This window comes from Arthrobacter sp. NPDC080031 (genome assembly GCF_040702485.1).
Classification (GTDB): Bacteria; Actinomycetota; Actinomycetes; order Actinomycetales; family Micrococcaceae; genus Arthrobacter.
The window spans coordinates 1-55,408 of the sequence record NZ_JBFBLA010000031.1 but is presented as its reverse complement, the minus strand read 5'-3'; the positions used below and the strand labels follow the sequence as shown (position 1 = coordinate 55,408).

Below are 55,408 nucleotides of genomic sequence, written 5' to 3'. Positions count from 1 at the left end.
AGTCGGCTTGAGGACCTCGGCGCCGAAGAACAGCGCAAGTTCGGTCCCGCCGTCGCGCTCTTCCAGGGTGAATCGGGTGGTGTAGTCCGCACCGCCCTGCCGGGCCTTGACCGTAGTGCCGCGCGGAGGATCGCAATGGGAAACGTGCATTTCCACGGTTTCTTCCCTGCCCATCATGGCGCGGGTTTCCTTCCAGCGCGTGCCCTCACCATAAGGTCCCTCGCTGAGCATCTGAATGGCTTTGACGCCGGACAGGGTCTTGGCCGAGCCTGGGATGTCGGTGATGACGGCCCAGACTTTCTCCCGGGGCGCGTTGACGTGCTGGCTGAGCGTGGTGCTGTGGTCCATGCATCGAGCCTATCGGCGACCGCAGACAAAAACAGCCGACAAAAACAGCCGACAAGACCCTTGCGCGGTCTGGCAGGATTGCACCATGGTGCACATCGACTTGAGCACGGAAAGCGCGGCGGCCGGAGGCTCGCGGACCTTGCAGGGTTACCTTGCCGAACCGGACGGCGAGGGGCCGTTTCCCGGCGTCGTACTGATCCATGAAGCGTTCGGGCTCGACGACATGATGCGCCGGCACGCAGACCGGCTCGCCTCGGCCGGTTACTTGACGCTCGCCGTCGACCTCTATAGCGACGGCGGCGCGAGGCGCTGCCTCGTGGCGACCATGCGTTCCCTTGGGTCGGGTACGGGCCGGGCATTCACAGATGTTTCCACGGCACGCTCCTGGCTCCGAAGCGATGCCCGGTGCACAGGAAAGGTGGGGGTCATCGGATTCTGCATGGGCGGCGCCTTCGCCCTGCTCGCGGCCCACGAGGACTTCGACGCGGCCTCCGTGAACTACGGCCAGTTGCCCCGGCACCTGGAGCAGGCTTTGGAGGGCGCTTGCCCGGTGGTGGCCAATTACGGAGGCAAGGACCGGACGATGCCGGGAGCGGCCGCGAAGCTGGAGGCTGCGTTGACGAACCTCGGGATCGAGCACGACGTCAAGGAATTCCCGACTGCGGGCCACGCCTTCATGAACGACGTTCCGGTCGGGCCCCGGCCACTGCGGCCGTTGATGCGGGTGATGGGCATCAAGCCCGATCCGGCCGCGGCTCCGGAAGCGTGGCAGCGGATCGAGGACCACTTCGCGAAGTACCTGATGGACTGAGCCGGTTAAATCGATTGCTCCGTAAGTGCCGTTCTGAGCGCTCAAAATGGCAGTTACGGAGCAATCGATGGTGGGGACACTAAGCGGTGGGCCCTAGCTGAACAGCTCGCTCTTCGGTTCGTTGTTCTTGACCTTCTGCCAGCCCAGCCACAGCACCAAGGCGAAGAACGGGATGGTGGCCAGGGTCCAGAGGCCCAGGAGGAACACTTCGCCCGTGGCCTTGTCGGTCATGGTGTCCATGCCGATCAGTATGGTGATGGCCAACAGGGCGATCAGGCCAACCCAGCTGGTCCACGGCGAACCCGGCATCGGGAGGCTGGAAACGTTGCCCTTCTTCTTGCGCAGGGCGATCTGGCTCGCGAAAATCGAGCCCCACGTGAAGATGACGCCGATCGAGGCCGTATTCAGGGCGAGGTCGAAGGCGTGCGAACCGCCCAACCAGATGTTGAGCAGGATGCCCACGAGGTACACGGCGCCGATTGCCAGGATGGCCGCGTACGGCACGTGGCGGGTGGACATCTTGGTCAGCCACTTGGGGGCATGTCCATTGTTGGCCATGGTGCGGAAGATGCGGCCGATCGAGTACAGGCCCGAGTTGCATGAGGACAGCGCTGCGGTGATGACGATCATGTTCATGACGTCGCCCATCCACGGCAGGCCCATCTGGCCGAAGACCGTGACGAACGGGGAGGTTCCGGCGTGGTACTGGTCCGAAGGCAGGAGCATCGCCAGCAGCGTGACGGAACCGACGTAGAAAACCACGATGCGGATCACGACGGCGCGGATCGCCTTAGGCACTTCGCGTTCCGGGTTCTGCATCTCGCCGGCGGTAATGCCGACCAGTTCGATGGCGTTGTAAGCGAAGATCACGGCGTTCAGGACCAGGATCATCACCAGGCCGCCCTTGGGGAACATGCCGCCGTCGGCAGCGAAGAGGTTCCCCACGGATGCGTGGCCAGCGCCGACCTGCGCGTTCGTGACCACCATGAAGGTGCCCACGGCCAGGAAGATCAGGATCGCGGCGACCTTGAGGCAGGAAGCCCAGAACTCGAACTCGCCGAAGGCCTTGACGCTGAACAGGTTCACAGCCACCAGCAGCACCAGTGCGGCGATGGCGGACAGTTCAACGGGAACGTTCGGGAAGAAGAACTGGAAGTACAGGCCGATGGCAATGAGTTCGGCGATGCCCGTCATGGCCCAGTTGATGAAGTACATCCAACCGGAGAGGAAGGCACCCTTTTTGCCGAACATTTCACCGGCGTAGCTGACAAAGGAGCCGGAGGTCTGGCGGTACATGATCAGTTCGCCGAGGGCCCGCATCAGCAAGTAGGCGATGACGCCGGCAATGGCGTAGGAGAAAATGAGGGCCGGGCCGGTGGAAGCCAGGCGGCCACCCGCGCCCATGAAGAGGCCGACGCCGATCGCGCCGCCCATCGCGATCATGGTGACGTGGCGGCGGCTCAGGGTCTTCTGGTAGCCCTCGGCACTGAGGTTTTCGGAAGTTGTCGCGGTACTGGGCGCAGCCAGGGTTCCCGGCTCACGCTGAAGGTCGGTTGCGGTTTTTTGAGGCACAGCTGTTCCTTGTGGGTTGAGGAGATACCGGCCCTGGCTTCACGCGCATCGGCACAAGCAATTCGAGCTTTCACCCTGTTGGCGAGTCGAATCAATAGCGAAAACACGGAAGCGTCGAAGGTAAATCCGGCAAAGCCATCCTACCCGGTGATTTCGGCGGAGCGTGACGCGGGCAACAAACAGGGGCGTTACGCTGGACCTATGGGCACCATTCCGCCAGCCGGCAGGCTATACCGATTCACGGGCTTGGACGCTGCGACTTTCGGACTCTATGTGTCATTGGCGACCGTTCTGAGCCTCGCCACCGCACCGGTGACCACTTTCGTGCAGCACATCTTCCCCGACCCCGCCACCGCCGTCTTCGCGATCAACCTGGCTTTCTACGCTTCGGTGGGCCTGTTCGCGGCTGCGGCTGCGTGGCGCGTCATAGCCCGCGACCTCCTGATCCTGGCCACTCGTCCGTGGTTCACGCTTGCCATGATCCCGCTGTCCATCGTGGCGATGCTGGTGATCACCGCCATCCTGGTGACAGTTACCGGCGCAGCCAAGGAATCGCAGAACCAACTGGGCTTGCAGTCCTTGGTCCTGCAACTGCCGGCTTGGTTCGTCGTGCCGTTGCTGGTGGTGCTGGGTCCCTTCGTGGAGGAATACCTCTTCCGGCACCTGCTGATCGGTAAGCTGTCCCGCCGGGTCAATATTTGGCTCTGTTGCGCCCTGTCCGTGCTTTGCTTCGCGGCCATCCATGTGGTGGGACGGGAGGGCCTGGTGGTACCCGCCCTGGCCCCGTACCTCGGAATGGGCGTGGTCCTGGTGGCCGTCTACGTCTGGACGGGCAAGAACGTGATGTTCTCCTACTTCGTTCATGCCGCCAAGAACCTGTTGGCCGTCGCGCTGATCTACGCGATTCCGCCGCAACTCCTGGGCGGCTAACCAGCCCAACTAGCTCGCAGTAGATGTCGTTTTCAGGCCGCTAAACGACAACAAATGCGAGTCAGTTGGGAAACCCGGGCCGGAACTGTCCGCTAGGCACTTCCCGGGCCACGCGCCGTCGTCGTAGGTTCAGTCCATGGCACTGAACTTTCAGGTAGTGATCGACTGCAAGAATCCGCACGTTCTCGCCGATTGGTGGGCCGAGACGCTCGACTGGATCGTGGAGCCGCAGGACGAGGCCTTCATCCGGTCCATGATCGACCAAGGCTTCGCCACCGAGGACCAGACCACCACGCACAACGGCAAGCTGGTCTGGAAGGACGGCGCGGCGATTGGCCCGGCGGAAGACCACGACAAGGACACCCGCCGCCGCTTCTTGTTCCAGACCGTTCCGGAGGACAAAACCGTCAAGAACCGCGTCCACTGGGACGTTCGCCTCAACGGACAGGACAAGGACGAAGTGCGCGCCACACTGGAAGCACGTGGCGCGAAATACCTCTGGACAGCCAAACAAGGGCCGCACGAATGGCACACCATGGCGGATCCGGAAGGCAACGAGTTCTGCATCAGCTGAGGGGATTACTAGACTCTGAGGGTGAGCAACGACTTCCCCGCCAAGGTATCCGACGTCTTTGACCCGTCGCGCTGGCGCACAGTGTCCGGTTTCGACGATTTCCAGGACATGACGTACCACCGGCAGGTCGAGCGCGACGCCGACGGGAACGTGGCAAGGGACCTTCCCACGGTCCGGATCGCCTTCAACCGCCCGGAGGTCCGCAACGCCTTCCGCCCCGGCACCGTTGACGAGCTCTACCGCGCCATGGACCACGCCCGGATGACCCCGGATGTGGCCACAGTCCTCCTCACCGGAAACGGTCCCTCCCCCAAGGACGGCGGCCATTCCTTCTGTTCCGGCGGGGACCAGCGGATCCGCGGCCGCGACGGCTACCGGTACGTAGTACAGAACACAGCCGACGGGGAAACCAAGGAGAGCATCGATCCCGCCCGCGCCGGCCGCCTGCACATCCTGGAAGTCCAGCGCCTCATGCGGACCATGCCCAAGGTGGTCATCGCCGTCGTCAACGGCTGGGCCGCCGGCGGCGGACACTCGCTTCACGTCGTTTCGGACCTCACCATCGCCTCCCGCGAGCACGGCAAGTTCAAGCAGACCGACGCCACGGTGGGAAGTTTCGACGCCGGTTACGGCTCGGCGCTGCTCGCCCGCCAGATCGGGCAGAAAGCCGCCCGCGAGATCTTCTTCCTGGCACGTGAGTATTCCGCCGAGGATATGGTGCGCATGGGTGCAGTCAACGAAGCCGTAGACCATGGGCGCCTTGAGGAGGTTGCCCTGGAGTACGCCGCGGACATCGCACGCCAATCCCCGCAGGCCCTCCGCATGCTCAAGTTCGCCTTCAACCTCGCCGACGACGGCCTGGCCGGCCAGCAGGTCTTCGCCGGGGAGGCCACGCGCCTGGCCTATATGACGGACGAAGCCGTCGAGGGCAAGGAAGCCTTCCTCGAGAAGCGCGATCCGGACTGGTCCAACTTCCCGTACTACTTCTAGGACTCGCTCGTGAACATCGATCCCGTTCTCAAAGCCCTGGCTGCCGCCCTCCACGACGAGGGACCCGCCGTCGAAATCGTCATCCTGGAAGACGGCACGCCTGCCACGGTCCCCGTTGAGACACCGGGCTTCGAGGGCGCCGCGCTTGTGGTCCGCACTTCAGGTTCCACCGGGACGCCCAAGGCCACGGTGCTCACGGTCGATGAGCTCGCCGCTTCTTCCATGGCCACCGCCATAGCGCTCCGGGGCGAGGGCCAATGGCTTCTGGCTCTGCCGCTGCAATACGTTGCCGGGGCCCAGGTGCTGGTCCGCTCGCTCTTCGCCGGCACGCGTCCGTGGGCCATGGACCTTTCGAACGGTTTCACTCCGGAGGCCTTCACCGCCGCCGCTGAAGAGCTGACGGACACCATCCGCTTCACCTCCTTGGTGCCGACGCAGCTGCAGCGGCTCCTGGACTCGCCCTCGCCGCGGACCCTTGCGGTGCTTCGCCGCTTCAACGCCATCCTCCTGGGCGGTGCGCCCGCGCCGGCCGCACAGCTGGACGCCGCCAGGGAGGCCGGACTGAAGGTGGTGACCACCTATGGCTCGGCCGAGACGTGCGGCGGCTGCGTGTACGACGGAAGCCCGCTTGACGGCGTCAGGGTCATGCTCGACGACGACGGCCAGGTCCTCCTGGGCGGAGACACCGTGGCTTCCGGTTACCTCGACGCGCCCGAGGCAACTGCCGAGGCGTTTTTCGAGGCGGACGGCACCCGCTGGTACCGCACCAACGATCTCGGCGAACTCGCCCCCGACGGCACGCTCACCGTGCTGGGCCGCGCCGACGACGTCATCATCACCGGCGGCGTCAAAGCCTCCGCCGCGTTCATCCAGGCGGAGCTTGAAAAGTTCGACGGCGTCACGGCGGCTTTCGTGGCCGGGGTGCCTTCGCGTGAGTGGGGCCAGGCGGTGGCCGCCTATGTTGCCATCGAGGACAGCTCCCCGGAAAGCATCGCGGACTACAAGGCCCACTGCCAGGAATCGCTAGGGAACCTCGCTCCGAAAACGGTGCTCACGACGGATGGTCTCATCATGCTCCCCAACGGCAAACCGGACCGGCTGGCGATGATCGAGCTTCTCACCGAGGTGCATCAGGGAGAATAGACACATCCTCCCTGACCGTCATTTGCCTTCCCCAACGCGAAACAACACGAGGTACTGAACGTGGCAACAGCTGCACAATGGATTCAAGGCGCCCGCCTGCGCACCCTGCCGGCAGCAATCGCGCCGGTGCTGATCGGCACAGCGGCTGCCTATGAGCTGCAATCTTTCCGGCTCCTGAATGCCATCCTCGCCGCCCTGGTGGCGCTGCTGCTGCAGATCGGGGTCAACTACGCCAACGACTACTCGGACGGCATCCGCGGCACCGATGAGGACCGTGTGGGTCCGCTCCGGCTGGTCGGTTCCGGCGCGGCACGCCCGGACCACGTCAAATGGGCCGCCTTCGGCGCCTTCGGCCTGGCCATGATTTTCGGCCTGGTCCTGGTGATCATTACGCAGAGCTGGTGGCTGATCCTGGTGGGCCTCGGCTGCGTCCTCGCTGCCTGGGGGTACACCGGCGGCAAGAACCCGTACGGCTACCTGGGCCTTGGCGACCTGTTCGTGTTTGTCTTCTTCGGCCTGGTCGCAACGCTGGGCACCACCTACACGCAGGCCGGGCAAGTGAGCCTTCCGGCGGTTATTGGAGCGATTGGCACTGGATTGATCGCCTGTGCCCTGCTGATGGCCAACAATGTGCGGGACATCCCGACGGACATGGTGGCAGGCAAGCGGACACTGGCCGTGCGGCTGGGCGACCGCCATGCCCGCGAGAGCTACGTCCTGATGCTGGCAGTCGCGATCCTGTTGGTGGTGGTCCTCGCGCCCACCAAGCCCTGGATGCTGATAGTGCTGCTGCTGATCCCCGCTTGCCTCATGCCGGCCTGGCTCATGGTCAACGGCCGGAAGCGCAAGAGCCTCATCCCGGTGCTCAAGCAGACCGGGATGATCAACCTTGGCTATAGCGTGCTGTTCTCCCTGGGCCTCATCCTGAGCCACGGCTTCTAACGCCCGCTCACATGATGTGAGCGAGGGTTCGCCGAAAACCCCTCATAAGTGAGCGAGCGTCCTCCCCCCGAACGCCCGCTCACATATAGCCCGGTATCCCCAAACGCCCGCTCGCATATAGCCCGGTTCCCCCAAACGCCCGCTCGGCTTTGAGCTTCTAGGATTCCTTGGGTCGTCGGTCGTTCTCGACCTTTACCGCAGGGTTTTCATCAACCAGCCGGTCCTCGATCGAGGCATCTTCAATCTCCAACGCGGAGCGGATGGGCTTGGCCCGCCCGGAGAAACGTTCGCGCATGGCGGCGGTGGCGGCGTCGCGCTGCTTCTGGAAGAACAGGTAGCTGATGGCGAACGCGATGAGGCCCGCGAAGATCGCGGCCAGGAGCAAACCCGTCCGCAGGAGGGCGAAGAGGACGAAGAGCGGTACAAAGATCGCAAGCCGGATCAGGGAGTATTTGAGGAAAGCCACGGATCAAGTTTAGCCTCACAGCCTGATTGCACCCTGATCGCACAGCTATCGTTGGACGCGGCGGCGACTAGACTTGACGGTATGCTCCGCGTTGTTGCAGTAGTCGCCGTCCTTCTCGTGTTCGTCTATGGGCTGGTGGACGTCGTCCGCACCGACCGCCGATCTACCCGGGGAATTTCCAAAACCGCGTGGATCATCGTCATGATCCTGCTGCCGGTTCTCGGGGCGGTCCTCTGGTTCCTTATCGGCCGTCCCTACAACTTCCGGCCGACCGCGCAGCCCACGAGCCACCCCACCGCCCCCGACGACGACCCCGACTTTCTCCGCAACCTCGAGGTCCGCCGTCGCAACCAGGCCGAAGCCGAACGGCTGAAGAAACTCAAGGCCGAACTCGAAGCCAAGGAACGCAAGCTCAAGGGCGAATCCAAGGCCGACGACAGCGGCGACGTCAACAGCTGACGTTCCCTTCCTGACCTCCTTTAAACCAAGAACGACGGCGACACGCCCGCAAGTGCGGAGTGTCGCCGTCGTCGTTAATTCAAAAAGGGTCAGGACGGCAAGGCGCCCCTTCGGAGGGAAGCCCTACTGCGGGAGTCCCGAGTAAGAGTGCAGGCCGTTGAAGAACACGTTGACCACAGTGAAGTTGAAGATCACGCACAGGTAGCCTGCAATCGACAACCAGGCCGCGCGGGTTCCCGTCCAGCCGCGGGTGGCGCGGGCGTGCAGGTATCCGGCGTAAACCACCCAGATCACGAAGGTCCAGACTTCCTTGGTGTCCCAGCCCCAGAAGCGGCCCCAGGCTTTCTCGGCCCAGATCGCGCCGAACATGAGGGTGAAGGTCCAGCCTACGAATCCCACGGTGTTGATGCGGTAGGACAGGTTCTCCAGGCTCAACGCGTTCGGGACGAGCCGCATGAAGCCCAGTTTGTCCACGCCGGCCGCCGCCAGGGTTTTCTGCCGGTGCGATTGCAGCAACTGCAGGGCCGACATGGCGAACGTCAAGGTGAACAGGGAAGCCGACATCACGGCGATGGAGACGTGGATGACCAGCCAGTAGCTTTGGAGTGCCGGAACCAAGTGGCCCACCGGGGTCCAGTAGGTCACCGATGCTGCCACCATCATGATCACAGCGAGGCCCAGCACGAAGGTGCCGAGGAAGCGCAGGTCGCGGCGGATCAGCGAGAGCAGGAAGACCGCAACCACCAGGAAAGCACCGGTGGTCAGGAACTCGTACATGTTGCCCCACGGCACGCGGCCTGCGCCGATCGCTCGGGTGATGACTCCGGCACCATGGATTGCCACGCCGATGATCGCCACTGCCACCGCCGCGCGGGCGGGAATGCGGCGCTCGGCGGCGTATTTCATGTCACCGCCGGCGGTCTGGTTGACGGAGGTGATCGCCGACGTCGGGCGCTCAGTACGGCCGGCAGGTCCGCCGACGTCGTTTCCACCGGCACGCCCGGCCGCGACCGGAACCTTGACCTCGGCTGCCACCGAAGAGGCCGCTTTGAGGTCCACTGCCTTCAGCATTTTGCTGCTCTTGGCGAGGTCCCACGCGAAAGCGACGAACGCCACCGTGTAGGTGCCGGCCGCGAGCAGCATGAAAAGCTCGCTGTATTGGCCCATGGTTTCGTTGATGGGGAGCATTACTGGTCCTTCGAGGTTGAGGAAGAAACGGTGTCGGTGGACTGCTCCGTGGTGAGCAGCCATTCTCGTTGCAGCAGTTCGCGGATCGCGGCAGCTTCGCCGGCCAGCCTGTGGTCCTCGCCGCGGGCAAGGAGACCGTACTCCACCATTGTGCGCCCGTCGTCGTGGGTTCCGGTGCGGACCCAGACGCGGCGGCGGTTCAGGTAGAGGGAGAGAATCAGTCCGGCGACCGCCAGCAGGGCGAACACGAGCGCGGTGGCCTGGCCCGGATTGTGGTGGATGTCAACGCCAACGTACTTCTTGACGCCGTCGAAAGTGATGCTGCCCTTGCCGTTCGGAAGCTTGTAGGTGCCTCCGGGGGCGAGCGCGATGGCCTTATCGGCCATGCCGCGGCCATTGAGCGGGGTCAGCTTGGCCACGTCGAGCTCGAAGACGTTCTGCGGGGTGCCCTTGTTCAGGCCGAGGTCCCCATAGTACGAGTTGAGGTTCAACTGCGGGTTGATAAGTGAGGGATCGCCGCTGTAGGCGACCCCCTTGTCCGTGACCATCGCCGTGGGCAGGAAGAAGCCTGCGAAGCCGAGCTGATCGGGCTTGGCATCGGGAACCTTGATGACCACCGAGGAGTAGTAGTTGTCACCTTGCAGCTTGGCCACTACAGGTCCCTGCATGGCGACGTTGCCGGCGCCGTCCCGGACGGTGACCACAGGAGCGTAGCCGTTGCCTGTCAGGTAGATGCTGGTATCGCCAAGTGTCACGGGATCGTTGACCTTGAGGACCTGCTTCTTGGCTGGCGCGTCCGGGGTGTCTTTGGTGGTGACGTCGGCGGTGAAGTCGATGGGCTGGCCGAAGTGCGCCGGCGATTCGCGGTCGAACTGGACGTCGAACTTGTTCAGCTGGATGGAATACGGTTGCAGCCAGCTGCTTTGGAAGTTGGTGCCTGGGCTGAATTGGTCGTAGCCCACCAAGGTGTTCACGAAGGTATCGCCTTCTACAAGGATGCGCTGGCCGCTGTAGCCGAACAGCCCGCCGACGGCAACGGAAACCAGCACACCGATCAGCGAAGCGTGGAACACGAGGTTGCCCACTTCCTTGAGGAAGCCGCGCTCGGCACCCAGGGAAGGCATGGCGGCGTCGACGTCGCGCACCTCCACACGGTAGCCGCGCTTCTTCAGTACCGCGGCGGCGTCCGAAATGGCCTTCGACGCCGGGATCCCGGCGTCGGCGGGCAGCACAAACGTGCCGTACTCCGGGAGGCGGGAGAGACGCTTCGGGGTACGCGGCGGCTGGGAGCGCATTGCCTTGTAGTGGGCGATGGCCCGTGGCGTGACACAACCGATCAGGGAGATGAACAGAAGAATGTAGATCGCCGAGAACCAGGCAGAGGAGTACACGTCGTAGAGCTGCAGGGAATCCAGGAGCTTGCCGTAGTCCGGGTGGTCGCTGATGTATTGCGTCACGATAGAAGGGTTCGCCGGTCGCTGCGGGAACAGCGAGCCGGGAACCGCGGCGACGGCCAGGAGCAGCAGCAGGAACAGCGCAGTACGCATGCTGGTCAGCTGGGTCCAGGCCCAGCGCAGCATGCCGACGATCCCCAGGACCGGCAGTGCCGCTTCGGCCTTGGCCTTGTCGACCGCCTTGCGGTTCGCCTTGTCAGCTGCGTTGTCGGCTGCGTTGTCAGCTGCGTTGTCAGCTGGCGCTGGTTTGCTGGCGGACTTGTTGGACTTCTTTTTACCTTGCACGGGCTCGCTCATCAGATCGGCAACTTCACATCGGTTTGGAACCAGTACTGGAGCCCGGTTACCCAGGCGCCCCACACTCCCGTGGCCATCAGGATTCCCAGGAGGATCAGGATGCCCCCGCCCATCCGCTGGATCGCGAGGCGATGCTTGCGGAAGAAGGACATCACACCCATCCCGCGGCGGACTGCGAGGGCTATCAACAGGAAGGGAATGCCAAGGCCAAGACTATAGACAAACGCCAGGAGAGCTCCCTTCGCCGCGGACGATCCCCCGGAAAGGCTCAGCAACTGAACGGCGGAATAGGTGGGACCAATACAGGGCGCCCAGCCGAGTCCGAACGTGATGCCCAGCAAAGGGGCACCCCACAGCCCGGCAGGCGGCTTGGCATGGATTTTGGCGTCGCGCTGCAACCACCCGAAACCGCCCAGGAAGACGACGCCCATGATGATCACCAGAACGCCCAGCAATTGGGTGATCCACGCGTTCTGCGGCCCTGTGATGAGGGTCCCCAATTGGCCGAAGGCGCCACCGAGCAGGACAAAAATCACGGAGAATCCGAGGACGAACAGGCCGATTCCCGCGAGCATGCGCCCGCGCCTTTGCTTCTGGAGGTCGACGCCGGTCAGCCCGGTCACGTAGCCAAGGTAGCCAGGTACCAGCGGCAGGACGCACGGCGACAGGAAGGACACGAGTCCGGCCAGCAAAGCCACGGGGATGGCCAGCAGCAAGGAACCGCTCAGGATGGTCTCGGCGAAAGGACTGTTCACGCTGTCGGGGCCACCTACTCGGCAACCGCGGTGGTAATGAGTGCCTTGAGAGTGCTCTTCTCGATCTCGCCCAGGACGCGGGCGGCAACCCTGCCTTCCTTGTCCAGCACCAGCGTGGTCGGCACCGCACCCGGAGGCACAATGCCGGAGACAGACAGCAGCACGGCGCCGTCTTTGTCGTTGAAGCTGGGGTACGTGAGGTTGAACGTCTTGTCGAACGCGTCCGCCGTTGCCTTCTCGTCCCGGAGGTTCACGCCGTAGAACTGGACACCCTTGCTCTTGAACTCCTGGTGCAGTTCCTCAAGAATCGGCGCTTCAACCCGGCACGGCGCACACGCGGCGAACCAGAAGTTGAGGACGGTCACCTTGCCGAGCAGGTCCTGCGGGGTCACCGCAGTTCCGTCGAACAAAGTGCCTTTGATCCCGACGGCGGCCTTGCGGTCCGCTTTGGCGAATTCAGTCACCGAGCCGTCTCCGGCGACGTAGTTCTTGTTGTCGCCGGCTTTGGCCTGCTGGGCCAAGGCGTCTTCCTGGGCACAGGCGGACAGGCCCATGGTCAATGCAGAGAGTGCGACTCCCCCGACGGCGAGGAAGCTGCGCCGCGAAGTCAAGGCGGCATTGATCTTCTGGCCGGTGGTCTTGCGGCCGGTGGTGTTGCGTTCCATTGTCATGCTCCGGGGGTCTTCGCGGCACCGGGAAGCAACGCGGCGGCGGGTTCGCTGTACCGCACCCGCGCAACCTTGCCGTCGTCGAACACCAGCGAAGTCAGGGACGTCAGAGTGCACTCGCGCTTGCGCGGGTCGTGCCACAGCGGCCGGCCCTCGGCGCTAAGGCGCGTGGCGTAGATGGGGAGCTGGTGGCTGACGAGAATGGCTTCGGCGCCATCGCCGCCGAGTTCGATCGCTTTCAGCCGGGCATCCTCGACGGCGGCACGCATGCGGGTGACCTGGTCCTGGTAGGACTCACCCCAGGACGGACGAAGCGGGTTGCGGTACTCGACCCAGTGCTTGGGCTTGATGAATTCGGCGATGTTGGCCTTGAGCCCTTCGAAGTGGTTCTCTGCTTCGATGATCCTCGGTTCCGTGTGGATCGGGAGGTCCAACGCGTCGGAAATGGGCAGGGCGGTTTCCTGGGCGCGGGTCAATGGTGAGGAGACGAGGTGGACGATGTTCGCCCCCTGCGCGACGCGGGCAGCAAAGTGGTCCGCGAGCATCTTGGCCATCTCGCGGCCGCGTTCGGAGAGGTGGAATTCGGGCAGTCTGCCGTACAGAATCCCGTCGGGATTGTAGACCTCGCCATGGCGGAGCAGATGGACAGTTGCTTGGGGCATGTTTACCAGTTTCTCAAAGAAGGCGGGCGATCTGAAATCTTCTACGTTTCGTAGAACTGAAAGTTTCTTCAGAATGTTCCCTGAAGGTGGAATAAAAGATGCATTTGCATGTTTATACTTGACACAAGGTTCGGTTGACACTTCAACTAAGTGCGGCCGAACGCCCGATGAAGCTACGATCACACCTTCCCAAGGAGAACCCCATGACCCTTCCCGCAAACGTCACCACCGGCGTCTGGACCCTCGACAACTCCCACAGCGAGATCGGCTTTACCGTCCGCCACGCAGGCATCAGCAAGGTCCGCGGCCAGTTCACCGAGGCCGAGGCCACCCTTGAACTCGGCAGCGGCCTGACCGACTCCAAGGTCGCCGCAACCATCCAGACCGCCAGCTTCGACTCGGGCGATGCCAACCGCGACGGCCACGTCAAGGGCGAGGACTTCTTCGATGTGGAGAAGTTCCCGGAAATCACATTTGTCTCGCGCCACGTCAAGGCCAACGGCGACGGCTTCGACGTCGTGGGCGATTTGACCATCAAGGGCGTTTCCAAAGAGGTGACCATCGAGACCGAGTTCAACGGCGTGGCTGTCGACCCCTTCGGCAACACCCGCGCAGGCGTCTCGGGTGAGACCACCATCAGCCGCAAGGACTTCGGCCTGACCTGGAACGCAGTACTCGAGGCCGGCGGCGTGCTGGTCAGCGACAAGGTTGCCATCAACCTCGAACTGGCTTTCATCGCACCTGCCGCCTAATCCGCCGGATTCCCGGACTGAATGGCGCCTCCGGGGCTGCACGCGATTCCGTGTGCAGCCCCGGGGGCGCCATTTCTTTGCTTGCGGTATCACCCGCCTATTGTTCGGCGTAAAGCCGATATTTAGCGGCGAATTAGCCAAGAATTTCCTATGAATCCTTAAACCTCAGGTCTAAAGTGATGCCATGAGTAACCCAAACGAAGCTCCTCAGCCTCAGCAGCCCGGAGCCCAGCCACCGCAGCCCGGCAATGTCCCTCCTGCGGGTTACCAGACTCCGCAGGGATACCAAGCACCTCCTTCTTACCAAGCTCCTCCCTCCTACCAGCAGCCCGCCCCCGGATACCAGCAACCGGGGCAACCCGCCTACGGCATGCCAGCGGGCCCGAATACCGCCCCACCCGCAGGCCTCGGCTACGCGGCCCCGGCGCGGAACACTTTTGGACTCGACTTCAACAACATCGCGCAGCGCTTTCGGGACACCACCGGAGTGCCGCAGCAGCTGACCATCTCCTACTGGTTGTGGGTCGCGGCTGCCGCCTTGGGTATCGTTGCCAGCTTCATCAACATCTTCACGCTGCGGGGCCTCTTCGGCGAGATGATGGTGGGCCCCGGCATTGTGGGCCTGATTTTCAGCCTCGTGTTCGCAGCCCTCTACATCTTCATTGCCATTCGGCTCAAAGAGGGCTCCCGCTGGGCGCGACTTGTCCTAACCATCCTGGGCGCCTTTGCGGTAATTTCCCTGCTGGTCCAGGTGGCTACCCTTAACCTCAACTTCATTGGTTCGGCGGTCGCGGTCGCGGCTGCGGTCTTGATGTGGCTTCCGGAGTCCAGGAAGCACTTCGTATAGCGACAACGCAGCACACATAGCTGAAGGCCGCGGCAAGTCCCTGGAGGGCCCCGCGGCCTTCCCTTTGTCTTCGCACTGTTCACGGGAGATCCGCCGAAGCTTGTTTAGCGAGAATTCTTCCCGTGAATCAGCACCAGCACTGCGCCGTCGGGGTACGGTGGAATTAAGCCGAGCTGGGGGCAGGGTACGTCGCACCCGGCAGCCGTATCTGCAGTCGACACGCAAAGGAATGCCATGAGCACCCCTCCCTACCCGCCGTCCACTCCCGGCGAGAATCCCGCCCCTGAGGAGCCGAAATACGGCCAGCAAGCTCCGCAGTATGGGCAGCAGCCGCCTTACGGGCAGCCTTCCGCTCCCCAGTACGGGCAGCCTTCCGCACCCCAGTACGGGCAGCCTTCCGCACCCCAGTACGGGCAGCAGGCTCCCCAGTACGGCCAGCAGGCACCTCAGCAGCCGCAGTACGGCCAGCCTTCCGTCCCGCAGTACGGCCAGGGCGGACCGGTCACTTGGCCGAGCCAGCAGCCCGCCGCGACATCCGGAGTCCCGCAGCTGGTCAACATCTCCTTCTGGCTCATGCTTGCAGCCGGTTTGCTGACCTTGATCGGTATTCCGTTCACCATCGCTACGCTGAACTCTCCCGCGGGCAAGAGCATGATGGATCAGGCATTGGCGGGGCAGGGTGCCAACGCATCTGGCATAGACACCACCAGCTTCATCAACATTTTGGTGACCGGCCTGGTTATCTTCTCGGTGATCTTTGCCGGGCTCTACGCACTGGTCGCGTTCAATGTCCGCAAGGGGAAGAACTGGGCCCGCATCCTGGGCACGGTCTTTGCCGCAATTTCCTTGCTGGGCCTGACCCAGATCGGCATGGGCACCATCACCATCCTCTTGGGCATCGCCGCGATCGTGCTGCTGTACTTGCCGGCCTCGGCGCCGTATTTCCGGAAAGCCCAGCCATTCGCGAACCCCTACGGCCAGGCGCCTTACGGCCGCTAAGGACAGCGCATTACGGCCGCAAAACCAGACGGCGCATGGCTGCAGGGCCAATAGCTGAAAGCAAATCCACCAACGGGCGCAGACCCGGCTTGGCCTAGAGGGCCTGGCGCGGAGTCTGCGCCCGTTGTGCGTGATACGCCAGGATTTGAAGCTCAGTGGCCATGTCCACCTTGCGCAGGTTCACATACGGCGGAACCTGCAACAGCACAGGAGCAAAGCTGAGGATGCTGCGGATACCCGCGCTGATCACGCGGTCGCAGACATCCTGTGCCACTGCAGCCGGGAGGGCGAGGACAACCATGTTGGTGCCGGTCCGCTGAAGGACCGTTTCAAGATTGGCGACGTCGCTGACCCGCAGCCAGCCGACTTCGTTCCCGATGACCATGGGATCGGCGTCGAGGATCGCCACCACGTCGAAACCGCGCGATTCGAATCCTCCGTACCGTGCCAAGGCTTTGCCAAGGTTTCCGGCGCCCACAATGGCCACTTTCCAGTCGTGGGTCAGGCCAAGCGCCGCCGCGATGTGCCGGCTCAGGTACTGGACCTCGTATCCCACGCCACGCGTTCCATAGGAGCCGACGTAGGAGAGGTCTTTGCGCAAAGTGGATGAACTGACTCCCGATGCCTCGGCCAATGCCTCGGAGGAAACCCGTTCCACGCCTTCGCCCAGCAGGGAGTTCAGAGCGCGCAGGTAAAGCGTCATCCGGGCCACAGCCGCGGGCGGTATCTGCTTCGCGGCAGAGTCCTTGTCCCCGTGTACGGCTTCGGCGGACGGTTCCAGCGCAGTCACGTTCTTCTCCATTGCGTCGCTTTGTTTTCCCACTCTATTGCCAACAAAGCTCTGCACGCATGTTCAGGCGGCGATGGCCTTCTTCAGCACCCGCACCAATCGTGCCTCGTCGATTTTCCAGAAATCCCGCTGGATTCCGTCCACGAACACCACCGGGATCTCCTCGGCGTAGCGCTCGCGCAGTACCGGGTCGGTGTCGATCGACTGTTCAGTCCACGTGAGGCCAAGGCTTGAAGTCACGCGTTCGACGGCGTCACGCGCCGCGGCGCAAAGGTGGCAGTCAGCTTTGGTGAGGAGTACGACGTCGGGATTTGGCATGCTTCAACGGTATCGCTTTAGCGTCGGTACAGCCGTCGCGAACGGCAGGGGGCCGGGCGATTGACTAGACTCAAGGCATGCCCGTCGAGAAGAACGCCGTTGTGGCCACCGCGCCGGCTGCAACGCAGCAACACGGCGAAGCCGCATTCTTCGACGTCGACAACACCCTGATGAAGGGTGCCAGCCTCTTCCACGTCGCCCGGAAGATGTATGAACGCAAGGCCTTCACGCTCTCCCAAGCCGCTGGATTTGCCTGGAAGCAGTTCAAGTTCGTCCTGCGCGGCGAAAAAATGGAGGATGTCCACTCCGTCCGGGATTCCGCGCTGATCCTCGCTGCCGGTATCAAGGTGTCCGATATCAAGGAGTTGGGCGAAGAAGTCTACGACGAGATGATCGAGTCGCGGATCTGGCCCGGTACCAAGGCCCTGGCAGAGCAGCACCTTCGTGTCGGCCGGAAGGTCTGGCTCGTGACCGCCACGCCCATCGAAGTCGCCACCGTCATTTCCACACGGCTAGGCCTGACGGGCGCTTTGGGCACCGTGGGCGAAGTTGCGGACGGCGCCTACACTGGCCGGCTGGTGGGCGAGATCCTCCACGGGCCAGCCAAGGCCGTGGCGGTGCAGCGCGTAGCGGACGAAGAAGGCCTGGACCTGAAGCGCTGCTGGGCATACAGCGATTCACATAACGACATCCCGCTGCTCACTTTGGTGGGCCACCCGGTGTGCATCAACCCCGACGCCGGGCTTCGCCGCCATGCGCGGGAAAACAACTGGCCCGTTTACGACTTCCGTTCCGGCCGCCGGGCAGCCACGCTCGGCCTCAAGGCCGCGACAGTCGGTGGCGCCGTCTACGGTTTATGGCGGGGTTTCTCCAAGTTCCGCAGCCCGAGGGCCTGAGCAGGCAACCCTCGCTCACCTATAGCCGCCCCACCAGCGACGCTCGCTCACCTATAGCCGCCCCACCAGCAACGCTCGCTCACCTATAGCCGCCCCACCGGCGACGCTCGCTCACCTATAGCCGCCCCACCGGCGACGCTCGCTCACCTATAGCCGCCCCACCAGCGACCCTCGCTCACTTATGACGAAAGCCTCGAGATCCATCCCCGCGCTCGAGATGAAGGTGGTCCCCCGGCATATGGCCCATACGTGAGCGAGCGTCGTCGAAACGACCCACATACGTGAGCGAGCGTCCCCAAAACGACCACATACCTGAGCGAGCGTCTCCGGGGGATGACGCAAAAATGCCCGCCGCCTCGGGAGGCAACGGGCATTCACGCTGTAGGAAGTATCTCTACTTCTTATTGCGACGCTGGTGGCGGGTCTTACGAAGCAGTTTGCGGTGCTTCTTCTTTGCCATACGCTTGCGGCGCTTCTTAATAACTGAACCCACGTAAGTTCCTAACCAAACTAGATTGAGACTCTGTCTGCTGGGTGAGGTCCTTGAACTGAGCAACAGACTTTACAACTGACAGATTCTTACAATGACGTAAAACGTTCCTTAACAGGGTACCGCCTATCGGGGGCACCCAATGACCGCCGGCCCTTTGGGGACCAAGCTAGACTCAAGCCGTCTCCGAGTGTCCGTCGACGACCGCGCCCTTGAGGTACTGGCTCACTGCATCTTCGGGGACACGGAATGATCGTCCAAATCGGACGGCCGGCAATTCTCCCGAGTGGACCAGACGGTACACGGTCATTTTGGAAACCCGGAGGACTTCGGCAACTTCAGCCACTGTCATGAAACGCGCGTTCGAGAAGTTAGTCTCTGCGGACATTTCTCCATATTCCTTTGCTCTCAGCGGTTAGCGGCGAACCCCAGCATTCATTACCTGGTGTGCCGATGCTGAGCCATCAAACAACCATGTGCTAGATACTCTAGAGGCTGCTGGTACCAAAGTGAAAGTCTTTCGGCGAAGTGGAGGCTACGTTTCCTTTAGCTGGAGGCGGCGATCCGACGCTTGCGGGCCGAGGCTGCCAACTGGTTCAGGACCGACACCGTGACGTCCCATTCCATGCACGCGTCGGTGACGCTCTGGCCGTACACCAGCTCCTGCTCGCCAGCCGACTGCCGCTCCACATCCAGGTTCTGCGCCCCGCCGACAAGGAAGCTCTCCAGCATGACTCCGGCGATCGGCGAATCAACGTCGTCTTCCAATTGCGCACCGATTTCCAAGGCGACTTCGGCCTGGCGATGGTGGCTCTTACCGCTGTTGGCATGGCTCGCGTCAACGATCAGCCGCGGATTCAGCCCCTTCGCCCCAAGCTTCTCCGAGGCGGCAGCAACCTGGTCGGCGGCGTAGTTAGGACCCTTGCGGCCACCGCGCAGGATCACGTGCGTGTCCGGGTTGCCCGAAGTCGCCACCAGGGCGGCGCGGCCATCGCCGTCGATCCCCAGGAACGCCTGGGGTGCGGCAGAGGCACCGCAGGCATCGATCGCTACCTGGAGGTCGCCGTCGGTCCCGTTCTTGAAGCCAATCGGCATGGACAGGCCGGAGGCGAGCTGACGGTGGATCTGGCTTTCGGTGGTCCGTGCACCGATGGCGCCCCACGCCACGAGGTCGGCCATGTATTGCGGACTGATGGGCTCCAGGAACTCGGTGGCCGTCGGCAAGCCGAGTCCCGTGACTTGCTGCAGGAATCCACGCGACGCACGGAGCCCGGCCGCGATGTCATGGCTGCCGTCGAGGTGGGGATCGTTGATGAGGCCCTTCCAGCCCACCGTGGTGCGCGGCTTCTCGAAGTACGCCCGCATGACGATCAGAAGGTCTTCCTTGTGCTTCTCCGCCTGGCTGACCAGCCTGCGTGCGTATTCCAGGCCGGCCTTCGGATCGTGGATGGAGCACGGGCCCACGATCACCAGAAGGCGATCGTCCACGCCGTCCATGATGGCGCGGACCCCATCACGCCCGCGCTCGACGACGGCGGCGGACCTCGCGTCGAGCGGCAATTCGGCGCTGATTTCCTGCGGCGTGGGGAGCGGCTCGAACCGGCTGACGCGAAGGTTCGACGTCGACTGGGCGCCGGCATCCTCGACGTCGACGTTATGTGTGGTGGGCTCTGCGGCGATGCTGGTCATGAAAGGGTCCTGTTCCGAAAAGGTGCGGACCCTACTCAGAGCCCGCCTGGAAATGGCGAAGGGCAGAGAATGATCTCTGCCCTGCTGGCTCTGAAGGAAAGTTGGATGCGTGTCAGTTAGACGCGGGCCCCTCCAGAGCCAACGAAAAATACGCATACCAACGGTTAGTCATAGCCAGACCATAGCGTCAGGCTCCGGATGCCCGCAAATCGAAATGCAACGACATCAAGGGAAACCGTTTCCCCACGCACTATAAACTTCACCTCAGAACAATTGTTGGCGCCGCGTTGGAGCAGGACGGCCGCAACTCAAGGAAGGAAACCATGCCAGGCAGAAGGAACACCCGGCGGGTGGGCATCGCAGATGTGGCATCCATGGCCGGTGTTTCGCATGCCACGGTTTCCCGCGTCATGAACGGAAATACAACCGTGGACGCGGACATTGCTGCTCGCGTGCGGGCTGCCGCCTTGGAGCTGAAGTACAAGCCGAACCCGGTGGGCCGCAGCCTGGCCCTGGGGAAAACCGACACTATCGGAATCGTGGTGCCGGACCTGTCCAACCCCACGTTCCAGGCCATTCTCCGCGGACTCAGTATTGCCGCGGCCCGCGACGGCTACCGCGTGTTGATCGCGGACTCCTCCGAGGTCTCCAGCGAAGAAGCGATCCTGGCCGGGGAAGCGCGGAGGCGATGCGACGGCGTCGTTCTTTGCGCCCCCCGCATGAGCGACGCGGAACTGGAGGAACTCGCCCCCACGCTCTATCCGCTCGTCCTCATCAACCGGACCACCGAGTCGGTGCCGACTCCCAGCCTCGTGGTGGACTACGGCCAAGGCATCCAGGAGCTCGCCGCCCATCTGGTGGAGCTGGGCCATCGCAAACTGGCCTACCTGACGGGACCGGACCGCAGCGGGTCCAACGTGCAGCGCCTGCGCGGGCTTGAGAAGTTCACGGCCGAATTCCCGAACATCGAATTGCAGTTCATTCCCGGAGGCAACACGTTCGACGCCGGGTTCGAGTCAAGCGATGCGGTCGCCTCATGCGGTGCCACAGGGATACTCGTCTTCAACGACGTCGCGGCGATGGGCCTCTTGAGCGGACTAAGCCAGCGCGGGATCCGCGTGCCGGAAGACTTGTCGCTCACGGGTTTCGATGACATGCCCTTCGCCCGGTACACCATGCCTCCGCTGACCACCGCAGCCGTGCCGATCTCCGACCTCGGGGACCTTGCGTGGCGCCGCATGCGGGAGCAGATCCAGACCAACGACGCCGCCTCCCCCACGAACTACTTCCCGCCGCGGATTGAACTCAGGGGCAGCACCGGACCCGTCAAGGCCTAGGTTCCGCAGGGATCTGCCCCAGCCCTGCCTCCCGGTAGTACCCCAGTATGTGTGCGGCAACGAGGGTCGCTGCCTGTCCGCCGTCGGCGTCGTTCACCGCCGCCAAAATGGCGCGGTGCTCGGACCGCAGGCGCCGCACGGTGCTATCCCAATCCGGCAGGTTTGCCGTGAGCGCCGCGGCGTAACCCTCAATCGCTTCCCGGAGCGATCCCATGATGGTGCTCACCACCGCATTTCCGGCGGCTTCCGCCAGCGCCAGGTGGAAGGCGACGTCCAGCGCGAGGAAGTCGTCGACGGCGGAACTCGCCTCCATTTCGTCCAGGAGCCTCGCTGCTTCCCCGAGTTCGGGGGCGTCGGCCTTGGCGCGGGACACCGCCCATGATTCGAGCAGGACCCGCGTTTCCACGATGTCGGCGATCGGCAAATGCTGCGTGGCCACATGGAGGCGGAGCGCGGAGCCTAGGGCCGTGGCCGGTTCCGCGATGACCACAGTCCCGGCATCCTTGCCGGAGCCGACACCTGCCCGCACCACGCCCATGGCTTCCAGGATCCGGATGGCTTCGCGGACCGACGTCCGCGAGACTTCCAACTGCTCGGCCAGCGCACGCTCAGCGGGAAGCCGTCCACCAAGCACCAATCGTCCCTCGGACAATTGCTTTTCGATCCAACTCAGGACGAGCTCGTGCGTTCGCATGGATAAATAGTAGTTGATGTGGTCGGACCACATGGCATAGAGTGTGGTCTAACCACACCAGCACACTGGAGACAGCACCATGACGCAGACCGTCCAGCCGAGCAACGCCCCTTCCCTTGAGGCGCCCGCGAACGCCTTCGCCGCCGTCGGGCGCCCCGCAGCGCTCAAGCGCCGGGTACCCAAATACGCCGACCTGGCGCCGCTCATGAAATTCAAGAAGCCCGAGTTCAGCAACGCGGCGAAGCTGCGCCGCGCATCCACCGTTTGGGAACTGCGGGACATGGCCAAGCGACGCACTCCCCAGGCACCGTTCGACTACACGGACGGTGCAGCGGAGGCGGAAATCACGCTTCGCCGGGCCCGCCAGGCGTTCCAGGACATCGAGTTCCGGCCCGGAATCCTGCGCGACGTCTCCAGCATCGACCTCAAGACCGGGATCCTGGGCAAGGAATCCCGGCTTCCGTTCGGCATCGCTCCTACGGGATTCACCCGCATGATGCAGTCCGAGGGTGAGTACGCAGGCTCGCAGGCGGCCGAAGCAGCCGGCATTCCGTACACCCTTTCCACGATGGGCACTGCGTCCATCGAGGATGTGGCCGCCGCGGCTCCGAACGGCCGCAACTGGTTCCAGCTGTACCTCTGGACCGATCGGGACCGTTCCCTGGAACTGATCGAGCGCGCCGCCAAGGCAGGAAACGACACCCTCATGGTCACGGTGGACACCGCCGTCGCGGGCGCCCGGCTGCGGGACGTCCGGAACGGCATGACCATTCCGCCGGCACTCACCCTGAAGACGGTCCTGGATGCCTCCTACCGGCCCGCATGGTGGTTCAACTTCCTGACGCACGAGCCGCTGACCTTCGCCTCGCTCTCCCGCTACACGGGAACCGTGGCCGAGCTCATCAACTCCATGTTCGATCCCACCCTGACCTTCGAGGACCTCGACTGGCTGCGCGAAACCTGGAAGGGCAAGCTTGTAGTCAAGGGCATCCAGACGGTGGAAGACGCCCGCAAGGTGGTGGACCACGGCGCGGACGGCGTCGTGGTCTCCAACCACGGCGGGCGCCAACTGGACCGGGCACCGATTCCGCTGCACCTCGTTCCGGAGATCTCCGCGGCACTGAAAGCGGACAACAGCGACGCAGCCATCATCCTGGACACGGGGATCATGAGCGGCGCCGACATCGTCGCGGCCTTGGCCCTCGGCGCCGACTTCACGTTGATTGGCCGCGCCTACCTCTATGGGCTCATGGCCGGCGGCCGGGCAGGCGTGGACCGCACCATCCAGATCCTGGAGAAGGACATGGCCCGCACCATGGCCCTGCTCGGAGTCACCAACATCTCGGAGCTGAACCCGGACCACGTGCGCCTCCTGCAGCGCTAGGTCGGGCTGCCCAAGTAACTCGCAGTAGGTGTCGTTTTCAGCCCTCTAAACGACACCTACTGCCAGTCAGTTGGGGCATAGGACATAATTGAATTGCCCGGCGCGCCATATTCCTCCGCGGTTTCGGCACAACGATCGGCCGCGGCCTACAGGTCAGGAAACATCGGCCAGGAGCCAATCACGGCCTGACCGGGATCACCGCGGTTTGCTGCTACTTCTTCCGCCCGAACTTCGGCAGGTTGGGCAGGTTCGGCAGGTTCGCCAAGAGGTCCGCAGCCTTGGTGGCGGCACGGCCAACCGTGCGGCCGATCTGCTGCGGCCTGGTGTCGTCGGCTCCTGCAGCGGAGGCAACAGCTCCGGAGGCCGAAACGGTTTCAGGCGCGCGCTCGACGTCGGTGCTCGCCCGAGAAGCGAGCGGCTCGCCGTCGGGCTGGGTCCGCGCGGCACCCTCCTGGCCCGCCGCACCCGGCTGGCCAACCGAACGTGTGCGGGGGCTGCGTGCCGGCGTGGCGGCTTCTGCTGCAGCCTTGGCGGGTCCGACGTCGAACGTCTCCAGCCAGCTGGCAACCCCGGCGAGCGGCTTCGGGTTCAACGCGTAATAGCGTTTCTGTCCCTGTGCGCGCATGCTGACGAGATCCGCCTCGCGGAGTACCTTCAAATGCTTCGAAATGGTGGGCTGGCTCGCGGCGAGCTCCTCCACCAGTTCCCCCACAGCCTTATCCCCAGAGCGGAGGGAAACCAGAATGTCACGCCGGGTTGCCTCAGCAATGACGGCAAATACGTCGTCAGTCACCATGCCTCCCACCCTAGCGACATATACGCCAAAAGGCATCAACTATTTCGCATATGCGCGTGGCGTTGCCCTCGGCCTTGCGCCGGCTGGTCGAACACGCATCAGTCGAACCAGGGATCCAGTCCGTAGAGCGGGAAAATCTCCTTGCGGGTGGCGATGATCGTGCGGTCCACGGCATCCGCGGGATCGTACCCGACCTCCCACGAACGCCACCAGGTGTCGACGCCGTCGCCCATGAATTCCGGTACCGCTTCCCCGTACTTTTCCCGGACGTAGCTTCGGAAAGCCTCCGGGACCGGAGCCGTCAGCTGGACGGGGTGTTGGGCCACGATGCCTATCAAGTGGCTCCATGTGCGTGGCACCACTCCCGTGATGTCGTACCCCCCTCCCCCGGTGGCGATCCAACGGTTTTCGCAGAACCTGGCGGCGAGGCCCGCGACGGCGGTGGCCGCCTCGCGTTGGCCGTCCACACTCAGGTTGAGGTGAGTGAGGGGATCGAGTTTGTGGGAATCGCAGCCATGCTGGCTGACGATGACTTCCGGTTCAAACGCCTGCACGAGTTGCGGCACCACGGCATGGAACGCGCGCAACCACCCGGCGTCGCCCGTCCACGCAGGCAGTGCCACGTTGACGGCTGTGCCGAGTGCGTCCTGGCCGCCGATCTCGTTGGCGAATCCCGTTCCGGGGAACAGCGAGAGACCGCTTTCGTGCAAGGAAATCGTCAGGACCCTCGGGTCGTTCCAGAAGATGCTCTGGGTGCCGTCGCCGTGGTGGGCATCGACGTCGATGTACGCGACCCGGCGGACACCGCCGTCGAGCAGCCTCTGCACGGCGAGTGCGGCGTCGTTATAGATACAGAAACCGCTCGCACGCCCACGGGAGGCATGATGCATGCCGCCGCCGAAGTTGACGGCGCGGACCGCCGTCTCGGACAGGATCGCCTCGGCCGCGAGCAACGACCCTCCGGCGAGCCGGGCGCTGGCTTCGTGCATTCCGGCAAATGCGGGATCATCTTCGGTGCCGAGCCCGCGTTCGGGATCCGGCGTCGTCGGGTCTTCGCTCGCACGCCGCACTGCGGCGACATATTCGGCACTGTGCACTGCCTGGAGTTCGACGTCGGACGCGACCTCGGGCGCCTGGACGGACACATGCTCCAACTCGAAGAGTCCGAGCGCCGCTGCGAGCCTGGCCGTCAGTTCCAGCCGCGCGGGGGCCATCGGATGCGAGGGACCGAAATTGTATGCGGTCATGGCGGGATCCCACGCCACCGTCGTTGGCAGCGGGGACGGACGGAGGCCTGCCCAGGAAGTCATCAATGACAGGCTACCCGAGCGGCGGGAACGCACCTGCCCCGTTACGGCGGGCGATTAGTGGTTTACTACTCAGGAAAGCAGAATCAATCGACCAGAAGCGAACAGCACTGCCATGACTCAGAGCCAGTCGAGGTCCCGAGACCCGGCCAGCTGGCAAACCGTCCAGCCGGAGCGGGGAGGCCTGTGGATTTTCACGGGTATCCGCGACTTCATCGACAACATCGCCAACTCCTCACCGGCGCGATTGGCGCTCACGGCGTACGTCTTCGCGATTCTCTTCTTCACCGGCCTGCTTTCCCTGCCGGCGGCATCGGCCGACGGTGCGGTCACTCCGATCCACCAGGCCTTGTTCACCGCTGTTTCCAGCGTTTGCGTCACTGGCTTGACGGTTGTGTCGACGGCGACGCACTGGACCTTCTTCGGCCAGCTCGTGATTCTCGTGGGCATTTTCGTGGGCGGATTGGGAACCCTGACACTCGCATCCCTCCTGGCACTCATGGTCAGCAAACGGCTGGGCGTGAGGGGCAAACTCATTGCCCAGGAGGCCATGAACAACGCCGGACGCTTGGGCGAAGTGGGTACATTGTTGCGGATCGTCATCTCGACCTCCGTGACCATCGAGGCCGTCCTGGCCATCGCGATGATTCCCCGGTTCCTGACACTCGGCGAGGACTTCTGGCAGGCCGTCTGGCACGGGACCTTCTACTCGATTTCGTCCTTCAACAATGCCGGTTTCACACCCCATTCCGACGGAATCGTGCCCTACGAGACCGATCTGTGGATTCTTGTGCCTCTCATGCTTGGCGTATTCCTCGGCAGCCTCGGCTTCCCGGTGATGCTGGTGCTCCGACAGCATGGCTTCAATTGGAAGAAGTGGAGCCTCCACACCAAGCTGACCATCCAGGTTTCCCTGATCCTCCTCGTTGCCGGCGCAGCCCTCTGGGCCCTGATGGAGTGGGACAACACCAACACCATCGCCAACATGAGCGTCGGCGACAAGATCACGCATTCCATTTTCGCCTCGATCATGACGCGCTCCGGTGGCTTCAACCTGGTCGACCAGGGCCACATGGATTCAACCACCAGGCTGTTGTCTGACGCGCTCATGTTCGCCGGCGGTGGTTCGGCGTCGACGGCGGGCGGCATCAAGGTGACCACCATAGCGGTCATGTTCCTCGCCATCGTCGCTGAGGCCCGGGGCGACGACGACGTCAAGGTCTACGGCCGCACGATCCCGGAAGGCACCATGCGGGTAGCCATCTCGGTGATCGTCGCCGGTGCCACCTTGGTGTGCGCATCCGCATTCTTGCTCCTGGCCATCAGCGGCGCCAGCCTGGACCGGGTGCTCTTCGAAACCATTTCAGCCTTTGCAACCGTGGGACTCAGCACGAACCTCAGCGCCGAACTGCCGCCGTCGGGGGTCTACGTCCTCGCCGCCCTCATGTTCGCCGGCCGCATCGGCACCATAACCCTTGCCTCCGCCCTGGCCCTCCGCCAGCGCAGGCAGCTATTCCATTATCCGGAAGAGAGGCCGATCATTGGCTAATTCAACAGGCGCCCCCAACCGGCCGGCGCACAACGCGCCCGTCCTGGTGATCGGCTTGGGCCGATTCGGTGCAGCCACCGCCGAGCAGCTCGTCAAACAGGGACGCGAAGTCCTGGCCATCGAGCGGGACCGCACGCTCGTCCAGAATTGGGCTTCCGTGCTGACCCACGTAGTCGAGGCGGACGCCACCAACATCGATGCCCTCCGCCAACTCGGCGCGCAGGAATTCAGCTCTGCCGTGGTGGGTGTGGGAACGTCAATCGAGTCCTCGGTGCTCATCACGGTGAACCTCGTGGACCTGGGCATCGAACACCTTTGGGTGAAAGCGATCACGGCCTCGCACGGTAAGATCCTCACGCGCATCGGCGCCAACCATGTCATCTACCCCGAGGCCGACGCCGGCGTCCGTGCGGCACACCTGGTGTCCGGCCGCATGCTGGACTTCATCGAGTTCGACGACGATTTTGCCATCGTGAAAATGTACCCGCCCAAGGAAACCGTGGGCTTCACGCTGGATGAGTCCAAGGTCCGTTCCAAGTACGGCGTGACCATTGTCGGGGTGAAGTCCCCGGGCGAGGACTTCACCTACGCCCGGCCGGACACGAAGGTCTCCGGCCGCGACATGCTGATTGTGTCCGGGCACGTGGACCTGCTGGAACGGTTCGCGGCGCGGCCGTAACTGACCCTTGGGGCGACGCTAGGCGAGCTGCTGTGTGATTTCCGCGGCCCGGGCCGCGGCGGCCCGGGCTCCGTCGGCGATGATCGCGGGTAGGCCGCCCTCGTTGAACGCCGCAATGGCGCGTTCCGTGGTGCCGTTGGGGCTGGTCACTGCGATGCGGAGCGCAGTGGGGTCGGCTCCAGGTTCGGCAAGCATGAAACCCGCGCCTGCCACGGTCTCGCGGGAAATCATGAGGGAGAGCTCAGGGTCAAGGCCAAGTTCGACGCCGGCGGCCGCCATGGCTTCGGCAAGGTAGAACGCGTACGCCGGCCCCGAGCCGCTGATGGCGGACAGCGCATCGACCTGTTCCTCGGGGATTTCCACGACGGTGCCTGCGGCGGCGAGGATGTCCTTGGCCTGCTGGAGCTGCTCGGGCGTGCAGTTGGTTCCGGGCGAAACTGAGACCACCCCGCGGCCGAGCTTGGCAGGCGTGTTGGGCATCGTGCGAATGACAGGCTGGCCAGCCGGCAGGGCAGCTTCCAGCTGGGCGATGGACACGGCTGCGGCAACGCTGATCACAATGGTGTTCTTGGCAAGCGACGGCGAGATCTCCCGGGCGAGATCGGCAATGCCCACAGGCTTGACACCCAGGATGACAACCGAAGCGCCCTTCGTGGCCAGCTTGTTGTTGTCTGGTTCCTCGGCTCCGGCGATGGTCATCACATGGTGGCGCTGAGCAAGTTCGGCGGCGCGTTCTGCTCGACGTACCGTGGCGACGACGTCAGAGGGATCCGTGCCGGCGGCCAACAGGCCACCCAGGATGGCCTCGTTCATGGACCCACAGCCAAGGAATGCGATTCGGTTGCTCATGGCTCCATAATGCCAGTTCAGCTGCGCCGCTGCCGAACCAGTTGCGGGGTTCTCCGGAGGGCCTAGGATTCCCAGCTAGTTCCCAAGGTTATTGCAGGCTGCACCCAATATCGCTGCGTAACTTAGTAGTTACCTCATTGAGGGTGCGAGTGATGAGGCGGGCATGGGGATGTCCGCCACAAGCACCGGTGGTCGAACGGGTTTCCCCCCATTTTCCCGTATCGGCCGCCGGTGCTTTCTCGTTTAAGGAACCTAGATCTCGAAGGCTCCCACGAGCGGCGCCCCCAAGTGCTGGCGCGCGAAGCGCAGCGTTTCGGCGAGCCACTCCTCGCGTTCACCAGCAGCTTTGGCCTTGCGCGTTGAGATCTCCGCAACCACCGTGCCCTCGAATCCGTTGGACGCGAGATACTGCAGCGCCTCGGCGCACTGTTGGGTCCCGTAACCGGGGATCAAGTGTTCGTCCTTGCCCGAGCCCGAACCGTCCGTGAGGTGGACGTGACGCAGCTTGCTCCCGAGCGCCCGTATCGCCTCAAGGCTGTTTGCCCCCGCGGTGGCCGCGTGCGAGAAGTCCCAGGTGACGTCGTCGTAATCCTGCCCCATCGGATCCCAGTGCGGGAGGTAAGCGAGCGCCTCCCGGCCGCGCACTCGCCACGGATACATGTTCTCTACCGCGATGTGCACTTGGTACATCGCGGCGATCTCGCGCACGCCGGCAGCGAAGTTCTCCGCATAGTTCGACTGCCACCGGAACGGCGGATGGACCACCACGGTGTTGCAGCCGACCTCGCGCGCCATCTGGCAGGACATCTCGATCTTGTTCCATGCCGGCCCCCAAACCTGCTGGGTCAGCAGCAGGGTGGGCGCGTGGATGGAGACGATCTGCTGGTCGTAGCGATGGCTTAGCTGGATGAGGGCATCCGGGTTCTGGCTGGTGGCGTTGTTGGTCACCATCACCTCGACACCGTCGTACCCCAGGTCCTGGGCCACGGCAAAGGCGTCATGGACGCTGAGCGGATAGACAGAAGCGCTCGATAGCGCCACCGGGATCCTCGGCGTGTCTTCTTCGGAGTGCTCGACGTCGGTGCTCATGTTAGTTGGCCTGCCTCCCGGCGATGGGAATTGGTGTAGATACTGCCGCGGGCGCGGCCGTTTCGGTGTTGGCGCCCAGGCGTCGTACCGGTACCGTACCTCCGAGCCCCACATGCGGGGCCGGAGCAAGCGGGCCGTCGAAGATCAGCTGGTCGAGCCGGCGCAGGATCAATCCCTCGCGCAATGCCCAAGGGCAGATCTCCATGCTGGGAAACTCGAACATTTCCAATGCGGCCTCGGCCACGAGGGCACCCGCAAGGATCTGGGCTGCCCGCGCATCCGAGACGCCCGGGAGGTACAGCCGGTCCTCGACGGTCATGGCCGAAATCCGCTGCGCCCAGAGTCCCAGGTCCGTGGCATGGAGTTCGCGCTTGACATAAGGGCCGGCTCCGCTGGGGGCCGCGCCTGCGATGCGTGCGAGCGAACGGAAGGTCTTGGAGGTTCCTGCCACCAGGTTGGCGCGGCCCAATTGCTTGAACTCACGCACGACGGGCTTGAGCGTGTGGCGGATGTACTTGCGCAGCTCTTTGACGCTCTTGGCCGTGGGCGGGTCATTGTGGAGCCAGTCCCTGGTCAAGCGGCTGGCGCCAAGCGGTACTGACACCGCCAGCTCGGGCAGTTCGTCCTGGCCGAACGCCATTTCGAAGGAGCCTCCGCCGATGTCCAGGTCCAGGATCGGCCCGGCCCCCCAGCCGTACCAGCGTCGCACCGCGAAGAACGTCATGGAGGCCTCTTCGCTGCCGGTCAGTTCCTGCAGGGTCACGGTGGTTTCGTGCTTCACCCGGGCGAGGACTTCGATGCCGTTGGTGGCTTCGCGGATGGCCGAAGTACAAAAAGCCAGGAGGTCCTCGGCCTTGTGGCGGGCCGCGAACTCCCACGCTTCGAGGACGAACTCGATCAACTCGTGTTGTCCGGCGTCGTTGATGTTACCTTCGGCGTCCAGGAACTGAACCAGCGAAAGTGGTCGCTTGTGGGAGGCAAACGCGACCGGGCGTGCGCCCGGATGCGCGTCCACCAAAAGCAAATGGACGGTGTTGGAACCGATGTCTAGGACGCCAAGACGCATTCTGCCATTATTCCCCGATTCGAAGCGTGTGAAGCAAGTACGACCGCCGATTCGTACCGGCAGCTAGTCAATTAGTCTTGGGGTCCGTCGGTGTCTGCTTCTTCGGCCGCACCTGCGGTCGGGGAGGCAGCTTCGGCGGCCGGCTCGGCGCGGGTGAAGTCGCGGCGGACGTTGGCGATGCCTTCCGGGCCCATCTCGAAGCCGTGCTCGCTGCCGGGGTTGATCACCAGGCCCAGCTCGTCGCCGATGCTGTCCAGGATCGCAGAACCGTGGGTGCCCAGGACGTTGGGCGCGGCCTCGAGGAAGTGTGATTCCACGCGGCTTGGATGGCTGAACACCGCGAGGACAGGCTGGCCCTCCGAGTTGGCGAGGACAAGTGGCTCCACGGCGGCGTCAGGCTTATCCAAGGAGTCCGCGCTCAGGATGTAGACCTCGTTGTTCAGGAAGGCCAGGATGACGTCCACCGGGTTCGCGTCGGGTTGCCCGGCCTTTGCGAGCTTGGATTCGAGGTCGTTCAAAGGCAGGGATTCCGGGGCTGCAGGCTGATCTGTCATGGTTCCACTCGATCACGGTTCCCCTGCTCGAAGCAATTCCCGGTCCGCCCGGTCCCCACTCCCGGTCCGCCCGGTCCCCGCTCCCGGCCCGCCCGCCCGCCGAGATCGTGGGTGCGGGCCGGGGGCTGCGTTCCGGAACGTAGTCCTCGGCCCGGGCCCACGATCTCAGCCCCGGAGAAGCCTGAGCAAACGTACTTTCAGGCCGCGTTCGTCGAAGAGGTCCTTCCAATCAATGCGCAGGATCCGCCAGCCCTGCTCAGTCAGCAGCTTCTCCCTTTGCCGTTCTTCGAAGATCACTTCCGCAGTTGGCTTGTAGTCGAAGTATTTTGCCTTGCCGTCGAATTCGAGCGCAGCCCGAAGGTGCGGCCATGCGAAGTCGAACCGGTAAGCGCCACGAGGTGTCCGAACCCGCAACTGGAGCACGGGATCCGGGAATCCGAGCTTAGCGATCGCGTCGCGGGTCAATGTCTCCCCTGGGGATTCGGACAATGGGTTCGCGAAGGCCAGGGCTTTTCGGAACGCCGTGACTCCCCGGGCACCGACCAGATTGGCGCACGCTGACTCCAACCACGCGCGATTGCATCCGCGCCTCAAACCGTGGTCCAAGAGAATCAGGCCCTGCCGATAGTTCAGTATCTGCGCGCAGTCCAGAACGGTCCGGTCAAGTGATGTCACCGGAAGTCCATCAATCTCGATCCGTTGCCCGGGGAGGAGGAGACCTGAATGAGCCCTGACGTCTGCAGCATGGGATCCACTAGCTGCGTGGTAGGGAATGATGACGTGGATCAACTGATCAGCCCTCCACAAGTACAAACGGTGCAGACGTGCGGCGGAGGTGTGGCTGAAGGTCAACCCGTCCGCCGTAACGCGGAGAGTCCGGTGGCAATACGCCGCCAACTGACCGCGTTCCCGGCCATCGTCCGAAAGCCCATTCCAGAAGCTGCCACGGACCAGGACGCCTGTGCGGACCCTCACCAGTGAGCCGGAGCGGAGGTGCGCATTGATCCATCGCTTGCTCAATCCTTGGGACAGCAATTCCTCTGTCCTCCACATGTTTCCATGCAGGGGAAGCAAGGGCGCTCCCGAGCTTGTGAGCGCTGGGACGCCCGCGCGTGCCGGACGCGCGGGCGCTGAAGCCATAGGGGCTTTCGCCGGTTCCAACCGATCCCAAATTTCCGCTAGTGGGTCCACCGGGACAACAGAGTCAATGTTTCCGTAACTGTTCACTGCTCAAGCTTCGGCGAACAGCGGAGCGCGCAGAAGCAGTCAATCGAGCTATGTGGAAACCCGGGAAACGCCTAACAATCCGACCAGCAGTCCGGACGGGAGTGATCCGGCAGCGTGCGTCTAAGCGAGGAACGAGCGAGCACGCAGAGGATTGCTCCCGTCCGGAGCGGCGACGGAACTACTTCTTCGCCGCAGCCTTCCTCGCTGGCGCCTTGCGGGCCGTGGCGGTCCGCTTGACGGGGCCTTTGGCGCGTTTCTCGGCAAGCAGCTCGATTGCCTGCTCCCGGGTCAGCTCCTCCAAGGACGTGGCCCGCGGGACGGTGATGTTGGTGACTCCGTCGGTGATGTACGGGCCGAAACGGCCTTCCTTCACCACGATGTTCTTCTCCGAAACAGGGTCCGGACCGAACTCGGCCAGGGGCGGCACGGAAGCACGGGCACCACGCTGCTTCGGCTGGGAGTAGATCTCCAGTGCCTGTTCCAGGGTGATCGTGAAAATCTCTTCCTCGGATCCGATGGACCGTGAGTCCGTGCCCTTCTTCAAGTAAGGCCCAAAGCGGCCGTTCTGCACCGTGATGGGGTTGCCCTCGGCGTCCTCGCCGAGGACGCGGGGCAGGCTCATGAGCTGAATGGCTTCATCGAGGGTGATCGTGTCAACGGACATTGACTTGAAAAGCGAGCCTGTGCGCGGCTTGGCCTTGACCGGCTTCTTCGGCGGCTTGGGTTTGCCGTTCTTGTAGTATTCCACCGGCTGGTTTGCCAGCTGCTCTTCCGTCATCTCAGGGATGATCTCGGTGACATAGGCACCGTAGCGGCCGTTCTTGGCCACGATGGTGTGCCCGGTGTGCGGGTCCGTGCCCAGGACACGTTCCTCGGGGGCAGCCGTTTCCATGAGCTCCACGGCCTTGGCCGCGGTGAGCTCGTCCGGAGCGAGGTCCTCGGGGACGTTGGCACGCGCCGCTTCCACGACTTCGCCTGTTTTGGGGTCGACGGTGGGGATCGAGCTTTCCAGGTACGGGCCGAACTTGCCGACGCGCAGCGTGATGCCCTCGGCGATCGGCACCGAGTTGATCTCGCGTGCATCGATTTCACCGAGGTTGTTGACGATGCTCAGCAGGCCGGGATCGGCGTCTTCACCGTAGTAGAAGTGCTTGAGCCAGGCGGCGCCGACAGCCTGCCCGTTGGCGATCTTGTCCAGATCGCCTTCCATGTCGGCCGTGAATTCGTAGTCCACGTAGTCGGTGAAGTGCTGCTCCAGCAGGCGGATCACCGAGAAGGCGATCCAGCTGGGGACCAGCGCAGACCCCTGCTTCCGGACGTAGCCGCGGTCCTGGATGGTGGAGATCGTGGACGCGTAGGTGGACGGACGGCCAATGCCGCGCTTTTCCAGTTCCGCGGTCAGCGATGCTTCCGTGTAACGCGGCGGGGGCGAAGTCTCGTGGCCAACAGCAACAATTTCCGAAGCCGTGAGGGAATCGTCCTTTGCCACGTTGGGCAGGCGCCGGGCTTCGTCGGAATCGTCGTCGCCGCGGCTCTCGTCCTTGCCTTCTTCGTAGGCCGCGAGGAAGCCCGGGAAGGTGATGACGGTTCCGGATGCCGAGAATTCGGCGTCGCGCCCATCGGCAGCCACCGCACCGAGGCGAATCGTGGCGGTGGAGCCCTTGGCGTCAGCCATCTGGGAGGCAATGGTGCGCTTCCAGATGAGTTCGTAGAGGCGGAATGCGTCCCCGCTCAGATGGTTGGCCACCTGGGCCGGGGTCCGGAAGGAGTCACCCGCGGGTCGGATGGCTTCGTGGGCTTCCTGTGCGTTGGCTGCCTTGTTGGCGTAGACGCGGGGAGACTGCGGCACGTACTCGGGACCGTACAGCTCGGACGCCTGGCGGCGTGCGGCCGTCAGTGCTTCGTCGCTCAATGCGGACGAGTCTGTACGCATATAGGTGATGTAGCCGTTTTCATACAGGCGCTGGGCGATCTGCATGGTGCTCTTGGAGGAGAAGCGCAGCTTGCGGCCGGCTTCCTGCTGAAGGGTCGACGTCGTGAACGGCGCCGCGGGACGGCGGGTGTACGGCTTCGTGTCGACTGAGCGGACGCGGAAGTCCGCGTTCTCCAGCCCGGCGGCCAACGACGTCGCGAGCTCCTCGTTGAGGTGGACCACGTTCGCGGAGGTGAGGACGCCGTCGTCGTTGAAGTCACGGCCGCTGGCTACCTTCGCGCCGTCCACGGCAGCGAGCTTCGCTTTGAAAGTCGCGGAGCCGGTGCCGAACTGACCGGTCAGGTCCCAGTACGAAGCGGACTTGAACGCCATGCGTTCGCGTTCGCGGTCGACCACCATACGGGTCACGACCGACTGCACCCGGCCGGCGGACAGGCCACGGGCAACCTTGCGCCACAGCACCGGGGAGATTTCGTAACCGTACAGTCGGTCCAGGATGCGGCGCGTTTCCTGGGCGTCGACGAGGGCGCTGTCGACGTCGCGCAGGTTGTCCATGGCGCGGTGGATTGCTTCCTTGGTGATTTCACCGAAAGTCATGCGGTAGACGGGAACCTTCGGTTTCAGGACCTCCAGGAGGTGCCACGCGATGGCCTCGCCCTCGCGGTCCCCATCGGTTGCGAGATAGAGCGCGTCAGCGTCTTTCAGCTGGGCCTTGAGCTCAGCAACCTTTTTCTTCTTGTCCGGGGACACCACGTAATACGGTTTGAAGTCGTTTTCGATGTCGACGGCGAACTTGCCCACCGAGGTCTTCTTCAGTTCTGCAGGGAGGTCCGAGGGCTGCGGGAGGTCGCGGATGTGACCGATCGAGGCCTCGACAATGAAGCCTTCGCCCAGGTACTTGGCGATGGTCTTGCTCTTGGCCGGAGACTCCACGATCACGAGTTTCTTGCCGGTTTTTGCCTTGCTGGGCACGGTTCTCCTACAGAAAAATGAATTGCTTGGGCTCGTGCCCATATTGGCCTAGTTCACCATATTTTGCAGAATCGTGCGTTTTCATGTGCACAAGTGCTGTGGAGGAACAGTGAGCCTTGGGCCCACGCCGCCAGGGTTCCCTGGCCGAGCTTGCGAGGTTAGGGTGGCGGTGGGGACTAGCTTGAAGACGGCGTCCGGTCGTCCGGAATCATCGACCACATCGTAGCGATTCGCACCGCTCCCTCGGGAATCCGCGTGGGATCTTCGAGTTCATATGACCTGATGAGGTCCTGGAATTTGGCCTTGAGATCCGTCCGCTGTTCCGGAGTCAAGTAAAGCAGATCGCTCGATAACACCATGGCCGCTGCCTCGTTCGCGGCCTCGCCGCGCTGACGCCGCTCGCCACGGGCCCGGGTGAATGCGGTCGCCCGACGCCTGAAGGCGTCCAGTTCGAGTTCGACGACGGCGATCTCCGGGCTGGGAGCGTTGCCGCCGGATTTGATGGTGAAGTCCGAACCCGCGGCCTTCCAACGGCGTTCGCGCGCGTCGCCCTCGTTGTCCGCGGCAGTCACGATCCCCCATTTCTGGAGGGCCCTCAGGTGGTAGCTCATGGCGCTCGGGGTGAGCCCGGTCTGCGCGGCGAGCTCCGTCGCCGTACGGCTCAGCTGTGTGGAATACAGCTCCGAGATGACCTCCAGCCGGGCGGCATGCGCAAGCGCACGGATCGCTTTGGGGTCGGTGATCTCCACCGTCTTCTCGGGCCGTTTCCGGCGCTTCGGGGATGCCAGCCCTGTCGATACCCCGTTGTCTTCATTCACCGGAACAGTTTATCCGCCGGTGCCGCCGCATTTGTCCTATGCCGCGGGAAGCAGGAAGCCATCGCGGACCAGGTTCCCCACGTCGGAGAGCAACCCGGCGCGGAAGGCGTCGTCGTCGAAGTCGTCCCCTCCACCCAAGAGGGCGGCCAAGGCGCCGATCAGCTGGTGGACGGACAGCTCGCCGTCACATGCCGACACGAAGCCGGCAAGCTCGGTGCTCAGCAGATTCGTCCGGCGCAGCCCCGCGCCCTGGCGCAGCAGGATGACGCCGGGGTGTTCGGCGCCGGGCCGCTGGTGGCGTTCCTCGGTCACGTCCTCAGCCACCACCAGGTGGGCGTCGGAGAGCTCGTGGGTGCCCAGCCAGTCGGCGCGTTCGACGGCGGCGGCAAGGTGCGGACCGATCGGCTGCTCGATGGGGTACGTGATTTCCTCGAAACGGGCGGGTGCAGCTCTCGCAGTCAACGGCCGCCGCAGCCAGATCATTCCGAATCCAATGGCCTCCACGTTGCGGGATGCGAAATCCTCCAGGTAGGCGGCGTAGGCGTCGCGGTAGAGCTCGCGGTCGCGGCCCTCGGAGGCGTCCTGCAACCAGGTCTCCGCGTACAGCTCAGGACTCACCTGTTCCCGCTGAATGAACCACGCCTCCGTGCCGGACCCTGCGAGCCACGACGCGGGCCGCTCGCTCCAGCCGCTGCCCGCAGGGATCTCCCAGTTGCCGAGCATTTGCGCCGTGCCGCCGGGCGCGAGGACGTCGGGCAGCGTGCGGACGAGGTTGGCGACGATGTCGTCGCCGGGCAGCCCGCCGTCGCGGTAGGTGAACTGCTCCGAAGAGTGCTCGCCGGCACGTCGCGGCGTAATGACGAAAGGTGGGTTGGACACCACCAGATCGAAAGTCTCACCGGCCACTGGTTCCAGGAGCGAGCCCAGCCGCAAGCTCACCCGCGACTCGAGATCAGCGGGGTCAAGGTGCAGGGCCTCCGCGTTGAGCATCAGATTAAAGCGGGTGAACGCGAGGGCCCGTTCGGAGATATCCGTGGCCGTGACGTGCTCGCAGTGGTGCAGGAGATGGAAAGTCTGGATTCCACAGCCCGTCCCGAGGTCAAGGGCGCGCTTCGAGTGCCGGCGGATGGTGGTCTGGACAAGCGTGGTGGAGGCCTGCCCGATGCCCAGCACATGGTCATGCCGGAGCACGCCGGGCTGCTGGTGGGCGGCGAGATCGCTGGAAACCCACAGTTCGGCGCCGCCGCTGCCGCTGTTGCCCGCTCCGGAGTCGCCGTCCCAACCGTACGGCCGCAAGTCCACTTTGGCAGCGACAGCGCCGCCGTCGTTCTTCTCCACCAAGCCAAGCTCCATCAGGCCCGAGGTGCGGACGCGCGGCAGGGCGGCGTCGAGGTCGCCTTCGGTTTGCGGGACAGCGAGAAGCCACAAGCGCACGACGACGGCGAGCGCGGCTTTCGCGCGGTCCGTCGCCGGGTCTGCCGTTAGGGCAGCCGGTTCGGTGACGATGAGCGCAGGGATGAGTTGATCCCGGGCGAGGGCCGCGTGGGCGGACTCCCCGAGAAGTCCTGCCACTCCGTCCACGGTGTAGCCAACGTTGCGCAGGTCGTCGGCGAGCGCCGTGAGCATCTCGGGACGGTCACTGCGGGGAGCATCGAGGTCGGCCGGGGTGGTACCAAAGATGGCGGGCGTTGCGGGATCAGTCACCGTGCAAGTCTATTGGGGGCTGCGGCGGGCGGGGTCTCGCTGGTTCCTGCGTCGGTGTCGGTGGCTGGGTCGGCCGGGAGGCTGCGTCGGCCGGGAGGCGTTCGAGCAGGTAGCGTTGAATCATGGCATTTCACCCTTCCACTTGGCGTCGCGCTGCACTTTTGGTCATTGGCGCGGCCACCCTGGCGATGACGGCGTGCTCCTCCGGGGGGTCTGTCTCCAACGCCGACATCCCCGCGTGGAAGGCGACCACCATGCCCTCGGCAGCCGGGGTCGTCGTGGAGGACTCCGGGAAAATCCCGAACCGCGACCCCCTGGTCAAGAACTTCGCCGGCGTCGCTGCGGGGAGCTACGTCTTGACTGTTGCCTGCGACGGCGGCGGTAAGGCATTCCTCGACGTTTCCTCGGGCGGTACGCGGATCACCGAGGCCGGGGCTGCATGCAATGGCAGCCGGGAAACGTCCCGCATCAAGATTCCATCGACCGGTCCCCTGAGCATCAGCGCCAGCAGCGTCGATGCGCCGGTGATCTACGCGTACCAACTGGTACCGGCTTCGTAACCGCCCCTCGTTTCCGGACAACGGCGCGGCGTAGAGTCGGATCATGGGGTGGGTAGGCGCCCTGAAGGTACCGACGATGCGGTTGGCGATTCCCGCCGTCGTGCTGTGCAGTGTGCTCGCGTGCGGCACCGTGGCGTCGTGCGAATACACGTACGACGACGGCCGTGCGCCGGTGAGCAGTCCGCCGTCGCCGGCCATCACGGATCCGGTACTGACCCGGGACCCTGCCTTGGGACAAACCGTCGCGGGCGATGCGCTGAAGGCCTGGGCACAGGACGCGCTTCCGGACGTGAACGGGCTGTCCTTCTATAGCAGCTTCGGCCTGTTGTCCGCCGGAGAATCCCGCGACGAAGAGACCACCCAGCTTCCCGCGGGCAAGTACTCGGTGACGCTGGCGTGCCGAGGTGCCCGCAGCGCCGAATTCACCGTGCGAAACGGGAGCGAAATCCTCGTCGCGCTGATGCTGCGGTGCGGCACCACACGGGTCAAGGTCCTGCAGCTGGAGACGGACGCCGTCCTGGGTATCACGATCACCGCCAATGCACCCGCGAACTTCGCGTACCGCATGAGCCGGATCTAATGACCGGACCTAAGCTGCGCAGCCTTCCGGGCAACGCAACGTTTCCGGGCTCGAGGCACATTCGGCGCAATAAAGCGTGAGGTTGCGGCAGCTCAGATTGGAGCAATTTTCAAACTTGTTGGTGGGTGCCTGGCAACGGACGCATTGGCCGATGGTCTTGGCTTCCTCACTGAATTCCATGTGCATGCGCTTGTCGAAAACGTACAAGGAGCCTTCCCACAGGCCCTGGTCCTTGTAGGTTTCGCCGTAGCGGACAATTCCGCCGTCGAGTTGGTAAACCTCCTTGAAACCGCGGTTCACCATGAGGCTGGAAAGGACTTCGCAACGGATTCCGCCGGTGCAGTAGGTGACAACAGGCTGGTCCTTGAGGTCGTCGTATTTTCCCGAGTCGAGTTCCTTAATGAAGTCGTGGGTCGTGGCGACGTCGGGAACAATTGCGTCCTTGAACTTGCCGATCTGGGCTTCGAAGGCGTTGCGTCCGTCGAAGAACTTCACATTCTGTCCGCCCGCCTTCTTTTCCTCCAGAAGTGCGTGAAGCTCTTCAGGCTGAAGGTGTATGCCGCCGCCGACCACGCCGTTCTCATCCACCTTCAGTTCGCCGGGGGCGCCGAAGGACACGATCTCATCGCGAACCTTGACGCTGAGCCTCGGAAAGTCGTCGGCGCCGCCTTCGGACCATTTGAAGTCGATACTGTGGAAGCCCTTGTATTCCTTGGTGGTCTTCACATACTGCTTGACGTTGTTCAGCTCCCCGCCAACCGTGGCGTTGATGCCGTCCTTTGAAATAAGGATGCGTCCGGTCAAGCCGAGCTTCTCGCACAGGGCGCGCTGCCAGAGCCGGACGGCGTCCGGGTCCGCGATCGGAGTAAAGCCATAGAAGAGCACAATTCTGTTTAAAGCCACGTATTTAAGGGTACTTGCTGGCCCCAAACCCATGTGTCGGGCTGTCATCGGGCTGCCCTAAGTGTTAATGGAGCTGTTACTGACGGCCCCTGTTGATTCCCAGACCGCTGGCATAGTCTCTCTACATGAGTCACGACGCCTTGGTTGAAGACATCGCTGAGCTGCTCGAAGTCTGGGTAGCTGGCTGGTCCGGGTCCCGAAGCTACGAAACGCGCAAGGAAGGCCGCTTCCCGGCAGCCCTGCGTGCGGACAAAACCGGCGACTGGGAATTCTTTGCGCACGACCCGTCGAATGCAGAGTTCGCCGAGCTGGCAGCCAAGACCGCCCAGGCGGACACTCGTATCCTGACGATCCTCACCAACGACGTCGCGCGCTACACCCAGTTGGCTCGCGAGAACGGACTGTACGTCACTTCGGATTCCCAGACCATGATGATCGTGGACATGGGGACGCAGGATGCCGAAGATCCTTGGCTCTCGGATGACGACCTCAAGCTCACGACTTCCGAAAGCAAAGGGGTCCATTACGCGGTGGTCCATGCCGGTGAAAAGGTGGCGGCCAGCGGCCAGGTGTTCGTGGTCAGGCAGACGGCGGTCTTCGACAAGATCGTCACCGAGCCCAACTACCAGCGCCGGGGACTGGGAAGTTTCATCATGAAAGCCCTAGCCGCGCAGGCATTTCAACACGATGTTGAAAGCGGCCTCCTCCTGGCTTCCTTGGACGGACAACATCTCTACTCCCACCTTGGCTGGAAGCACGTGTGCCAGGTACTCATGATGTCCACCAAACGGGTCGACGAGACTGACCTGTCGGTCGCGTAGCCGGCTTTCCTGTGGCGTAGCCGGCCTGCGGCGCCGCCGGCCTTCGGCGCCGAAAGCTGCCGGCAGGGGGTCCGCAGCGCGTCCGGTAACAAGTCCGCGGCTGTACCGACAACCGTTGGCTTCCGGTGCGATGACAGAATGTTCAAGTGAAGGCAACTGAATCGATGATCTCCCTTCTGGGCCGGAGCCCGGACCCGGAGCAGTTGCGACATGTCCGCACTATTCCGGCACGCCAGCCCGTCCATGAGTCATGGCCGGGCTGGGCCCATCCCGACGTGGTTGCCGCCTACGGGGCCTTGGGCATCCACGAACCGTACCGGCACCAGATCGAAGCAGCCGAGCTCGCCCACTCGGGCCACAACGTCGTCATTGCGACGGGGACCGCGTCCGGCAAGTCACTTGCCTATCAGCTGCCTGCCCTCGACGCGATCCATCGTTCGGAGCTGCGGGTGCTGTCCGAGCCGGGCAAAATCCACGACGACGGTGCCGTCACCCTGTACCTCTCCCCCACCAAGGCACTTGCCGCCGACCAGCTGGCAGCGATCCGCGCACTCAAGCTGCCAACGGTCCGGGCGGAAACGTACGACGGCGATACCGAGCAGTCCCAGCGCCGCTGGATCCGCGATCACGCCAACTTCATCCTCGCCAATCCCGACATGCTGCACTTCGGGATCCTGCCCAACCACACATGGTGGGCCCGCTTTTTCCGCAGGCTGCGGTACGTCATCGTGGACGAGGCTCACAGCTACCGCGGGGTGTTCGGGTCCCACGTCGCCAACCTCATGCGCAGGCTCCGGCGGATCTGCGCCTACTACGGTGCCGGCACCTCCTTTCCTGAACCGGTATTCATTGCGGCGTCGGCGACAGCGTCGGACCCCGGCACATCCTTTTCCCGGCTCATCGGCACTCCCGTCCGGGAAGTTTCCGAGGACTGTTCACCGCATGGCTCCACCACGGTGGCTTTTTGGGAGCCTGCCCTGACCGAGCTGAAGGGCGAAAACGGGGCAAAGTCCCGCAGGACAGCCGTGGCCGAGACCGCGGATTTGCTGGCCAATCTGGTGTCCTCCCGTGTTCGGACCATCGCCTTCATCAAATCCAGGCGCGGTGCAGAAACAATTTCCTCTATCACCAAGCGCCTCCTCGATGAGGTGGACCCCAGCCTGCCCCAGCGGATTGCTGCGTACCGCTCCGGCTATCTCCCCGAGGAGAGACGGGCTTTGGAAAGGGCTCTGCGTTCCGGTGAGCTGCTTGGCGTCTCGAGCACGTCCGCATTGGAATTGGGTATCGATATTTCGGGGCTCGATGCGGTCCTGGTAGCCGGCTGGCCCGGGACGAGGGCGTCCCTGTTCCAACAGATCGGACGGGCGGGCCGCGCAGGCCAAGACGCCATTGCCGCATTCGTCGCCAGCGACGACCCGTTGGACACGTACCTCGTCAACCATCCGGAGGCAATCTTTGATGTCTCAGTCGAGGCCACCGTCTTCGACCCTGGAAACCCCTACGTGCTCGGCCCCCATCTGTGCGCCGCAGCGGCCGAGCTCCCGATCGGCGTGGCCGAACTTGATATGTTCGGGCCAACGTCCGAGTCCCTGCTGAATCAGCTGGTGGAACGGGGGTACCTGAGGAAACGGCCTGCGGGCTGGTTCTGGACCCATCCCGAGAGCGCCGCGGCCATGGTGAACCTCCGCGCAGATGGCGGCGCCCCGGTAAGCATCGTGGACTCCGAGACCGGCTCCCTGTTGGGCACCATGGACTCGCCACAGACGCACTATCAGGCGCATACAGGCGCGATCTATGTGCACCAGGGCGACAGTTACTTGGTCGAGGAACTGAACGAAGAAGACCACTGCGTGGTGGTTCGCCGAACCAACCCGGACTACTACACCACAGCACGGGACGTGACCCAGATCGAGGTCCTGCAGACTCTCCGGACCATGGAGTGGGGGGATATCGCGGTCCACTTCGGCGAAGTGAAGGTAACAACACAGGTGGTCTCCTTCCAACGTAAGGCACTGATTTCCAATGAGGTTTTGGGGGAAGAACCGCTGGAACTCGGGGCCAGGGATCTCTTCACCAAGGCGGTATGGTTTGTGGTTCACAACCGCTCGCTGACTGGCGCAGGACTTGTCGAGGCTCAGTTCCCGGGCGCTCTTCACGCCGCCGAGCACGCCGCCATCGGGCTTCTCCCACTGGTCGCTTCAAGTGACCGTTGGGATATCGGTGGAGTCTCAACAGCGCTCCATGCCGACACCGGAGTTCCCACGATTTTTGTGTACGACGGCCATCCGGGGGGCGCCGGATTTGCCGAGCGCGGCTTTGAGAAAGCCAAAGTGTGGTTGACCGCCACAAGGGACGCCATCAAAGCCTGCGAGTGTGACACCGGCTGCCCTTCCTGCGTCCAGTCCCCCAAATGCGGCAACAAGAACAATCCGCTGGACAAGGACGCCGCGGTCACCCTGATCGACGTGCTCCTGCGGGACGCGACCTAGGAGGCTTCTGAGATATCCGTTGTTCCCCAGCCTCCTAGGGCGGCGGGCCTGCCCGAGAGCGGCCGGTTGCGGTCCCGAAGACTGCGCCGCGGCCCAGCTCAGTGCGGATCTCGACAATCCCGCCTTTGCCCACAGTGCACGCCGACAACGAAGCTCCGTGCCGCGCGGCTGTTTCGCTGGCGACAACACAAGGATCTCCGGTTGTCAGGCCGCGTGCCGCGTCGGCTCCCGCGCGCGCAGCGAGATCGGCTGCGGATGCTGCACGGTGGGCCATCGCCATGGCCTGTGCGAGGGTCAATGCCGCCGCCATGCAGATCATGACAACAAGGCCTAGGGCAACGGCCAGGATGGTTCCCGAGCCACGCTCCGCCGCGCCACCACCACCGGCGCGGGCGCCATCAGCCCTCACGCCGCGAGCTCTTTCACAGTGGCTTGGAGCCGCGACGGCATAGTCTCGTTGAAGTCGACAACGCCGTCTCCGACGGCGAGGAGGGGCGCAGTGGCCGCTGACGAGTGCGGGGCCTCTCCCCTTGCAGATGCCGTCGCGGAAAGCCTCCACGGAATGAGAGAGCCCAACGGACCGGCGACCCGGGAGGAGACTGTGACGTTGATCCATTCGCCGTCTTCGGAAACGACAGCCGAGGCGGCATCGCCTGCCAGTCTTCGAACGATTCCGTCTACGGCCGCGTGGCCATCTCCGCGGGCGAGGGCCCGGGCTCCTGCCCTGGCCGCCTCTTCCAAGCGAAGCTGCGTAATTCCCGCGGCCGATGCCGCCAGAAGAAAGGCCAAAAGAAGCAGGACAGCGGGTAGTGCCACCGCGAATTCCGCAGTCACGGCACCGCGGTCCCTCTTAGGGAGAGCATCTCGCCGACGGTCCCTCTGCGGGCCATCCAGCTTCTCCGTCGGCGGAGGCCGCCTGATCGAAGGAGGCCACCGCCGCACAACGCCGGCAGCCGAACGGGCTTGCTTCCCCGTGAGCCCCCCGGCCGATGCCGGTGGACTCATCGATCGCTCCGCACCGCGCTTTGAACCCCGGTGCTGTGTCATGGCAGGGAGAGTGCGCTGCGAATGAGGCCGAGGAGGAAGCCGCGTACTTCCTCGCTGCGAAGGATGACCACCAGGAGTCCGGCGAAGCCCACGGCGGCAAGAGTGGCAATGGCATACTCGGCCGTTGCCATCCCCAGCTCGGACCCCATGAGCCGCTTCTTCGACCGTTTCGAAGCCGCAGAATCGTCGCCGGACCGCGCACGGCCTGTTTCAGGTCTGGAATGCGGCTGGATTGGCAGCCTGACAGGCTCGCTTCCCGACGAACCAGGGAACAGTTCAACGACCTCGGCCTCCCGCCGAGGAGGAGGAGCTGCCTGGGCGAGGCCCAGTGCGGCATGGGCGGTATGGGCGGTATTGGCAGTATCCACGGTTGCGTTCACTTCAGGTCCTTTGTTCGTGCCGACTTGGCCGGCGGCTGTACCTCGACTCTTCCGTCGGTATCCAGGCTCCGAAAGTCCCCAAGTCTCCTAAGTGGAAAACTCGCCTCTGACGGTTCGTGTGGAGGGAAACTCGGGCGGGACTGCCGGCTATCCCCCGGACGGAAGCATTGCCAAAAGCACCGGGACGACACCGAAACAGATGAAGGCAGGCAAGGAACACAGACCCAGTGGAATCACGAGTTTCACTCCGAGCGCGGCAGCGCGCTTCTCCGCCATCCTGAACTGTTCACGCCGCATGCGTGCTGCCTGGGCATAAAGGATGGCCGAGGATGGGGCGCCGGTCAGGGCAGCGAAGGCGAGCGCATCCTTGAGCTTGCGCGCTTCAGTGCACTTCTGGCCCGAACTCCGCCATGCCGTCTCCCAGTCCATTCCGATGCCGAGGGCTGCAACCACGGTTCGCAGGGAGCGGCTGAGCTGCGGGGACGCGCATCCGGCGATCAACTCGAGGGACCGTCCGAGTCCTGCCCCTGAGTCGAGCATGGCAGCCACCAGCTCAAGGATCATGGGCACATTGTGCAAGCCTTCCTGACCCTCGGGATTCCGAAAATTGCCCGCAGCCTCGCCCGTGCGAGCGTTCTTCTGCGGGCCGCTGCGTCCGGGTGAGCCGCAAAGCATCCGCAAGGCTATGCGCCGCCGGGTTCTTCCCTGATACGCGAGCCCTAGAATTGCCGCGAAGATCAACGCCAGGGACACCGCGATGGCGGGGAAGGCCGGGCCCATCAGTCAACGCCCACCGCGGCATTCACCAACCGAGATGACCAGATTCTGCCGGTGACGGTCAGGACGCACCCGGCGGCGAGCGCGGCCCATCCGACGCCGTTTGCCAGCAGGACCGCCAACGGATCCACGCCCAGCATCATGCCCAGCCCCAGGCCGAACACCGGCAGCCAGGTCAGAAGACGCACAGTGGCCTTCGGGCCGGCCAAGGCAGTTTGCCGCGCATCACCGGCGTCGTCCTCGGCCTCAAGCTGGGCGGCGAACCGGGTCAGCACGTCGGCTAGGGGACAACCACTCGCCTCCGCGACGTCCAGGCAGGCGGCAAGTTCTCCCCAGACCCGGTGTTCCACGGAATCCCCGCACTGGAGATCCTTCGCTGACGACATTCTGATGGCTTCGGCGACCGAGGTCCCCATCATCGATGCCGCCCGCGCTGCCGCGAGAACTTGCAGAGACCCAGATGACAGCTCGGGCAATCCCGGGTCATTTCCCCGCGCCTTGGGGAACCCCGCGTCGCCCGGACCATTGCGGCGATCCCTGGCTCCATGCACCATCCAGAGTTCCTCCCAGAGCCTTGACGTCGAACGGCCTCCCCGAAGGAGAGCTGCCAATTGCTGTACTAGTACCGTGAGCGGCAATGCGTCCGCGCGAGAGAGTCTCCGCGGCATGCGCGCCACGGCCCCAGCCACCACCACAGGCCTGACCGAAGGTGCACCGGGCAAAGCGCGCACTATCCGTCTGCCACATCCCCGGGACGGTTGGAAGGTCACCCAGGCAGCGGCCGCCAGGACGAGAATGAGGAATCCGCTCACGCGACCGCCCCGAGGTGATCTGATCGGGAAACCGGTCCCGGGGGCCCGAGCAGGAGCCCGGGGTCCAGCTCAAGGCGAGCTGCGAGCTCCTTCCACGCGGGCCCGGCAGCGGCGGCACCCGCCCGCAGTTCGACAGCAGGAACGATGGATTGGGAGGACGCGTCCTCCGCCAACAATCCAATGCAAGACACTCTCCTTCCGGCGGGCGTCCGTTCGACGTGGACCACTGCGTCCAATGCCGTTGAAAGCTGCAGTCGAACGGCTTCCCGGCTCAAGCCTGCAAGCGCGCCCAAGGCCACGAGCCTCGCCGGGACCGCGGAGGCAGTGTTGGCGTGGATTGTTCCGCCGCCGCCTGTATGGCCGGTATTGAGTGCCGTCAACAGCTCTCGGACTTCGGCACCGCGGCACTCGCCCACGATCAACCGGTCCGGCCGCATCCGCAGCGCCTGCCGAACGAGTTCGCCAAGGTCGAGCGCACCACCGCCTTCGAGGTTCCCGTGCCTGGACTCAAGGGAAACCACGTGAGGGTGCACCGGGTTCAACTCCGAAGCGTCTTCAATCAGGACGAGCCGATCATGCGGGCTGCTCAAGCCGAGCATTGTGGACAGCAATGTGGTCTTCCCGGAACCGGTGGCCCCGCTGATCAGGAAACTCAGCCGGCGTTCAACCATGGCTTGCAGCACCTGCTGGACCGGCGCCCCGAACATCCCTCCAGCACGCAACTCGTCCATCGAGAAAACCTCCTCGCGCCGAATCCGCACGGAAAGCAAGGTTCCGCCGGTGGAAATCGGAGGCAGTACCGCGTGCACCCGGTATCCGCCGTCGAGACGGACATCGACGCACGGCGAACTGTCGTCCAAGCGACGCCCACCGGCGGCCACAAGCCGGGAGGCCAAGGCACGGATCTGCGATTCGCCGTCGAAATGCAGCTGGGCCCGTTCCAGCCCCTTGCCTCGGTCGAACCACACCGAGTGGGGGCCATTCACGAAGATGTCCGTCACTGCGGCATCGCGCGCGAGCTGTTGGAGGGGCCCAAGTCCGCTTAGTTCTGCGCTGATCGATTCGACGGCGGCAAGCGCCCCCGAGGTTCCGAGCAGCCTGCCCGTCGCGTGGACAGCCGCTGCCACGCGCGACGGAGTGACGGGTCCGGCGTCGGCCATGACGGTTTCCCGCACGGTTTCCAGGAGCGCGGCGTCCACGGGCCGGGTATTGCGTCGGCGCTCGCCTCTGGGGAATGCTGAGGCACTCATACTTCGCCGTCGTCGAGTAGTTGAAGGACAGACTCCGCAAAGCGGCGCACGGCCTTGCGCTTGCCGGATTCCAGAAGGCGTCCGAGCTCAGCGGCCGCGGCCATACCGCGGAGTTCGGGGAGCACGCCGTGGAGAGGCAGTCCCAGAGATTCGGCGATGAGCGGTGCGTCCAGGGCCGAACCGGCATTCCCCCGGATCACCAAGGCCGTGTCCACGGGCGGCAACTCCTGCAGAAGCCTGGCGGCAGCGACTGCTGCCCGGAGTTGGGCCGGTGCCACGAGAAGGATCCTGTTGCAGTCCCAGGCGAAGCTGCCAAGCGATTCTGTACCGCGGCCGATGTCGACAATGACTAGTTCAAATCCCCGCCTCGCCGCATCAAGGACAGCCGCGACTGCCCCGGGCTCCACTTCCGGCGTGCGCTCGCGGCTGCCCGGCCAAGACAAGAAGGAGAATCCTCCGGCTGTGGGAAGTGAGTCGCTTAGCTGCCCGGTGCCGATGCTGCCGCTGGCACCTGCAAGATCGGGCCAGCGCAGTCCCGGCGCATCTTCAGCGGCCAGGCAAAGCTCGAGGCCCCCTCCCCGGGGATCCCCATCAACCAGGAGCGTCCGGACTCCGTGGACGGCCGCTTCCTGTGCCAGCCAGACCGCAGCCGTGGACGCGCCGGCACCGCCGCATCCTCCTGTCACCCCGAGCACGAGTCCGCCAGGGTCCGGATCATGGGACCTACCGAGGTGCTCCGCCAGCCAGCCTGCAGCTTCCGGCAATACAGCCACGCGCTCGGCCCCCAGCGCAGCTCCCAGTTGCCACAAAGAGTCCCCTTCACCGTTGAGGCCCAGCAAGACGGAAGGTGCACGACGACGGGGCGGAAGTTCGCGGACATCGCTGCCGAGAAGCACCATCCCAGCGGTGTCCCACATAGGCAAGGCAGCGGACGAATCGGCGACTGTCCGGAGACCGACGCCGACAGCGGCCGCGATCCTTTCTGTTTCAGCTCGTAACCTGACGTTTCCCGTCACCAAGAGGACTTCCCCGGAACTGGCAGGAAGCCACGGCTCTCCGGGCCGCGGACGGCCACGTTGAAGCGCCGTCGAGCCGCGAGCGCCGTTGGACCCGGCCCCGCTTCCACCGCTGTTGTGGTTCCGCTCGAGATGTTGCCCGCTCATGATGCCACTCTCTGCGTTTCGCCACGGGCATTGAAGGCCCGAATCGGCGTATGTGGATAAGCACTCACAACAACCCCTGTGGGGGACGACTCTGCATCGCGGACGGCAGCTGTCCGCAAAGTGCAAGCTTCCACGGATTCACAGGGCAGAATTGTCAGCATGTACCTGCTGCTCGCCGCCCATCCAGACGGCGCAGCCATTCAGGAAATCGACGCCGCCGGAGTAGCCGTGGCGGAACCGCGCGTCGTGCGAAAGGCCGATCTCGCCGGCGTCGTCAGCATGTTGGAGAAGAGCCGTCCGCGCTGGGTCTGGAACCGGACCCAGGATTGGTACCCGGCGATGCTCCGGGCCGGAGTGGAACTGGAGCGTTGCCATGACCTCACGCTCTGCCGAGCCATCCTGGTCCATTCCGAGTTCACGGCGCACACCGACTACGCCCGCAGCGCGGAAAAACTCACGCAAGACGACGAAAAGCCGGTTGCGCCGCGGGTCCTGCAACCTCCGCCGCCGCCCGCCGAGCAGGACGCGCTGTTCGACGACTTGGTCCCGCGCAGTACCCAGCCGAGCCTGAACGAGATCCGGGCCGAGTTCGCGGCCCAGCAACACGCGCTCGGCCAGGCCTCCAGGGAAGAAGGCCGGCAGCACCGCCTGAAGCTGCTGCTCGCAGCGGAATCCGCCGGTGCAATGATTGCCGCCGAAATGCAGTTCACGGGTGTGCCGTGGCAGGAGACGTTGCACGAAGAAATCCTGGAAGGCCACCTGGGTCCCCGGCCTCCTGCCGGCCACCGGCCAGCCAGGCTGGAGGCGCTCTGCAACGAGCTTCGCGGGATTCTCCACTCTCCGAAGCTGAATCCGGATTCACCCCAGGACCTCATGCGTGCCCTGCATCGGAACGGCATCGAAGTAAAAACCACCCGCCAGTGGGAACTCAAGGAATCCAAGCACCCGGCCATCGGGCCGCTACTGGAATACAAGAAGCTTTCCCGCTTGTTCGCTGCCAACGGCTGGTCGTGGCTGGACGCGTGGGTCAGCGACGGTCGCTTCCGCCCCGAGTACGTCGTGGGGGGCGTGGTTTCCGGCCGTTGGGCCTCCAGGGGCGGCGGCGCGTTGCAGATCCCCCGCCAGATCCGCGGAGCGGTGCATGCCGATCCGGGACACAAATTGATCGTCGCAGACGCCTCCCAGCTCGAGCCCCGGGTTCTGGTGGCGCTGGCGCAGGACTCGAAGATGGCCGAGGCCGCGCGCGGCAAGGACTTGTACGCCGGCATCGCCGCGCAGGGCTTCGGGGGCGACCGCTCGAAGGCCAAGATCGCCCTGCTCGGCGCAATCTACGGTGCCACCACGGGCGAATCCGGGCGCCTCATGCCTCAGCTGACCCGCACTTATCCCCGGGCAGTCGGCTTCGTCGAACAGGCAGCCCGCGACGGCGAAGGCGGCCGCACCGTGACCTCAAGGTTGGGCCGCAGCAGCCCGCCGCCGTCGGAACGCTGGATCCGCAGCCAGCAATCCACGACGGCGGAAGAGCAGCGGCGCGCGAACAGCATCGCGCGCTCGCGGGGCCGATTCACGCGGAACTTCGTGGTGCAAGGTTCCGCTGCGGACTGGGCGTCATGCTGGCTTGCCGAACTTCGACGGCGGCTGCGCACTGCTCGTGCCGACGGCCTGCCTGCCGGGGAGCTCGTGTTCTTCCTGCACGACGAAGTCATGGTCCACGCGCCTGCCGGGTCGGTGGAAGCGTGCATCAACGCCATCGAAGAGGCCGCGGCCGCCGCCAAGGAACTGTTGTTCGGGCGCGTTCCGGTGGAATTTCCGGTGAGCGTCGCCGTCGTCGATTCTTACGACAAAGCGAAGTAAGAGGCGCTATTGCAGCGGGCGCATCAGCAGAGGACGATTGCCCCGTGGGACACAAAGGCCAGGCCCAGCTGGCTGCATACATTGACTTCCAACTGACGGAGTTGGAGGCACAATTGCCGCTGATCGCAACGGCCGATCCGGAAGCCGTACACAATGGCAGGCTTGCCCTTCGCCGGCTCCGTTCAGTCCTCAGCTGCTACCGCGGCATGATCCCGAAACTCCCCCGGCAGGCCCGCGAGGAAGTCGGTTGGCTCGCAACTTCACTCGGCGAGTCCAGGGACGCCTATGTCCTGGCGCAGAGGATCCGGCTATCCCTCGACACAAAGGATTCCTGGAAAAGCCCCGAGGCCGTGCGCGTGGCCGTCGAGGAACTGGAAGCGTCCAGCGCCCGGCTTGCCGCTTCCCTTGGCGGGCACAAGCGCAGCAAGCGCACGGTGCGTGCTGCAAGGTCCGTGCTCTTGGAGGTGCCTGCTGCAAGAGAATACAAGCGCCCGACGGCGGACCTTGCGGAGCGCCTCCAGGCACGGTGGGAGCGCTTGCAGCAGAGCCTCGCGGAGCAAGCGGGCAGCAGCGACCCGGAGGTGCGCAACGCGGCGCTCCACCAGGCACGCAAAGACGTCAAGTGCCTCCGCTACTCGGTGGAGGCAGTTGCGGACGCCTTCAGCCATCACGCTTCCGGTGTGATCCAGCCGGCCATCGGCCTGCAGCGGCTGTTGGGCGAGCAACATGACGCCGTCGTGGCCGGCGAATGGATCAGGGAACTGGCGAAAAACCGCGGCATTGACGCGGAAGATGTCCAAAGGCTGGAGTCGATGGAAGTCCGCAGGCGGCTCAACGCGGAGGAAGAGTTCCGGATGGCGATGGCCGAATATCCAGTGCCGGCTCCGAGGCGCGCACTGGTCTTTTGAAGACCGGAACCCTAGCCCCCAACGGGAACGAAAGCGAGTCATACGACGGAAACGAACCTGGCATGACCCGGGCAAGTAATATACCCCGAAGTAACTTCAGCACTCCCTTCCTTCTGGATAGTCTCGCCTTATGGCGTTCGAAGTGAGGGACGCCACAGTGCAAAGACGCACTCACTGTGCGGGCAGTAAACAAGGGGGAACAGCAACGATGGCTGGACGATTCGAAATTCTCAAAGACGGCGAAGACGGCTACCGATTCCGGCTGGTGACAGCCGATGGAACGCTGGTAGCGGAGTCTCCGCAGTTCAAACAGCTGAAGGCCGTGTCGGCGGGCATCACAGCCGTGCGGGAAAATGCCGCCACGGGCATGGTCGTGGATCTTTCGAAAACGGCCCCGCACGCAGCGTAGGGCGAGCCGGCGGCTCTCGGTGCACCGCCGGCGCCACCCTGCCGGGCGCGCCGGCGGGTGCACCGACAGCCCGAGGCTAAATCTCTATCTCGAGCAGGCGCTCCGCATCCCAGGGAACAGTCCATCCCAGCGCGTCGAACAGGCCACTGAGCACCATTCCGGTGAAACCCCAGATCACGAGTCCATTGACTTTGAAGACGGGGCTCGAGAAGGTCCGGCCGAGCCGTGTGAGCGTCCCTGTGTAACGGTTGTCGGGATCAAGGAGGTCACGCACGGGAACCCGGAACACTTGCGCGGATTCGGCGTAGTCCACCACCCTCACAGGCGAGGGCGACGCCCACCACGCGAGGACCGGTGTGACCACAAAGTTGCTGCGGATCAGGCCAAGTTCCGGCATGACGCCCAGCACCTGCACGCCGCCGCTGTCCAGGCCGGTTTCCTCCACCGCTTCCCTGAGGGCTGCCGCCACTGCTGACTCATCCTCGGGATCGATGCTGCCACCGGGGAACGCCACCTGCCCCGGGTGGTCGTCCAGGGTGTGGGCGCGTTCCAGAAGCAACACGTCCAAATCCGCCGGGGCCACCGGTTTCCCGGATTGGGCGGGGACGTCGTCCAAGACGCCGAAGAGCATGAGCACGGCCGCTTTCCGCGCCTTGTCCGGATCCACAGTTGCAGCGTCAATCCGCGGATCAGGGCCCGGGTGCAGGCCGGAATCAATCCTGGTGATGAGACTGACGAGGTCCTCGAGCGCGGTCATGCCGGTCTCCTTTGCGATTCCATCCGAATTTCGGCCGCGCGGTGGGTCTCGCCGAGCAACTTTGCGAGAAGCGCTTCGTTGCCCGGCGCCAGTTCGTACTTGAGCAACTTGGCCGCTTTGACGGGATCCTTTTCGCCTTCGCCATAACTCGGGCACCAGTTTGCCACCGCGCACGCTCCGCACGCCGGCCGGCGCGCATGGCAAACCCTGCGGCCGTGGAAAACCACTCGGTGGGACAGCATGGTCCAGTCCTTGGGCTCGAACAGCTCCGCGACGTCGAATTCGATCTTTACCGGGTCCTCGGATGTCGTCCAGCCAAACCTGCGCGCCAGCCTGGCAAAATGCGTGTCCACAGTGATTCCCGGGACGCCGAACGCGTTGCCCAGCACCACATTTGCCGTTTTGCGCCCGACGCCGGGAAGCGTCACCAGGTCTTCGAGCCGGCCGGGGACCTCGCCGTCGAACTCGTCCACCAATCGTGTGCTGAGCGCCAGGACGTTCTTCGCCTTGGCCCGGAAGAAACCGGTGGGCTGCAGGATCGCCTCCAGCTCCGCAATCTCGGCTTCGGCCATGCTCCCCGCATCCGGATAGCGCGCGAACAGGATCTTGGTTACCTGGTTGACCAGCACATCCGTGGTCTGGGCGGACAGCACCGTGGCCACCAACAGCTCGAACGGGTTCCGGAAATCAAGCTCAGCGTGGGCGTAGGGATACAGCTCGGCAAGCGCCTTGTTGATTTTGCGCGCACGCCGCTTCAATGCCAGCGGGGTTTCGACGACGGTGTCCACGGCCGGCCTGTTTAGCCGCGTTCGATGTGGCTAAGATCGCGCAGGACGCCCACTTTGCCGTCAGTATCCTGCACGAGGAATTCCTCGCCGCGGTCTTCGAGGGCCAGGACCCACGCGCCCGGTTCGATGGTGAAGGCGGGCATTCCTGTGTGCTCATCGACAACGACGCGGGGATGGGCCACGGCGAACCAGAATGCCTCGTACCCGGAGTCGGGCTCGGATTCGTCCCTTCGGGTGGCTGGATCGACCGTGGCGCCGATGGTCTGGTGCACGCGGGGCTGATCGACCGTGCCGATGTGCTGGGTGGCGGGCCCGGCGTCGGCGTCCGGGCCGCCGACGATTGGCGTAGCCATGGTGGCAGCAGGCAGGTGCTTGGGCTCCTCGGGTGTGGGGGCCTGCGCGTCCCGCCCGCCGTCTGCGACCGCAGCTTCTGCGGACTCGGCAGGTACGACGGCGGGTGCGACGGCGGCCGGCGCGGCAGCGGCGGGTGCCGGGCTGGCGGCAGCGGCGGGTGCCGGGCTGGCGGCAGCGGCGGGTGCGAGTGTGACGGGGGCCGGCGCGGCGGCTGGTGCGGCGGTTGGTGCCGGGCTGGCGGGTGCCGGCGCAGGCTTGGCCGGCTTGGGCACGGCAGGCTTGCGGGTTGGAATGGCCGATTCCCGGGCCACAACGTGCGCGGGCTGTTCGGCCCGGTCCTTGAAATCGTCGCGGAGAAGCGGCAGGTGCGGAGCCAGGACCGTCGAGGCCAGGAGTCCCACCGAGCCAACAAGTCCGACAAGCACGAAAACGGTAAACGCGCCTGCCGCGGACAGGAAGAAAAGGGTCAAGGCGAACGACGCCACAACCGAAGCGAACTGGTCAGTCGAGAGGGAACCGATTCTCACAATGGTCCCCGGCTGCAGGCGCCGGGCAACGAACAACGCGGCAACAACGAGGGGAAGAATGATGCCCAGCGCCAGGAAGAAAAGGTTGTCCAGGTTCCACAGGTTGTAGCGCCCGCCAAACATCGGCAGGAGGGACCCCACAAACATCAGCAAGGTGGAACCGAAAACGGTCACGTCCCGGATAGTGAACGGACCCAGCACGGCTTGGTACTTCGGGGAGGTCATGCTGCCGGGCTCTGGCGCGCCGGATCCAGCTGCTGCTTCGGGGGCCGATCCTGGCGTGTGTGCGCCGTTCTTCGGACCTAGGCTCGTCTGGTTCATGTGCAAATCTCCTTAGTACGGCGGTGTTCCGGACGCTGCCTCCCAAGGCTGCACCCGGTATTTTCGGGGCCGGACCGGGCGGCAAGTTTTCGCGTCTCGAGACCACTTCAGCCTATGCCACCCGTCTGACAGTCCACTAGTTGAAGCGGGTGCAGAGGCAGGGAACCGCTCCGTAATATTCCCCGCGTCGGGAGCCAGCCCGGGAGCCTTCGGCACCGTTCGGCGCGAATCACCAGCCGCTCACGGTCCAGATTGTGACCGTAGACACTTGTTGTCGGCTCAAAACGCTAAGGTGGGTTCCGGAAAAGCTCTTTGCGGAATCCCGTGAGATGCCGCAGCCCAACGCCGTGCATGATTGGCGCCGCGGGCCGGCCTCGCTGCGGGACTGCCGCGCGGCAGAGATCGATGAATGATGAGGTTCACATGTCCCAGGACGCCAATGGATCGACGACCACCGCTGCACCCGGATCCGACGGGGCAGGCAATGGCGATGCCCTCGAGAATCTTCTCCATGAGGACCGGAGGTTCGCGCCCTCGGAAGTCTTCGTCGCGGACGCGGTCGTCGGCGCCGGGGTCTATGCGGAAGCGGATGCGGACCGGCCCGCGTTCTGGGCGAAGCAGGCCCGGGAACTGCTGGACTGGGACACGGACTTCGGCCAGGCGCTGGACTGGTCCGAGCCGCCGTTCGCGAAATGGTTCGTCGGCGGCAA

General features: G+C 64.3%; 58 protein-coding genes (1 of these 58 cut by a window edge). 23 read left to right on the top strand and 35 right to left on the bottom strand.

Annotated elements, in window-relative coordinates:
* A protein-coding gene (locus AB0323_RS20795) for an SRPBCC family protein (RefSeq protein WP_366179019.1) crosses the window boundary here: on the bottom strand, positions 1–348 show its 5' portion. Its footprint begins 111 nt before the window's first position; only the first 348 of its 459 coding nucleotides appear in the window; it begins with the start codon at positions 346–348; its stop codon lies off the left edge, out of view.
* A gap of 85 nt (positions 349–433) precedes the next feature.
* Between AB0323_RS20795 and AB0323_RS20790 the strand changes: the two genes are divergently transcribed.
* Positions 434–1,159: a dienelactone hydrolase family protein gene (locus AB0323_RS20790; protein ID WP_366179018.1), complete on the top strand. Its 726-nt coding sequence runs from the start codon at positions 434–436 to the stop codon at positions 1,157–1,159.
* 93 nt (positions 1,160–1,252) lie between these two features.
* Here AB0323_RS20790 and AB0323_RS20785 read toward each other — a convergent pair whose 3' ends face one another.
* A complete protein-coding gene (locus AB0323_RS20785) occupies positions 1,253–2,731 on the bottom strand; it encodes an amino acid permease (RefSeq protein ID WP_366179017.1) in 1,479 nt (492 codons plus the stop codon).
* Positions 2,732–2,932: 201 nt separating this feature from the next.
* On the opposite strand from AB0323_RS20785, the gene AB0323_RS20780 reads away from it, so the two are divergent.
* The 5 genes from AB0323_RS20780 to AB0323_RS20760 all read left to right on the top strand — a co-directional run bounded on the left by AB0323_RS20780 (position 2,933) and on the right by AB0323_RS20760 (position 7,310).
* Complete coding sequence (locus tag AB0323_RS20780; RefSeq protein WP_366179016.1) at positions 2,933–3,661, top strand: lysostaphin resistance A-like protein; 729 nt, start codon at positions 2,933–2,935, stop codon at positions 3,659–3,661.
* Between the two features lie 136 nt (positions 3,662–3,797).
* Positions 3,798–4,235, top strand: a complete 438-nt coding sequence (locus AB0323_RS20775) for a VOC family protein (protein WP_364542580.1) — start codon at positions 3,798–3,800, stop codon at positions 4,233–4,235.
* Between the two features lie 21 nt (positions 4,236–4,256).
* A complete protein-coding gene (locus AB0323_RS20770; RefSeq protein ID WP_366179015.1) occupies positions 4,257–5,225 on the top strand; it encodes a 1,4-dihydroxy-2-naphthoyl-CoA synthase in 969 nt (322 codons plus the stop codon).
* 9 nt (positions 5,226–5,234) lie between these two features.
* Positions 5,235–6,368 carry an AMP-binding protein gene (locus AB0323_RS20765; protein ID WP_366179014.1) on the top strand — a complete coding sequence of 378 codons (1,134 nt, stop codon included), beginning with the start codon at positions 5,235–5,237 and terminating at the stop codon, positions 6,366–6,368.
* A 60-nt stretch (positions 6,369–6,428) separates the two neighbouring features.
* Positions 6,429–7,310, top strand: a complete 882-nt coding sequence (locus AB0323_RS20760) for a 1,4-dihydroxy-2-naphthoate polyprenyltransferase (RefSeq protein WP_366179013.1) — start codon at positions 6,429–6,431, stop codon at positions 7,308–7,310.
* A gap of 157 nt (positions 7,311–7,467) precedes the next feature.
* Here AB0323_RS20760 and AB0323_RS20755 read toward each other — a convergent pair whose 3' ends face one another.
* Positions 7,468–7,776 (bottom strand): DUF4229 domain-containing protein, encoded by a 309-nt coding sequence (locus AB0323_RS20755; RefSeq protein WP_366179012.1) that lies wholly within the window; start codon positions 7,774–7,776, stop codon positions 7,468–7,470.
* A gap of 81 nt (positions 7,777–7,857) precedes the next feature.
* Between AB0323_RS20755 and AB0323_RS20750 the strand changes: the two genes are divergently transcribed.
* Positions 7,858–8,235 carry a PLD nuclease N-terminal domain-containing protein gene (locus AB0323_RS20750; protein WP_366179011.1) on the top strand — a complete coding sequence of 126 codons (378 nt, stop codon included), beginning with the start codon at positions 7,858–7,860 and terminating at the stop codon, positions 8,233–8,235.
* Between the two features lie 123 nt (positions 8,236–8,358).
* Here the strand turns inward: AB0323_RS20750 and ccsB are convergent, their stop codons facing one another.
* The 5 genes from ccsB to AB0323_RS20725 form a co-directional block, all read right to left on the bottom strand.
* The gene (gene ccsB, locus AB0323_RS20745) at positions 8,359–9,423 is read right to left on the bottom strand and encodes a c-type cytochrome biogenesis protein CcsB (protein WP_366179010.1); all 1,065 of its coding nucleotides are present in this window, start codon (positions 9,421–9,423) and stop codon (positions 8,359–8,361) included.
* Entirely contained in the window at positions 9,423–11,174 is a 1,752-nt protein-coding gene (locus AB0323_RS20740) for a cytochrome c biogenesis protein ResB (protein WP_366179009.1), read from the bottom strand. The genes ccsB and AB0323_RS20740 overlap by 1 nt, the downstream gene beginning before the upstream one ends.
* A complete protein-coding gene (locus AB0323_RS20735; protein ID WP_234748778.1) occupies positions 11,174–11,929 on the bottom strand; it encodes a cytochrome c biogenesis CcdA family protein in 756 nt (251 codons plus the stop codon). The genes AB0323_RS20740 and AB0323_RS20735 overlap by 1 nt, the downstream gene beginning before the upstream one ends.
* A gap of 14 nt (positions 11,930–11,943) precedes the next feature.
* Positions 11,944–12,483 carry a TlpA disulfide reductase family protein gene (locus AB0323_RS20730; protein WP_364542623.1) on the bottom strand — a complete coding sequence of 180 codons (540 nt, stop codon included), beginning with the start codon at positions 12,481–12,483 and terminating at the stop codon, positions 11,944–11,946.
* 113 nt (positions 12,484–12,596) lie between these two features.
* Positions 12,597–13,259 (bottom strand): histidine phosphatase family protein, encoded by a 663-nt coding sequence (locus AB0323_RS20725; RefSeq protein WP_366179008.1) that lies wholly within the window; start codon positions 13,257–13,259, stop codon positions 12,597–12,599.
* Positions 13,260–13,462: 203 nt separating this feature from the next.
* On the opposite strand from AB0323_RS20725, the gene AB0323_RS20720 reads away from it, so the two are divergent.
* From AB0323_RS20720 to AB0323_RS20710, 3 genes are all read left to right on the top strand, one after another.
* On the top strand, positions 13,463–14,011 hold the full coding sequence (locus AB0323_RS20720; RefSeq protein ID WP_364542606.1) for a YceI family protein: 549 nt from the start codon (positions 13,463–13,465) through the stop codon (positions 14,009–14,011).
* A 184-nt stretch (positions 14,012–14,195) separates the two neighbouring features.
* Positions 14,196–14,858: a hypothetical protein gene (locus tag AB0323_RS20715; RefSeq protein WP_366179007.1), complete on the top strand. Its 663-nt coding sequence runs from the start codon at positions 14,196–14,198 to the stop codon at positions 14,856–14,858.
* A 234-nt stretch (positions 14,859–15,092) separates the two neighbouring features.
* The gene (locus tag AB0323_RS20710) at positions 15,093–15,857 is read left to right on the top strand and encodes a hypothetical protein (protein WP_366179006.1); all 765 of its coding nucleotides are present in this window, start codon (positions 15,093–15,095) and stop codon (positions 15,855–15,857) included.
* A 94-nt stretch (positions 15,858–15,951) separates the two neighbouring features.
* Here AB0323_RS20710 and AB0323_RS20705 read toward each other — a convergent pair whose 3' ends face one another.
* Both AB0323_RS20705 and AB0323_RS20700 read right to left on the bottom strand, forming a co-directional pair.
* Positions 15,952–16,647 carry a redox-sensing transcriptional repressor Rex gene (locus AB0323_RS20705; RefSeq protein ID WP_364542615.1) on the bottom strand — a complete coding sequence of 232 codons (696 nt, stop codon included), beginning with the start codon at positions 16,645–16,647 and terminating at the stop codon, positions 15,952–15,954.
* Between the two features lie 63 nt (positions 16,648–16,710).
* On the bottom strand, positions 16,711–16,965 hold the full coding sequence (locus tag AB0323_RS20700) for a glutaredoxin family protein (protein WP_234748772.1): 255 nt from the start codon (positions 16,963–16,965) through the stop codon (positions 16,711–16,713).
* 77 nt (positions 16,966–17,042) lie between these two features.
* Between AB0323_RS20700 and AB0323_RS20695 the strand changes: the two genes are divergently transcribed.
* A complete protein-coding gene (locus AB0323_RS20695; protein ID WP_366179005.1) occupies positions 17,043–17,861 on the top strand; it encodes an HAD-IB family hydrolase in 819 nt (272 codons plus the stop codon).
* A gap of 394 nt (positions 17,862–18,255) precedes the next feature.
* On the opposite strand, the gene AB0323_RS20690 is transcribed toward AB0323_RS20695, so the two are convergent.
* From AB0323_RS20690 to AB0323_RS20680, 3 genes are all read right to left on the bottom strand, one after another.
* Entirely contained in the window at positions 18,256–18,354 is a 99-nt protein-coding gene (locus AB0323_RS20690; protein WP_003792170.1) for an AURKAIP1/COX24 domain-containing protein, read from the bottom strand.
* Positions 18,355–18,526: 172 nt separating this feature from the next.
* Positions 18,527–18,739: a helix-turn-helix domain-containing protein gene (locus AB0323_RS20685; RefSeq protein WP_059389516.1), complete on the bottom strand. Its 213-nt coding sequence runs from the start codon at positions 18,737–18,739 to the stop codon at positions 18,527–18,529.
* 158 nt (positions 18,740–18,897) lie between these two features.
* Entirely contained in the window at positions 18,898–20,040 is a 1,143-nt protein-coding gene (locus tag AB0323_RS20680; RefSeq protein WP_366179004.1) for a 3-deoxy-7-phosphoheptulonate synthase, read from the bottom strand.
* A gap of 323 nt (positions 20,041–20,363) precedes the next feature.
* Here AB0323_RS20680 and AB0323_RS20675 point away from each other — a divergent pair, with 323 nt between their 5' ends.
* On the top strand, positions 20,364–21,377 hold the full coding sequence (locus AB0323_RS20675) for a LacI family DNA-binding transcriptional regulator (RefSeq protein ID WP_366179003.1): 1,014 nt from the start codon (positions 20,364–20,366) through the stop codon (positions 21,375–21,377).
* On the opposite strand, the gene AB0323_RS20670 is transcribed toward AB0323_RS20675, so the two are convergent.
* Positions 21,367–22,071 (bottom strand): FCD domain-containing protein, encoded by a 705-nt coding sequence (locus AB0323_RS20670; protein ID WP_366179002.1) that lies wholly within the window; start codon positions 22,069–22,071, stop codon positions 21,367–21,369. The genes AB0323_RS20675 and AB0323_RS20670 overlap by 11 nt on opposite strands.
* A gap of 79 nt (positions 22,072–22,150) precedes the next feature.
* Here AB0323_RS20670 and AB0323_RS20665 point away from each other — a divergent pair, with 79 nt between their 5' ends.
* Positions 22,151–23,455: an alpha-hydroxy acid oxidase gene (locus AB0323_RS20665; protein ID WP_366179001.1), complete on the top strand. Its 1,305-nt coding sequence runs from the start codon at positions 22,151–22,153 to the stop codon at positions 23,453–23,455.
* Between the two features lie 211 nt (positions 23,456–23,666).
* Here AB0323_RS20665 and AB0323_RS20660 read toward each other — a convergent pair whose 3' ends face one another.
* Both AB0323_RS20660 and AB0323_RS20655 read right to left on the bottom strand, forming a co-directional pair.
* Complete coding sequence (locus AB0323_RS20660) at positions 23,667–24,251, bottom strand: metalloregulator ArsR/SmtB family transcription factor (RefSeq protein WP_366179000.1); 585 nt, start codon at positions 24,249–24,251, stop codon at positions 23,667–23,669.
* A 98-nt stretch (positions 24,252–24,349) separates the two neighbouring features.
* Positions 24,350–25,561 carry an acetoin utilization protein AcuC gene (locus tag AB0323_RS20655; RefSeq protein WP_364540282.1) on the bottom strand — a complete coding sequence of 404 codons (1,212 nt, stop codon included), beginning with the start codon at positions 25,559–25,561 and terminating at the stop codon, positions 24,350–24,352.
* 112 nt (positions 25,562–25,673) lie between these two features.
* Here AB0323_RS20655 and AB0323_RS20650 point away from each other — a divergent pair, with 112 nt between their 5' ends.
* Both AB0323_RS20650 and AB0323_RS20645 read left to right on the top strand, forming a co-directional pair.
* Complete coding sequence (locus AB0323_RS20650) at positions 25,674–27,107, top strand: potassium transporter TrkG (protein WP_366178999.1); 1,434 nt, start codon at positions 25,674–25,676, stop codon at positions 27,105–27,107.
* On the top strand, positions 27,100–27,786 hold the full coding sequence (locus AB0323_RS20645) for a TrkA family potassium uptake protein (RefSeq protein ID WP_059389511.1): 687 nt from the start codon (positions 27,100–27,102) through the stop codon (positions 27,784–27,786). Before AB0323_RS20650 ends, AB0323_RS20645 begins: the two co-directional genes overlap by 8 nt.
* A gap of 18 nt (positions 27,787–27,804) precedes the next feature.
* Here AB0323_RS20645 and proC read toward each other — a convergent pair whose 3' ends face one another.
* The 8 genes from proC to AB0323_RS20605 all read right to left on the bottom strand — a co-directional run bounded on the left by proC (position 27,805) and on the right by AB0323_RS20605 (position 37,920).
* Positions 27,805–28,635, bottom strand: a complete 831-nt coding sequence (proC, locus tag AB0323_RS20640; protein WP_366178998.1) for a pyrroline-5-carboxylate reductase — start codon at positions 28,633–28,635, stop codon at positions 27,805–27,807.
* A 252-nt stretch (positions 28,636–28,887) separates the two neighbouring features.
* Positions 28,888–29,724: a sugar phosphate isomerase/epimerase gene (locus AB0323_RS20635; RefSeq protein ID WP_059389509.1), complete on the bottom strand. Its 837-nt coding sequence runs from the start codon at positions 29,722–29,724 to the stop codon at positions 28,888–28,890.
* A gap of 1 nt (position 29,725) precedes the next feature.
* Positions 29,726–30,790 carry a Ppx/GppA phosphatase family protein gene (locus AB0323_RS20630; RefSeq protein ID WP_364540291.1) on the bottom strand — a complete coding sequence of 355 codons (1,065 nt, stop codon included), beginning with the start codon at positions 30,788–30,790 and terminating at the stop codon, positions 29,726–29,728.
* 71 nt (positions 30,791–30,861) lie between these two features.
* On the bottom strand, positions 30,862–31,344 hold the full coding sequence (locus AB0323_RS20625) for an SseB family protein (protein WP_366178997.1): 483 nt from the start codon (positions 31,342–31,344) through the stop codon (positions 30,862–30,864).
* A 165-nt stretch (positions 31,345–31,509) separates the two neighbouring features.
* Positions 31,510–32,397, bottom strand: a complete 888-nt coding sequence (locus tag AB0323_RS20620; RefSeq protein WP_366178996.1) for a hypothetical protein — start codon at positions 32,395–32,397, stop codon at positions 31,510–31,512.
* Between the two features lie 352 nt (positions 32,398–32,749).
* Entirely contained in the window at positions 32,750–35,476 is a 2,727-nt protein-coding gene (gene topA / locus AB0323_RS20615) for a type I DNA topoisomerase (RefSeq protein WP_366178995.1), read from the bottom strand.
* A 176-nt stretch (positions 35,477–35,652) separates the two neighbouring features.
* The gene (locus tag AB0323_RS20610; RefSeq protein WP_366178994.1) at positions 35,653–36,294 is read right to left on the bottom strand and encodes a winged helix-turn-helix domain-containing protein; all 642 of its coding nucleotides are present in this window, start codon (positions 36,292–36,294) and stop codon (positions 35,653–35,655) included.
* A 36-nt stretch (positions 36,295–36,330) separates the two neighbouring features.
* The gene (locus AB0323_RS20605; RefSeq protein WP_366179023.1) at positions 36,331–37,920 is read right to left on the bottom strand and encodes a methyltransferase; all 1,590 of its coding nucleotides are present in this window, start codon (positions 37,918–37,920) and stop codon (positions 36,331–36,333) included.
* A gap of 200 nt (positions 37,921–38,120) precedes the next feature.
* Here AB0323_RS20605 and AB0323_RS20600 point away from each other — a divergent pair, with 200 nt between their 5' ends.
* The gene (locus AB0323_RS20600; protein WP_366178993.1) at positions 38,121–38,558 is read left to right on the top strand and encodes a hypothetical protein; all 438 of its coding nucleotides are present in this window, start codon (positions 38,121–38,123) and stop codon (positions 38,556–38,558) included.
* Positions 38,559–38,601: 43 nt separating this feature from the next.
* Positions 38,602–39,138, top strand: coding sequence for a hypothetical protein (locus AB0323_RS20595; protein WP_366178992.1), 537 nt, complete (start codon positions 38,602–38,604; stop codon positions 39,136–39,138).
* A 9-nt stretch (positions 39,139–39,147) separates the two neighbouring features.
* Here AB0323_RS20595 and AB0323_RS20590 read toward each other — a convergent pair whose 3' ends face one another.
* The gene (locus AB0323_RS20590) at positions 39,148–40,041 is read right to left on the bottom strand and encodes a rhodanese-related sulfurtransferase (RefSeq protein ID WP_366178991.1); all 894 of its coding nucleotides are present in this window, start codon (positions 40,039–40,041) and stop codon (positions 39,148–39,150) included.
* Positions 40,042–40,166: 125 nt separating this feature from the next.
* Between AB0323_RS20590 and AB0323_RS20585 the strand changes: the two genes are divergently transcribed.
* Positions 40,167–40,862: a GNAT family N-acetyltransferase gene (locus tag AB0323_RS20585; RefSeq protein ID WP_364540317.1), complete on the top strand. Its 696-nt coding sequence runs from the start codon at positions 40,167–40,169 to the stop codon at positions 40,860–40,862.
* Between the two features lie 146 nt (positions 40,863–41,008).
* Positions 41,009–43,351: a DEAD/DEAH box helicase gene (locus tag AB0323_RS20580; RefSeq protein ID WP_366178990.1), complete on the top strand. Its 2,343-nt coding sequence runs from the start codon at positions 41,009–41,011 to the stop codon at positions 43,349–43,351.
* A gap of 34 nt (positions 43,352–43,385) precedes the next feature.
* Here the strand turns inward: AB0323_RS20580 and AB0323_RS20575 are convergent, their stop codons facing one another.
* The 7 genes from AB0323_RS20575 to ssd all read right to left on the bottom strand — a co-directional run bounded on the left by AB0323_RS20575 (position 43,386) and on the right by ssd (position 48,780).
* Entirely contained in the window at positions 43,386–43,760 is a 375-nt protein-coding gene (locus tag AB0323_RS20575) for an Rv3654c family TadE-like protein (protein WP_366178989.1), read from the bottom strand.
* Positions 43,757–44,185, bottom strand: a complete 429-nt coding sequence (locus tag AB0323_RS20570; RefSeq protein WP_366178988.1) for a TadE family type IV pilus minor pilin — start codon at positions 44,183–44,185, stop codon at positions 43,757–43,759. Before AB0323_RS20570 ends, AB0323_RS20575 begins: the two co-directional genes overlap by 4 nt.
* Positions 44,186–44,394: 209 nt before the next feature.
* The gene (locus AB0323_RS20565) at positions 44,395–44,778 is read right to left on the bottom strand and encodes a DUF4244 domain-containing protein (protein ID WP_366178987.1); all 384 of its coding nucleotides are present in this window, start codon (positions 44,776–44,778) and stop codon (positions 44,395–44,397) included.
* Positions 44,779–44,925: 147 nt separating this feature from the next.
* Positions 44,926–45,558 (bottom strand): type II secretion system F family protein, encoded by a 633-nt coding sequence (locus AB0323_RS20560; protein ID WP_366178986.1) that lies wholly within the window; start codon positions 45,556–45,558, stop codon positions 44,926–44,928.
* On the bottom strand, positions 45,558–45,974 hold the full coding sequence (locus AB0323_RS20555) for a hypothetical protein (protein WP_366178985.1): 417 nt from the start codon (positions 45,972–45,974) through the stop codon (positions 45,558–45,560). Before AB0323_RS20555 ends, AB0323_RS20560 begins: the two co-directional genes overlap by 1 nt.
* Positions 45,975–46,363: 389 nt before the next feature.
* Positions 46,364–47,617: a TadA family conjugal transfer-associated ATPase gene (locus tag AB0323_RS20550; protein WP_366178984.1), complete on the bottom strand. Its 1,254-nt coding sequence runs from the start codon at positions 47,615–47,617 to the stop codon at positions 46,364–46,366.
* Positions 47,614–48,780 (bottom strand): septum site-determining protein Ssd, encoded by a 1,167-nt coding sequence (gene ssd / locus AB0323_RS20545; protein ID WP_366178983.1) that lies wholly within the window; start codon positions 48,778–48,780, stop codon positions 47,614–47,616. Before ssd ends, AB0323_RS20550 begins: the two co-directional genes overlap by 4 nt.
* A 159-nt stretch (positions 48,781–48,939) precedes the next feature.
* On the opposite strand from ssd, the gene AB0323_RS20540 reads away from it, so the two are divergent.
* The 3 genes from AB0323_RS20540 (at position 48,940) to AB0323_RS20530 (ending at position 51,951) form a co-directional block, all read left to right on the top strand.
* Positions 48,940–50,634: a bifunctional 3'-5' exonuclease/DNA polymerase gene (locus AB0323_RS20540; RefSeq protein ID WP_366178982.1), complete on the top strand. Its 1,695-nt coding sequence runs from the start codon at positions 48,940–48,942 to the stop codon at positions 50,632–50,634.
* Positions 50,635–50,678: 44 nt separating this feature from the next.
* Positions 50,679–51,542, top strand: a complete 864-nt coding sequence (locus tag AB0323_RS20535) for a CHAD domain-containing protein (protein ID WP_366178981.1) — start codon at positions 50,679–50,681, stop codon at positions 51,540–51,542.
* Between the two features lie 208 nt (positions 51,543–51,750).
* A complete protein-coding gene (locus AB0323_RS20530) occupies positions 51,751–51,951 on the top strand; it encodes a DUF1508 domain-containing protein (protein ID WP_364540345.1) in 201 nt (66 codons plus the stop codon).
* Between the two features lie 76 nt (positions 51,952–52,027).
* Here the strand turns inward: AB0323_RS20530 and AB0323_RS20525 are convergent, their stop codons facing one another.
* Genes AB0323_RS20525 through AB0323_RS20515 form a run of 3 tightly spaced genes read right to left on the bottom strand, consistent with a single transcriptional unit; the run spans position 52,028 to position 54,698 of the window.
* A complete protein-coding gene (locus tag AB0323_RS20525; protein ID WP_366178980.1) occupies positions 52,028–52,708 on the bottom strand; it encodes a CoA pyrophosphatase in 681 nt (226 codons plus the stop codon).
* A complete protein-coding gene (gene nth / locus AB0323_RS20520; protein ID WP_366178979.1) occupies positions 52,705–53,496 on the bottom strand; it encodes an endonuclease III in 792 nt (263 codons plus the stop codon). Before nth ends, AB0323_RS20525 begins: the two co-directional genes overlap by 4 nt.
* An 11-nt stretch (positions 53,497–53,507) precedes the next feature.
* Positions 53,508–54,698, bottom strand: coding sequence for a hypothetical protein (locus AB0323_RS20515; protein WP_366178978.1), 1,191 nt, complete (start codon positions 54,696–54,698; stop codon positions 53,508–53,510).
* 423 nt (positions 54,699–55,121) lie between these two features.
* Here AB0323_RS20515 and AB0323_RS20510 point away from each other — a divergent pair.
* The coding region (locus tag AB0323_RS20510; protein ID WP_366178977.1) for an acetyl-coenzyme A synthetase N-terminal domain-containing protein at positions 55,122–55,408 on the top strand (287 nt) is incomplete at its 3' end.

What these genes read in the sequence shown, in the direction of transcription:
- AB0323_RS20620 (WP_366178996.1), bottom strand. Translation starts at nt 32,397, where the DNA reads ATGTGGAGGACAGAGGAATTGCTGTCCCAAGGATTGAGCAAGCGATGG.
- AB0323_RS20605 (WP_366179023.1), bottom strand. Translation starts at nt 37,920, where the DNA reads ATGCTCACGGCGCTCGCCGACGACCTGCGCAACGTTGGCTACACCGTG.
- AB0323_RS20685 (WP_059389516.1), bottom strand. Translation starts at nt 18,739, where the DNA reads ATGTCCGCAGAGACTAACTTCTCGAACGCGCGTTTCATGACAGTGGCT.
- AB0323_RS20675 (WP_366179003.1), top strand. Translation starts at nt 20,364, where the DNA reads ATGCCAGGCAGAAGGAACACCCGGCGGGTGGGCATCGCAGATGTGGCA.
- AB0323_RS20695 (WP_366179005.1), top strand. Translation starts at nt 17,043, where the DNA reads ATGCCCGTCGAGAAGAACGCCGTTGTGGCCACCGCGCCGGCTGCAACG.
- AB0323_RS20660 (WP_366179000.1), bottom strand. Translation starts at nt 24,251, where the DNA reads ATGGTGACTGACGACGTATTTGCCGTCATTGCTGAGGCAACCCGGCGT.
- ccsB (WP_366179010.1), bottom strand. Translation starts at nt 9,423, where the DNA reads ATGCTCCCCATCAACGAAACCATGGGCCAATACAGCGAGCTTTTCATG.
- AB0323_RS20555 (WP_366178985.1), bottom strand. Translation starts at nt 45,974, where the DNA reads ATGATGGGGACCTCGGTCGCCGAAGCCATCAGAATGTCGTCAGCGAAG.
- AB0323_RS20540 (WP_366178982.1), top strand. Translation starts at nt 48,940, where the DNA reads ATGTACCTGCTGCTCGCCGCCCATCCAGACGGCGCAGCCATTCAGGAA.
- AB0323_RS20585 (WP_364540317.1), top strand. Translation starts at nt 40,167, where the DNA reads ATGAGTCACGACGCCTTGGTTGAAGACATCGCTGAGCTGCTCGAAGTC.
- AB0323_RS20750 (WP_366179011.1), top strand. Translation starts at nt 7,858, where the DNA reads ATGCTCCGCGTTGTTGCAGTAGTCGCCGTCCTTCTCGTGTTCGTCTAT.
- AB0323_RS20680 (WP_366179004.1), bottom strand. Translation starts at nt 20,040, where the DNA reads ATGACCAGCATCGCCGCAGAGCCCACCACACATAACGTCGACGTCGAG.
- AB0323_RS20775 (WP_364542580.1), top strand. Translation starts at nt 3,798, where the DNA reads ATGGCACTGAACTTTCAGGTAGTGATCGACTGCAAGAATCCGCACGTT.
- AB0323_RS20790 (WP_366179018.1), top strand. Translation starts at nt 434, where the DNA reads ATGGTGCACATCGACTTGAGCACGGAAAGCGCGGCGGCCGGAGGCTCG.
- AB0323_RS20625 (WP_366178997.1), bottom strand. Translation starts at nt 31,344, where the DNA reads ATGACAGATCAGCCTGCAGCCCCGGAATCCCTGCCTTTGAACGACCTC.
- AB0323_RS20650 (WP_366178999.1), top strand. Translation starts at nt 25,674, where the DNA reads ATGACTCAGAGCCAGTCGAGGTCCCGAGACCCGGCCAGCTGGCAAACC.
- AB0323_RS20740 (WP_366179009.1), bottom strand. Translation starts at nt 11,174, where the DNA reads ATGAGCGAGCCCGTGCAAGGTAAAAAGAAGTCCAACAAGTCCGCCAGC.
- AB0323_RS20635 (WP_059389509.1), bottom strand. Translation starts at nt 29,724, where the DNA reads ATGAGCACCGACGTCGAGCACTCCGAAGAAGACACGCCGAGGATCCCG.
- AB0323_RS20530 (WP_364540345.1), top strand. Translation starts at nt 51,751, where the DNA reads ATGGCTGGACGATTCGAAATTCTCAAAGACGGCGAAGACGGCTACCGA.
- AB0323_RS20700 (WP_234748772.1), bottom strand. Translation starts at nt 16,965, where the DNA reads ATGCCAAATCCCGACGTCGTACTCCTCACCAAAGCTGACTGCCACCTT.
- AB0323_RS20515 (WP_366178978.1), bottom strand. Translation starts at nt 54,698, where the DNA reads ATGAACCAGACGAGCCTAGGTCCGAAGAACGGCGCACACACGCCAGGA.
- AB0323_RS20655 (WP_364540282.1), bottom strand. Translation starts at nt 25,561, where the DNA reads ATGACTTCCTGGGCAGGCCTCCGTCCGTCCCCGCTGCCAACGACGGTG.
- AB0323_RS20720 (WP_364542606.1), top strand. Translation starts at nt 13,463, where the DNA reads ATGACCCTTCCCGCAAACGTCACCACCGGCGTCTGGACCCTCGACAAC.
- proC (WP_366178998.1), bottom strand. Translation starts at nt 28,635, where the DNA reads ATGAGCAACCGAATCGCATTCCTTGGCTGTGGGTCCATGAACGAGGCC.
- ssd (WP_366178983.1), bottom strand. Translation starts at nt 48,780, where the DNA reads ATGAGCGGGCAACATCTCGAGCGGAACCACAACAGCGGTGGAAGCGGG.
- AB0323_RS20725 (WP_366179008.1), bottom strand. Translation starts at nt 13,259, where the DNA reads ATGCCCCAAGCAACTGTCCATCTGCTCCGCCATGGCGAGGTCTACAAT.
- AB0323_RS20550 (WP_366178984.1), bottom strand. Translation starts at nt 47,617, where the DNA reads ATGAGTGCCTCAGCATTCCCCAGAGGCGAGCGCCGACGCAATACCCGG.
- AB0323_RS20560 (WP_366178986.1), bottom strand. Translation starts at nt 45,558, where the DNA reads ATGGGCCCGGCCTTCCCCGCCATCGCGGTGTCCCTGGCGTTGATCTTC.
- AB0323_RS20665 (WP_366179001.1), top strand. Translation starts at nt 22,151, where the DNA reads ATGACGCAGACCGTCCAGCCGAGCAACGCCCCTTCCCTTGAGGCGCCC.
- AB0323_RS20525 (WP_366178980.1), bottom strand. Translation starts at nt 52,708, where the DNA reads ATGACCGCGCTCGAGGACCTCGTCAGTCTCATCACCAGGATTGATTCC.
- AB0323_RS20595 (WP_366178992.1), top strand. Translation starts at nt 38,602, where the DNA reads ATGGGGTGGGTAGGCGCCCTGAAGGTACCGACGATGCGGTTGGCGATT.
- AB0323_RS20670 (WP_366179002.1), bottom strand. Translation starts at nt 22,071, where the DNA reads ATGCGAACGCACGAGCTCGTCCTGAGTTGGATCGAAAAGCAATTGTCC.
- AB0323_RS20630 (WP_364540291.1), bottom strand. Translation starts at nt 30,790, where the DNA reads ATGCGTCTTGGCGTCCTAGACATCGGTTCCAACACCGTCCATTTGCTT.
- AB0323_RS20730 (WP_364542623.1), bottom strand. Translation starts at nt 12,483, where the DNA reads ATGGGCCTGTCCGCCTGTGCCCAGGAAGACGCCTTGGCCCAGCAGGCC.
- AB0323_RS20600 (WP_366178993.1), top strand. Translation starts at nt 38,121, where the DNA reads ATGGCATTTCACCCTTCCACTTGGCGTCGCGCTGCACTTTTGGTCATT.
- AB0323_RS20780 (WP_366179016.1), top strand. Translation starts at nt 2,933, where the DNA reads ATGGGCACCATTCCGCCAGCCGGCAGGCTATACCGATTCACGGGCTTG.
- AB0323_RS20710 (WP_366179006.1), top strand. Translation starts at nt 15,093, where the DNA reads ATGAGCACCCCTCCCTACCCGCCGTCCACTCCCGGCGAGAATCCCGCC.
- AB0323_RS20715 (WP_366179007.1), top strand. Translation starts at nt 14,196, where the DNA reads ATGAGTAACCCAAACGAAGCTCCTCAGCCTCAGCAGCCCGGAGCCCAG.